This window comes from Kitasatospora sp. NPDC003701, from assembly GCF_053587085.1.
In genome coordinates, this window is sequence record NZ_JBSFNM010000074.1 from 1 (window position 1) to 41,745 (window position 41,745).

41 protein-coding genes and 3 pseudogenes are annotated in these 41,745 nt (G+C 74.5%); 29 read left to right on the plus strand and 15 right to left on the minus strand.

Annotation, left to right across the window (positions count from 1 at the left end; all coding sequences use genetic code 11):
* The 3 genes and pseudogenes from ACWDRR_RS38970 to gap form a co-directional block, all read left to right on the plus strand.
* Positions 1–91: pseudogene (locus ACWDRR_RS38970) on the plus strand (transglycosylase family protein); the annotation flags it as partial.
* Between the two features lie 277 nt (positions 92–368).
* Positions 369–1,325 carry a GlxA family transcriptional regulator gene (locus ACWDRR_RS38975; RefSeq protein WP_449777027.1) on the plus strand — a complete coding sequence of 319 codons (957 nt, stop codon included), beginning with the start codon at positions 369–371 and terminating at the stop codon, positions 1,323–1,325.
* Positions 1,326–1,504: 179 nt separating this feature from the next.
* Positions 1,505–2,503, plus strand: a complete 999-nt coding sequence (gene gap, locus ACWDRR_RS38980; RefSeq protein ID WP_449777028.1) for a type I glyceraldehyde-3-phosphate dehydrogenase — start codon at positions 1,505–1,507, stop codon at positions 2,501–2,503.
* Between the two features lie 114 nt (positions 2,504–2,617).
* Here gap and ACWDRR_RS38985 read toward each other — a convergent pair whose 3' ends face one another.
* Positions 2,618–3,652 (minus strand): extracellular catalytic domain type 2 short-chain-length polyhydroxyalkanoate depolymerase, encoded by a 1,035-nt coding sequence (locus ACWDRR_RS38985; protein ID WP_449777029.1) that lies wholly within the window; start codon positions 3,650–3,652, stop codon positions 2,618–2,620.
* Between the two features lie 283 nt (positions 3,653–3,935).
* Here ACWDRR_RS38985 and ACWDRR_RS38990 point away from each other — a divergent pair, with 283 nt between their 5' ends.
* The 3 genes from ACWDRR_RS38990 (at position 3,936) to ACWDRR_RS39000 (ending at position 7,923) form a co-directional block, all read left to right on the plus strand.
* Positions 3,936–4,670: a TetR/AcrR family transcriptional regulator gene (locus tag ACWDRR_RS38990; protein WP_449777030.1), complete on the plus strand. Its 735-nt coding sequence runs from the start codon at positions 3,936–3,938 to the stop codon at positions 4,668–4,670.
* Between the two features lie 23 nt (positions 4,671–4,693).
* Positions 4,694–6,187, plus strand: a complete 1,494-nt coding sequence (locus tag ACWDRR_RS38995) for a carboxylesterase/lipase family protein (RefSeq protein WP_449777031.1) — start codon at positions 4,694–4,696, stop codon at positions 6,185–6,187.
* 149 nt (positions 6,188–6,336) lie between these two features.
* Positions 6,337–7,923 carry a purple acid phosphatase family protein gene (locus ACWDRR_RS39000; RefSeq protein ID WP_449777032.1) on the plus strand — a complete coding sequence of 529 codons (1,587 nt, stop codon included), beginning with the start codon at positions 6,337–6,339 and terminating at the stop codon, positions 7,921–7,923.
* Positions 7,924–8,047: 124 nt separating this feature from the next.
* On the opposite strand, the gene ACWDRR_RS39005 is transcribed toward ACWDRR_RS39000, so the two are convergent.
* Both ACWDRR_RS39005 and ACWDRR_RS39010 read right to left on the minus strand, forming a co-directional pair.
* On the minus strand, positions 8,048–9,373 hold the full coding sequence (locus ACWDRR_RS39005) for an alpha/beta hydrolase (RefSeq protein WP_449777033.1): 1,326 nt from the start codon (positions 9,371–9,373) through the stop codon (positions 8,048–8,050).
* A gap of 438 nt (positions 9,374–9,811) precedes the next feature.
* The gene (locus ACWDRR_RS39010; RefSeq protein WP_449777034.1) at positions 9,812–10,318 is read right to left on the minus strand and encodes a carboxymuconolactone decarboxylase family protein; all 507 of its coding nucleotides are present in this window, start codon (positions 10,316–10,318) and stop codon (positions 9,812–9,814) included.
* Between the two features lie 268 nt (positions 10,319–10,586).
* Between ACWDRR_RS39010 and ACWDRR_RS39015 the strand changes: the two genes are divergently transcribed.
* Positions 10,587–12,020: an FAD-dependent oxidoreductase gene (locus ACWDRR_RS39015; protein ID WP_449777035.1), complete on the plus strand. Its 1,434-nt coding sequence runs from the start codon at positions 10,587–10,589 to the stop codon at positions 12,018–12,020.
* A gap of 39 nt (positions 12,021–12,059) precedes the next feature.
* Here the strand turns inward: ACWDRR_RS39015 and ACWDRR_RS39020 are convergent, their stop codons facing one another.
* Positions 12,060–12,812, minus strand: coding sequence for an RDD family protein (locus ACWDRR_RS39020; RefSeq protein ID WP_449777036.1), 753 nt, complete (start codon positions 12,810–12,812; stop codon positions 12,060–12,062).
* Between the two features lie 405 nt (positions 12,813–13,217).
* On the opposite strand from ACWDRR_RS39020, the gene ACWDRR_RS39025 reads away from it, so the two are divergent.
* Positions 13,218–13,517 (plus strand): DUF4193 domain-containing protein, encoded by a 300-nt coding sequence (locus tag ACWDRR_RS39025; protein ID WP_449777037.1) that lies wholly within the window; start codon positions 13,218–13,220, stop codon positions 13,515–13,517.
* A gap of 371 nt (positions 13,518–13,888) precedes the next feature.
* Here the strand turns inward: ACWDRR_RS39025 and ACWDRR_RS39030 are convergent, their stop codons facing one another.
* From ACWDRR_RS39030 to ACWDRR_RS39050, 5 genes are all read right to left on the minus strand, one after another.
* Positions 13,889–14,326 (minus strand): glutaredoxin domain-containing protein, encoded by a 438-nt coding sequence (locus ACWDRR_RS39030; protein WP_449777038.1) that lies wholly within the window; start codon positions 14,324–14,326, stop codon positions 13,889–13,891.
* 83 nt (positions 14,327–14,409) lie between these two features.
* Entirely contained in the window at positions 14,410–14,808 is a 399-nt protein-coding gene (locus ACWDRR_RS39035) for a DUF4440 domain-containing protein (protein WP_449777039.1), read from the minus strand.
* A gap of 133 nt (positions 14,809–14,941) precedes the next feature.
* Positions 14,942–16,186: a cytochrome P450 family protein gene (locus tag ACWDRR_RS39040; protein ID WP_449777040.1), complete on the minus strand. Its 1,245-nt coding sequence runs from the start codon at positions 16,184–16,186 to the stop codon at positions 14,942–14,944.
* Between the two features lie 579 nt (positions 16,187–16,765).
* A complete protein-coding gene (locus tag ACWDRR_RS39045) occupies positions 16,766–17,542 on the minus strand; it encodes an NAD-dependent epimerase/dehydratase family protein (RefSeq protein WP_449777041.1) in 777 nt (258 codons plus the stop codon).
* A gap of 235 nt (positions 17,543–17,777) precedes the next feature.
* Positions 17,778–18,320, minus strand: a complete 543-nt coding sequence (locus ACWDRR_RS39050) for a TetR/AcrR family transcriptional regulator (RefSeq protein ID WP_449777042.1) — start codon at positions 18,318–18,320, stop codon at positions 17,778–17,780.
* 209 nt (positions 18,321–18,529) lie between these two features.
* On the opposite strand from ACWDRR_RS39050, the gene ACWDRR_RS39055 reads away from it, so the two are divergent.
* Positions 18,530–19,045, plus strand: a complete 516-nt coding sequence (locus ACWDRR_RS39055; protein WP_449777043.1) for a cupin domain-containing protein — start codon at positions 18,530–18,532, stop codon at positions 19,043–19,045.
* Positions 19,046–19,078: 33 nt separating this feature from the next.
* Here the strand turns inward: ACWDRR_RS39055 and ACWDRR_RS39060 are convergent.
* From ACWDRR_RS39060 to ACWDRR_RS39070, 3 genes and pseudogenes are all read right to left on the minus strand, one after another.
* Positions 19,079–19,396: pseudogene (locus ACWDRR_RS39060) on the minus strand (hypothetical protein); the annotation flags it as partial.
* 468 nt (positions 19,397–19,864) lie between these two features.
* On the minus strand, positions 19,865–20,389 hold the full coding sequence (locus tag ACWDRR_RS39065) for a hypothetical protein (RefSeq protein WP_449777044.1): 525 nt from the start codon (positions 20,387–20,389) through the stop codon (positions 19,865–19,867).
* 109 nt (positions 20,390–20,498) lie between these two features.
* Positions 20,499–20,768, minus strand: a complete 270-nt coding sequence (locus ACWDRR_RS39070; protein WP_449777045.1) for a hypothetical protein — start codon at positions 20,766–20,768, stop codon at positions 20,499–20,501.
* A gap of 181 nt (positions 20,769–20,949) precedes the next feature.
* Between ACWDRR_RS39070 and ACWDRR_RS39075 the strand changes: the two genes are divergently transcribed.
* Entirely contained in the window at positions 20,950–21,840 is an 891-nt protein-coding gene (locus ACWDRR_RS39075; RefSeq protein WP_449777046.1) for a hypothetical protein, read from the plus strand.
* A gap of 196 nt (positions 21,841–22,036) precedes the next feature.
* Here ACWDRR_RS39075 and ACWDRR_RS39080 read toward each other — a convergent pair whose 3' ends face one another.
* The gene (locus ACWDRR_RS39080; RefSeq protein WP_449777047.1) at positions 22,037–22,600 is read right to left on the minus strand and encodes a PadR family transcriptional regulator; all 564 of its coding nucleotides are present in this window, start codon (positions 22,598–22,600) and stop codon (positions 22,037–22,039) included.
* Positions 22,601–22,724: 124 nt separating this feature from the next.
* Here ACWDRR_RS39080 and ACWDRR_RS39085 point away from each other — a divergent pair, with 124 nt between their 5' ends.
* Positions 22,725–23,114 (plus strand): nuclear transport factor 2 family protein, encoded by a 390-nt coding sequence (locus ACWDRR_RS39085; RefSeq protein WP_449777048.1) that lies wholly within the window; start codon positions 22,725–22,727, stop codon positions 23,112–23,114.
* Positions 23,115–23,133: 19 nt separating this feature from the next.
* On the opposite strand, the gene ACWDRR_RS39090 is transcribed toward ACWDRR_RS39085, so the two are convergent.
* Positions 23,134–23,688, minus strand: a complete 555-nt coding sequence (locus ACWDRR_RS39090) for a cupin domain-containing protein (RefSeq protein WP_449777049.1) — start codon at positions 23,686–23,688, stop codon at positions 23,134–23,136.
* 260 nt (positions 23,689–23,948) lie between these two features.
* Between ACWDRR_RS39090 and ACWDRR_RS39095 the strand changes: the two genes are divergently transcribed.
* The 18 genes and pseudogenes from ACWDRR_RS39095 to ACWDRR_RS39180 form a co-directional block, all read left to right on the plus strand.
* Positions 23,949–24,368, plus strand: a complete 420-nt coding sequence (locus ACWDRR_RS39095; RefSeq protein ID WP_449777050.1) for an RrF2 family transcriptional regulator — start codon at positions 23,949–23,951, stop codon at positions 24,366–24,368.
* Positions 24,369–24,427: 59 nt separating this feature from the next.
* The gene (locus ACWDRR_RS39100; RefSeq protein WP_449777051.1) at positions 24,428–25,309 is read left to right on the plus strand and encodes a DsbA family oxidoreductase; all 882 of its coding nucleotides are present in this window, start codon (positions 24,428–24,430) and stop codon (positions 25,307–25,309) included.
* Between the two features lie 771 nt (positions 25,310–26,080).
* Positions 26,081–27,631 (plus strand): ABC transporter substrate-binding protein, encoded by a 1,551-nt coding sequence (locus ACWDRR_RS39105; protein ID WP_449777052.1) that lies wholly within the window; start codon positions 26,081–26,083, stop codon positions 27,629–27,631.
* On the plus strand, positions 27,628–28,749 hold the full coding sequence (locus ACWDRR_RS39110; protein ID WP_449777053.1) for an ABC transporter permease: 1,122 nt from the start codon (positions 27,628–27,630) through the stop codon (positions 28,747–28,749). The genes ACWDRR_RS39105 and ACWDRR_RS39110 overlap by 4 nt, the downstream gene beginning before the upstream one ends.
* Complete coding sequence (locus ACWDRR_RS39115) at positions 28,746–29,711, plus strand: ABC transporter permease (RefSeq protein WP_449777054.1); 966 nt, start codon at positions 28,746–28,748, stop codon at positions 29,709–29,711. The genes ACWDRR_RS39110 and ACWDRR_RS39115 overlap by 4 nt, the downstream gene beginning before the upstream one ends.
* On the plus strand, positions 29,692–30,873 hold the full coding sequence (locus tag ACWDRR_RS39120) for an ABC transporter ATP-binding protein (protein ID WP_449777055.1): 1,182 nt from the start codon (positions 29,692–29,694) through the stop codon (positions 30,871–30,873). The genes ACWDRR_RS39115 and ACWDRR_RS39120 overlap by 20 nt, the downstream gene beginning before the upstream one ends.
* Complete coding sequence (locus ACWDRR_RS39125) at positions 30,870–31,940, plus strand: ABC transporter ATP-binding protein (RefSeq protein WP_449777056.1); 1,071 nt, start codon at positions 30,870–30,872, stop codon at positions 31,938–31,940. Before ACWDRR_RS39120 ends, ACWDRR_RS39125 begins: the two co-directional genes overlap by 4 nt.
* The gene (locus ACWDRR_RS39130; RefSeq protein ID WP_449777057.1) at positions 31,937–33,121 is read left to right on the plus strand and encodes an acyl-CoA dehydrogenase family protein; all 1,185 of its coding nucleotides are present in this window, start codon (positions 31,937–31,939) and stop codon (positions 33,119–33,121) included. Before ACWDRR_RS39125 ends, ACWDRR_RS39130 begins: the two co-directional genes overlap by 4 nt.
* A 136-nt stretch (positions 33,122–33,257) precedes the next feature.
* The gene (locus ACWDRR_RS39135; RefSeq protein ID WP_449777058.1) at positions 33,258–34,424 is read left to right on the plus strand and encodes an LLM class flavin-dependent oxidoreductase; all 1,167 of its coding nucleotides are present in this window, start codon (positions 33,258–33,260) and stop codon (positions 34,422–34,424) included.
* Positions 34,421–35,395 carry an alpha/beta hydrolase gene (locus ACWDRR_RS39140; RefSeq protein WP_449777059.1) on the plus strand — a complete coding sequence of 325 codons (975 nt, stop codon included), beginning with the start codon at positions 34,421–34,423 and terminating at the stop codon, positions 35,393–35,395. Before ACWDRR_RS39135 ends, ACWDRR_RS39140 begins: the two co-directional genes overlap by 4 nt.
* Positions 35,392–35,910, plus strand: a complete 519-nt coding sequence (locus ACWDRR_RS39145) for a flavin reductase family protein (protein ID WP_449777060.1) — start codon at positions 35,392–35,394, stop codon at positions 35,908–35,910. Before ACWDRR_RS39140 ends, ACWDRR_RS39145 begins: the two co-directional genes overlap by 4 nt.
* Before the next feature lie 6 nt (positions 35,911–35,916).
* Positions 35,917–37,017, plus strand: a complete 1,101-nt coding sequence (locus tag ACWDRR_RS39150) for an LLM class flavin-dependent oxidoreductase (RefSeq protein WP_449777061.1) — start codon at positions 35,917–35,919, stop codon at positions 37,015–37,017.
* A gap of 282 nt (positions 37,018–37,299) precedes the next feature.
* Entirely contained in the window at positions 37,300–37,896 is a 597-nt protein-coding gene (locus ACWDRR_RS39155; RefSeq protein WP_449777062.1) for a DinB family protein, read from the plus strand.
* Between the two features lie 145 nt (positions 37,897–38,041).
* Positions 38,042–38,443, plus strand: coding sequence for a DUF6896 domain-containing protein (locus ACWDRR_RS39160; protein WP_449777067.1), 402 nt, complete (start codon positions 38,042–38,044; stop codon positions 38,441–38,443).
* Positions 38,444–39,045: 602 nt separating this feature from the next.
* Positions 39,046–39,201 carry a DUF6131 family protein gene (locus ACWDRR_RS39165; protein ID WP_449777063.1) on the plus strand — a complete coding sequence of 52 codons (156 nt, stop codon included), beginning with the start codon at positions 39,046–39,048 and terminating at the stop codon, positions 39,199–39,201.
* A 121-nt stretch (positions 39,202–39,322) separates the two neighbouring features.
* On the plus strand, positions 39,323–39,493 hold the full coding sequence (locus ACWDRR_RS39170) for a hypothetical protein (protein ID WP_449777064.1): 171 nt from the start codon (positions 39,323–39,325) through the stop codon (positions 39,491–39,493).
* Positions 39,494–39,588: 95 nt separating this feature from the next.
* Complete coding sequence (locus ACWDRR_RS39175; protein ID WP_449777065.1) at positions 39,589–40,254, plus strand: HemK2/MTQ2 family protein methyltransferase; 666 nt, start codon at positions 39,589–39,591, stop codon at positions 40,252–40,254.
* A 40-nt stretch (positions 40,255–40,294) separates the two neighbouring features.
* Positions 40,295–40,459 (plus strand): annotated as a pseudogene (locus ACWDRR_RS39180) (CDGSH iron-sulfur domain-containing protein); the annotation flags it as partial.
* A 207-nt stretch (positions 40,460–40,666) separates the two neighbouring features.
* On the opposite strand, the gene ACWDRR_RS39185 reads toward ACWDRR_RS39180, so the two are convergent.
* Positions 40,667–41,745: iron-containing redox enzyme family protein (locus ACWDRR_RS39185; protein ID WP_449777066.1), on the minus strand; the 1,079-nt coding region annotated here is incomplete at its 5' end.

Here is a 41,745-nt window from a genome sequence, read left to right on the forward strand (position 1 = left end):
GGCCCAGCAGATCACCATCGGCGAAAAGGTCCTCGCCGCCCAGGGCCCCGGCGCCTGGCCCGTCTGCTCCGTCAAGGCCGGCCTCACCAAGTAACCCCCCTGCAACACCCCGCCCCACCCAGGGCCGCACCACGACAACGCCGCTGCACCCGACCCGATCACCCATCCGGTCCGGTACAGCGGCGTCGCGGCATTCCCGGACCCGTCCAGGACCGAGCGTCGAACCCTGGCCTGTCACGCCCTCCGACGGGCGGTCGCAGCCGGGTCCCGCCCTGCCCCCGGTGGTGGCAGGATGCTTGCGGTAGCGGGTGTCCACGTCACGGGTCCCGGCGGAGCCGCCCGTCCGGTCGGCGGGAGGGAAGGGTCCGATGGCTCGCAGGAATCACCGCGTCGCCGTGCTCGTACTGGAGGGCGCGAAGCCGCTCGACGTGGGCATTCCCGCTCAGGTGTTCTCCAGCCGGCCGAGCATGCCCTACGAGGTGCGGGTCTGCGGAGCGGCGCCCGGGCTGGTGACCGGCGGGGACGGGCTCGCCTACCACGTGGCCGACGGGCTCGACGCCCTGGAGCAGGCGGACACCGTGTTCGTGCCCGGCTACCGGGATCCGGCGACCACCGAGCCGCCGGCCGCGGTGGTCGCGGCGCTGGTGGCCGCGCACCGCCGGGGGGTGCGGCTGGCGGCGATCTCGACGGGGGCGTTCGCGCTGGCGGCGACGGGGCTGCTGGACGGCCGGAAGGCGACCACGCACTGGCACTACACGAAGGCCCTCGCCGAGCAGCACCCGCTGGTCTCGGTGGACGAGAACGTGCTGTTCGTGGACGAGGGCGACCTGCTGACGTCGGCGGGCGCGGCCTCCGGCATCGACCTGTGCCTGCACCTGGTGCGGCGTGACCACGGGGTCGGGCTCTCCAACCACGTGGCGCGGCGCCTGGTGGCCGCGCCGTACCGCAGCGGCGGGCAGGCGCAGTACGTCCCGCGGAGCGTGCCGGAGCCGCTCGGCGACCTCTTCGCCGGCACCCGTGAGTGGGCCCTGGCGCATCTCGCCGAGCCGCTGACCCTGGAGACGCTCGCGGGCATCGCGCGGGTGTCGGCCCGTACGTTCTCGCGGCGGTTCGTGGAGGACACCGGCTACACGCCCATGCAGTGGGTGCTGCGGGCCCGGGTGGACCTGGCGCGCGAGTTGCTGGAGCGGACGGACCTGGGGGTGGAGCAGATCGCCGACCGGGTGGGGCTCGGTTCCGGGGCGAATCTGCGGCTGCACTTCCAACGGATCCTCGGGACCTCGCCGACGGAGTACCGCCACACCTTCGCCGCCCCGGGCTCCTGATCCTCCGGCGCCGGCCCGGTTGCCGAAACCGTCGAGGTCCTCGCTGGCGGGATCCTTGCGGGCGGTGGCGACGGGTGTGGCGAGATCCTTGCGCACCCTGTCGATCCAGCCCCTGTCCGCGGCTCGTTCGAACGCCGAGCATGGAGAGCGAAACGAACGGAACGGAAGGGACGACCCCCATGACCCGCATCGCCATCAACGGTTTCGGTCGCATCGGACGCAACAGCCTGCGTGCCCTGCTCGAACGCGGCAGCGACCTCGAAGTGGTCGCCATCAACGACCTCACGGCGCCCGATTCCCTTGCCCACCTGCTGAAGTTCGACAGCTCGCTCGGTCGCCTCAACCGCCCGGTCTCGGTGGACGGAACCGACCTGGTGGTCGACGGCCACCGCATCAAGGTCCTCGCCGAGCGCGACCCCGCCGCCCTGCCGTGGAAGGAGCTCGGTGTCGACCTGGTGCTCGAGTCCACCGGCCGCTTCACCTCGGCCGACGCCGCCCGCGCGCACCTCACGGCGGGTGCCCGGCGGGTCCTGGTGAGCGCCCCCTCCGACGGCGCCGACGTCACGCTCGCCTTCGGCGTGAACACCGACGCCTACGACCCGGCCGAGCACGTCATCGTCTCGAACGCCTCGTGCACCACCAACGCCCTGGCCCCGCTGGCGTCGGTGCTCGACGAACTGGCCGGCATCGAGCACGGCTTCATGACCACGGTGCACGCCTACACCCAGGAGCAGAACCTCCAGGACGGCCCGCACCGCGACCTGCGCCGCGCCCGCGCCGCCGCGGTGAACATCGTGCCCACCACCACCGGCGCCGCCAAGGCCATCGGCCTGGTCCTCCCGAACCTCGACGGCAAGCTGTCCGGCGACTCCATCCGCGTGCCCGTCCCGGTCGGCTCGCTCGTCGAGCTGAACACCACGGTGGCCCGCGAGGTCACCCGTGACCAGATCCTCGCCGCCTACCGCGAGGCCGCCGACGGCCGGCTGAAGGGCATCCTCGACTACGCCGACGAGCCGCTGGTCTCCGGCGACATCACCGGCGAGCCCGCGTCCTCGATCTTCGACGCCGCCCTGACCCGCGTGGACGGCAAGCACGTCAAGGTCGTCGCCTGGTACGACAACGAGTGGGGCTTCTCCAACCGGGTCATCGACACCCTCGAACTCCTCGCGCAGAACTGAACCCCGGCGGACGCTCGTCCGCCGGGAGGAACGCCCCCGACCGGAGCCGACGGGGGTCGGCGGGCCACCGCCCCGCTGCCGGCCGGGGCTCCGGGCGGCAGCGGGGCGGTCGGGTCAGGCGCCGAGGCCGTGGACCATGGCGGTGATGGCCCGCATCTGGGGCGCGGACTTCACGGCGAAGTCGTGGCCGGTGTAGCCGAACCAGTCCCAGCAGCCCTGGGGGTTGACGGGGACGAGGCCGGCGACGGCCTGGGGGTAGAGGACGACGAGGTTGTTGGTGTCCGCGTAGGTGTCGAGGTTGCCGAGGCGCGGGAAGAGGTCGCCGAGCAGGTACTGCCCGGAGAGGCAGCCGTGCAGGGCGACGACCAGCTTGCAGGGCTGTCCGGCGGCGCAGGCGGGCGGGGTGTAGAGCATGCCGGTGGTGTCCATGCTCAGCCGGGACGCCGAGCCGCCGGGGGTGTAGCGGTTCTGGTCGAAGTGGGTGAGGGTTCCGGCGGGGGCGCCGTCGTTGGGCGGGTTCACGCGTCCGAGCCAGTGGGTGAGCATCTCGCGCTGCGGGTCGTCGCCGCAGTCGTTGACGAACGGGGGCAGGGTCAGCCCGCACGGCACCACCCCGTGCGGGCTGGGCCAGGAGTGCCCGGCCCAATCCCAGTCGTGGTAGCGGACGTTGGCGCCGAAGTCCTCGTAGAAGGCGACGCCGCTGTCCGAGAGCAGCGGGTTGACGAGCGGGTCGAGCCGGCCGTGGTAGACGTACACGGGCTTGCCGGCGAGGTTGCCGACCGGGTCGATGCGCCCCTGGTCGGACCAGTCGACGGCCTGCTGCTCCAGTTCGGGCAGCCCGTGGCCGACCAGGCAGACGGCCGCGTCGACCACGTTGCCCCGGCCGCAGTAGTAGGGGCCGGCGGCGACGATGCCGGCGCCGTCGAAGGTGCCGGAGTAGGCGACCTGGAGCTGGGTGGCCAGGAAGCCGCCGGAGGAGACGCCGGTGACGTAGGCACCGGTCAGATTGAGGTGCGGCAGCGCCGGCGCGGGGTCGGCCGCGGCCCGGGCGGGGGCGGCCGGGCCGAGCGCGGCGAGGGCGCCGGCGGCGGTCAGGACGGCCGCCTTCCTGAGCGCCCGGGTCAGACGGGGCAGGGAGCGGAACACCATCGAGCACACTCCGTGGGGTGGGTGGGGTGGGGTGCCGTGACGTGGTGCTTCGACCGCCGCCCCGGCTCGGGGCGGCAGCGGGTGAAGGCCCGGCCGGGGGCGCGACTACAGGGGCGGGGGCGCGGGTGCACGGGCGGCTCCTCCGGGCATGCGCCGAACCGACCGATCGATTGATTGGTAACCGGCCGACTATGGAGTACCGTCCTGCTTCAGCGGTACGTTGTCAACCAATCGATTGGTTGGAACTTCGACGTCCCGCCGTTCCGGACCCTGGAGGAACCGCATGGAGCACCCCGGCTGGCAGCCTCGCCGGACGGCGGCCGTCGAGCCCGACCTCCCCGCCGGCGTGACCCCGCCCGGGACCCGGGGGCGCATTCTCGAAGAAGCCCTGGGCCTGTTCGCGGAGGCCGGGTTCGCCGGTACCTCGATCCGCCGGATCGGCTCCGCCGTCGGCATCAACTCGGCGACCCTGTACGCGCACTACCCCTCCAAGGAGCACGTGCTGGCCCACCTCGTGCTGATCGGCCACGAGGAGTTGCACGCCCGGCTGACCGAGGCCGTGCAGAGCACCCGGGGCGCCGACGCCGCCACCCGGCTGGTGGCTCTGGTGCGCGCACACGCCGACGTCCACACCCGCTTCCCGCTGCTGGCGATCGTGACGGACGGTGAAATCCACTCCCTGGCCCCGGACCTGGCCGCACCGGCCCTGGAACTGCGGCACTCCTGCTGGCAGTTGCTGCTGGACGTCATCGAACAGGGCGTCGCCGACGGGGTGTTCACCGTCTCCGAGCCGCTGCTGGCGGCCACCGCGATCAGCGCGATGGGGGTACGGGTCGCCCACTGGTTCGGCCCCGACCAGCCCTACACCCGGGAGCGGATCGCCCGGGCCCACGGCGAGTTCGCGCTGCGCATCCTCGGCGCCGCCCATGCCGATGCGGTGGCGGGCGCCGACACCGCCGCCGCCGCCGACACCGATGCGGTCGCGGGCGCCGACCCGGGCGCCGACGCCGACCGCTGACCAGACGACGAGGAGACCCACCCGTGCATCCGGTCGTTCGCACCACCCAGGGCGCGCTCCGCGGCGCCCGCGCCGCCGACGGCGTCGCCGCCTTCCGCAACATCCCCTACGCCGCACCGCCGACCGGCCCGCTGCGCTTCCTGCCACCGCAGCCGCCCTCGCCGTGGAGCGGCGAGCGCGACGCCACCCGCCCGGGGCCCACCGCACCCCAGGCGCCGTACGCCCCGCCGCTGGACACCCTGCTGCCCGAGACCGCCGTCCCCGGCGAGGACTACCTCAACCTCAACGTGTGGGCCCCGGACCCGGCCCCGGCCGCCCTCCGGCCGGTCATGGTCTGGCTGCACGGCGGAGCCTTCACCAACGGCTCCGGCTCCCTGCCGATGTACGACGGCACCGCCTTCGCCCGCGACGGCGTCGTCCTGGTCACCCTCAACTACCGCCTGGGCGCCGAGGGTTTCCTCCACCTGCCCGGCACCGTGCCCAACCGCGGTCTGCTCGACCAGATCGCCGCCCTCGGCTGGGTCCGGGACAACATCGCCGCCTTCGGCGGTGACCCCGGGAACGTCACGGTGTTCGGCCAGTCGGCCGGTGCGATGAGCATCGCCGCCCTGCCGGCCGTGGAACGCGGCCGCGGGCTGTTCCACCGCGCGATCCTGCAGAGCGGCGCCGCGCACCACACCCACGGCCTGCGCACCGCCGACCTGGTCCGCGAGCGGCTGGCCGAGCTCCTCGGCGTCGAACCCACGCTCGAAGCGATCGGCGCCCTGCCCGCCGACGCACTCGTCACGGCGCAGCAGCGGCTGCGCGCCGCCGTCACGGCCGACCCGGACCCCGACCGGTGGGGCGAGGTCGCCCTGAACCTGATGCCGTTCGAGCCCGTGGTGGACGGCGAGGTCCTCCCCCGGGATCCGCTCGCGGCCGTCCGCGCCGGGGCGGCGGCCGACATCGATCTGATGGTCGGAACCACGACCGAGGAGTTCCACCTCTACCTCGCCCCCACCGGCCTGCTCGACGCCCTGCCGGAGGCCGCCCTGCCGGCCCTCGTGGCCCGCTACGGCCTGCCCCCGGAGGCCGTGGCCCGCTACCGCGCCGACCGCCCCGGCGCATCGCCCGGGGAGGTGCTCTCCGCCGTCGCCACCGACTGGTTCTACCGGATCCCGGCCGTCCGCCTCGCCGAGGCGCACGCCCGGCACCGTCCGGACGCCACCCACGTCTACGAGTTCGCCTGGCGCTCCCCCGCGTTCGACGGACGGCTCGGGGCGTGCCACGCGGTGGACGTCCCCTTCGTCTTCGACGCCCTCGGGGCCCCCGCTCTCGCGCCCCTGCTCGGCGACCGGGCACCACAGCGGCTCGCCGACGCCGTACGCCGGGCCTGGATCGCCTTCGCCACCGACGGCCGTCCGGGCTGGCCGGCCTACACCCCCCACGACCGCGTCACCCGGATCTTCGACACGCACCCCACGCTCGTCTCCGACCCCCGCCCGCACGAGCGCACCCTGTGGGACTCCCGCCGCTGAGGCCGACCCGCCGGCCGCCGTGCCGTTCGTGCGGGCCGCGCCGGGCAGTCCCCCCGCCGTCCTGATACACCGTCCGCGCGCCCGGACGCGCGGAGAGTTCACGGCGCGACCCCCGCACGGTTCACCTCCGTGCGATAGGGCTGACCGTCATGAACCCTTCCAGCGGACGATCCCCTGTCAGCAGGCGCGGGCTCCTGGCCGGCGCCACCGGTGTCGGTCTCGGCGGCGCCGTCTCCCTCTCCGGCGTCGCGGCCGCGCCCGCCGCCGCCTCCCCGCTGCTGCTCCCGCGACCGGACCGCTCCGGCGCCCCGCGCGTCGCCGGCCTCCACCTGCAGTTCGGCCGGGACGCCTCGCGCGAGGTGGTGGTCTCCTGGCACACCACCGCCTCGGTCTCCGACCCACGGGTCGTGTACGGCACCGCGCACGGCGGCTTCGGCCGGACCGAACAGGCCTCGACCAGTACCTACCGCGACGGCGCGTCGGGCACCGAGGTCCAGGTCCACCACGCCCGGCTGACCGGCCTGTCCGCCGACACCGACTACGTCTACGCCGCGGTCCACGACGGAGCCGCCCCGGAGCTCGGCACCGTCCGTACCGCCCCGCGCGGGCGGGCAGCCCCCTTCACCTTCACCAGCTTCGGCGACCAGGGCACCCCCACCCTCGGCAAGCGGACCGCGGGCGGCTTCGTCAACGACAACCTCGGAAGCCCCGCCGCCGGCGACACCACCGCCGGAGTCGAGCGCATCGCCCCGCTGTTCCACCTCGTCAACGGAGACCTCTGCTACGCCAACCTCGCCACCGACCGGGTCCGCACCTGGTCCGACTGGTTCGAGAACAACAGCCGCTCGGCCCGCCACCGCCCCTGGATGCCCGCCGCCGGCAACCACGAGAACGAGCGCGGCAACGGCCCGATCGGCTACGGCGCCTACCAGGCCTACTTCGACCTGCCCGCCTCCGGCGGCGACGACGAACTGCGCGGCCTCTGGTACGCGTTCACGGCCGGCGCGGTCCGCGTCATCAGCCTGAACAACGACGACGTGGCCTACCAGGACGGCGGCGACTCCTACGTCCACGGGTACTCCGGCGGATCCCAGCAGCGCTGGCTGGAGCGGGAGTTGGCCGCCGCCGACGCGGATCCCGAGATCGACTGGATCGTGGTCTGCATGCACCAGGTGGTCATTTCCACCGCCGACAGGTTCAACGGTGCCGATCTCGGCATCCGCGAGACCTGGGTCCCGCTCTTCGACAAGTACGGCGTCGACCTGGTGGTCTGCGGCCACGAGCACCACTACGAGCGCTCGCACCCGATCCGCGGCCAGCAGCCGACCGACACCCGCACCCCGATCCCGGTCGCCACCGACACCGGGACCGTCGACACCACCCGCGGCACCGTCCACATGGTGATCGGCGGTGGTGGCACCTCCGCCCCCTCCAACGGGCTCTTCTTCGACCCGGCCAAGGCCCGGGTCATCACCGGCGTCGGCGCCGCCGACCCGGCCACCGGCAAGCGGCCCCCGGTGTACGTGATCGAGGACGCGCCCTGGTCGGCCTTCCGCGACGCCGACCACCCGTACGGCTTCGCCGCCTTCGAGGTCGACCCGGGCCGGCGCGGTGGCCGGACCACCATCGCCGTCACCTACTACGCCGTCAGCGGCCCGTACGGGGACCTCGTCCCCGTCGACCGCTTCACCCTCACCCGCCCACGAGGCGCCCGCGGCGGCGGCCACCGGCCCTGACGTACGGCCACCCCCGCGCGCGGCCGGACCGCGACGGCGCCGCACCGGTGCCGGGACGCCCGGTCCGCCGGTCGAGGCCGCGGCCTCCCGGTGCTGCGGCAGGCGGCCGCAGCACCGGTGGCCGTCATCCGGTCAGCCCGGTCCGCTGGGCGAGCCAGGGGATCTCGCGCTCGAAGGCGCCACCGAAGACGGTCCATCCGTGGCCGCCCGGGACCAGCTCGAACGTGGTGGTCATCCCGGCCGCCTCGACGGCCGTCCGGACGTGCTCCAGCTGCGGTCGGAACTCGGAGTCGTCCTCGCCGACCAGCAGGGCGATGGCCGTGTCCGGGAACTTCCGGCCGGCCATCACCTGCAGGGGGTCGACCGCGTCGAAGCTGGCGCTGTCCCCGCCGTAGGCCTCCTCGACGGTCTCGTCCCTCGTCCCCAGGGTGGGCTCGTCCTGGCCGGAGATGTCGAGCACGGTGCCGAAGTGGTCCGGGTCGTTGACACCCAGCTGGAGGGCGCAGGTGCCGCCCATCGACGCCCCACCGATCGCCCACGAGCCCCGGCCGGTGGCCGTCTGCAGGTTCTGGTGGATCCAGTCGGGCACGTCGACGGTCAGGTAGGTGTACGTGTTGGCGATCCGCGAATCCAGGCAGAGCGTGTTGTTCCAGGTCGAGCCGAGCTGGTCGGCCATGACCACGATCGGGGCGAGCCCTCCGTGCTCGGCCGCGAAGGCGTCCAGACGCTCGTTCACCTGGCCGCCGAAGAGCCAGTCGCCCGGTGTCCCCGGCTGCCCGGAGAGCAGGATCAGCACCGGCAGCAGCGGCCGCGGGGTGGCCTCGTAGGCGGGCGGGAGGTAGACGTACGCGTCGCGGGCCTCGAAGCCGGACCTGGTCCCGGGGATCGGCACCTCCCGGATGCTGCCCTTCTCCGGCAGGTCCGCCGGAGGCACCCAGACCTCCGACAGCGGCCTTCCCGGGGGAGCGTTCGTCGTCGAGGCCACGTGGGGTGGAATCGACCGCTCGGTCCGGACCAGCCAGGGCGCGAGGATGACCCGGCCGGTGGGGAACTGCCCGAACCCGATGTTGACCTGCACGACGGCCATCAGCGCCACCAGGGCGCCGGCACCGATCGCGAGCAGCCGACGCCGCCACGTCAGACCGATCATCCGATGGACGACAAGCGAGACTCCCAGCAGGGCGACGCCCGTCCAGCCGACGACCCGCAGGGGTATTCCCCCGGGGAAGGGGAACCACCATTCGTCGACCACGAAGGCGAGCACGGCGAGCAGCGCCGCGGCCGAGCCCAGCGCGGAGGGCAACCGGACCCTCCACCAGTTGCGGCCGCGACCGACGGCGAGGACGAGGAGCGCGGCCCACCCCATCACGAGGACGACGTACGGAACCGGGCCGGTGGTGAGCGGCCAGTCGATCGGGTTCCAGGGGGCGGCGAAGGTGGATGCTGTCATTCGGCTGTGTGCCCGGGCGGGCCCCGCACCGTGCGATCACCGACGACAGTGCGGACCCGCGTCCTTGTCGCCGCCCGGCCCGGCCCGGACGGAACCCCGGCGTGCTCAGCGGCTCAACAATGACTTCTCCGGGAAGTCCTTCCGGTCGGATTGTCGAGGTGGTTGCCTCCCGTGCACGGCAGTGAGCCGTGCACCGGACATATGCGCCGTACACGGCCGACATTGACACGCGGTCGGAACCACGGGTCGGCCGGACGACGGCTGCGCCACCAACCTACCGGGGGCCCGGAGGCGTCGACGGGGCGGGTGGGCGGCTGCTCAGGATACCGGGCGCGCTCCCCGCGTGCGCGGTCCGCGCCCGGTACCCGCCGGCCCGCGCCGCGCCCCGCGTGGCCGGGCCCGTTCCGATCCCGAACGGGCCCGGCCACGACGGCGGTTCTACTTCCAGGGGTCGCTGAACGACCGGCCCGGCACCGGCTTGGCCACGAGCGCCACCGCGATGAAGAAGTTCACCTGCCCGATCGCGAACATCAGGGTGGTGAGCGCCCTGGCGTCGAAGTGCTCGGACACCCGGGCGTAGAGCTCGTCGGAGACCCTCTCGCCGTGGGCGGACGGCTGGAGCACCGCCTCCACCAGGGCCAGCGCGGCCCGCTCGGCGCCGGTGAAGTACGGCGAGTCCTGCCAGGACGCCACCGACGCGATCCGCTCCTCGGACTCGCCGGCCTTGTTCAGGAAGCCCGTGTGCAGCACGGTCAGGTAGGTGCTGCCGACGATCTGGCCGGCCCGCAGCTGGACCAGGCTGATCGTGCCGCGCGGCACCGAGCCGTTGCCGGTCGCCCTGAACAACGCCGCCGACACCTCCGCCAGCTCCGGGACGAGCTGCCCCGGGTCCTCGGACATGCGCGGAACCATCGGTACCTCCGCCGTGATCGATCGTGTTTCCATGGCCGTCTCCTCCGGTGCTCCGTCATTGCTGTCACTGCTGTCACTGCTCCGACGGATGGCGGCCGGAAAGTGTGACAGGGCCGGAGAACTCCCCCGCCCTCCCCGATCGCGACCCTCCGCGCGCGGACCGCTCCGGCGCGCGGAGGGTCGCGGAGGGTCGCGGTGGGGGCGTGCGGAAGCAGTGGGCCGCCTTCCGCTGGCCACTGGTCCCGCCGCCCCTGCACCCTGGTGCCGGAGACGGGCAGCCGGCCGTCGGAGGAGGGGCTTGATGGGAACGCGTGCGCACGGGTCGGACAGCCGTTGGGAAAGGGCCGTGGTCGTCGGCGGCGGATACAGCGGTCTCGTGGCGGCCCGCGTGCTGACCGGCTGCTTCCGCGAAGTCGTCGTCCTGGAACGGGACGAGGTGGACGAGGACACCGGCGTCCACCCGCACGCCCCGCAGGGCAGCCACGCCCACGCCATGCTGGCCAAGGGCGCGGAGGTCCTGGAGACGCTCTTCCCCGGCCTGCGCGCCGAGATGCTCGACCTCGGTGCGCCGGTCTACGACTACGGGGAACGGCTGAGCTTCCTCCAGCCGGCCGGCTACGCCCCCCGGCACCGGACGGGCGTGCTGATCCAGTCGTTCACCCGGGAGGAGCTGGAACGCCGCCTGCGGCGCCGGGTGTTGGCGCTGCCCGGCGTGACGTTCCTGGCCTCGGCGCGGTGCGAGGGCCTGCTGACGGAGCGCCCCGGGGCCGTGAACGGCGTGCTGTACCGCGCGGCCGGGTCCGCGGAACCGACCCGTCTGGAGGCGGACCTGGTGGTCGACGCCTCGGGGCGGGCCGGCGGCCTGGACCGCCGGCTCGAGGCGCTGGGCGTGACGGTGCCCGAGCCGCGCGTGGTGAAGGCGAGGATCACCTACACCTCGATGAACTTCGCCGGGCCGGAGCAGGACCGTCCGGACTTCGACGGCGCCTACCAGATGATGTTCGCGCCGGACATCCCGCGCGGGGGCGTCGTCCTGGCCGTCGAGCGGAACCGTTGGACGTGCTCGCTGTTCGGCTTCGACGACCAGGTGCCGCCGACCGACGACCAGGGCTACCTCGACTTCGCCCGCAGCCTGGCGAACCCCCGGCTGGCCGACCTCATCGAGCACCGCACCCGCCCGGAGCCCACCCACCGGTACGTCAACCCCAACAACCAGTGGAGCCAGTACCACCGGATCAAGGCCTGGCCCGAGCGCCTGCTCGCCGTCGGCGACTCGGTCTGCGTGTTCAACCCGGTGTACGGGCAGGGGCTCACCGTGGCCGCGCTGGAGGCCCAGCTCCTGGACGGCATGCTGGCCGCGCGGCGGGCCGCCGGCGAGGGGCTGGACGGCCTGGGCCGCGGGTACCAGCGCCGGGTCGCGCGCCTGCTGCTCGTTCCCTGGACCCTGTCGAGCAATTCGGACCTGATGTGGAACCCGCACGAGCGACCGGTCTCGGCCAGGATCGCCCACTGGTACAACACGCAGGTCTTCGCGGTGTCCGTGCACGACCCGCAGGTGTGGGCCCGGTTCGTCAGGGTGGCCAACATGGTCGCACCGCCCGGTCTGCTCTTCCGGCCCCCGGTCCTGGTGAAGGTCCTCGGCGCTGCGCTGCGCCGCCGCCGCACCCCGTCGGCGACCCGTGCCGGCCAACCGGTGCCCGGGCCGACGGAGCCGGTCTCCCCCGGGGCACGCTGACCCGGCTCCGTCGAACCCGCCGGGGCAACCGGCCACCGCTCAGGCCTCCTTGACCACCACGGTCTTGGCCGCCTTGTCGTGGAAGCACTGCTGCAGCGGCTTGTCCCAGAGCAGCGACAGGACGTTCACCAGGGCGAACAGCGAACCGATGCAGTAGACCGCCTGGGGCAGCCCGTAGACCGCGCTGCGGGCCCAGAGCTCGTTGTCGGAGGGACGCCCGCCGTGCACCGCCGAGACCACCCGCAGCTTCATCGCCTTCTTGCCGACGGACTGCTGGCCCTGGCTGAGCATCATCACCGCCTCGTAGCCGAAGACGACCACGGCGCCGATGACGGCGGCCACGATCGAGCCGACCGCGGTCGCGACGACGAACTGGACCACGAGCAACGGAATCAGCAGCACGCCGCAGTCGATCAGACGGGCCAGGAACCGATCGGCGGCAGTGGCCAGGGTACGGCTGCCCGGCGGCGGCGGGCCGTACGGGCTCGCCGGGCCCACCCACGGCGGGAGCCCGCCGTCGCCCTGCGGGTAGCCGGCGGGGGCGCCCTGCGGGTATCCGGGCGGCGGGTAGCCCGTGCCCGGCGGCGGGTAGCCCGCACCGGGCGGCGGGTAGCCGGGGGCACCCTGGGGGTGGCCGGGCGGCGGGTACTCCGCCTGCGGCGGGTAGCCGGCACCGGGCTGCGGGTCGTACGGGCCCTGCGGCACGCCGTAGCCCGGCTGGGCCGGCGGAGGCTGCTTGCCGTAGGGGTTCTGGTCCTCGGGGTAGCCGTAGCCGGGAGGTGGGTTCGTCATCGTCCTACTCGTCTCGTGGCGGCTTGTCCCTCGGGTCTAGTGGCTCCGGCGATCTCTTAGGAAGTAGTTGGGGCCAACCGTTACATGAACGGCAAGGACGCGGCGCCCGGGCCCGGCGCGCAGCTCATGGAGTGGCCCCGATCGGAGTCGAGAGCGCGGTCGGCAGGATCCGGGCGGACTTCATGGCATGATCGACAACCGCATCGGACGCGATCGGCACCGCCTGCCGTCGCCGTCCCGCCCCTCGACCGCCCCGACCGTCCGCACACCGCCCCGCCCTGCCACCACCAGGCCACCGGCCGCCCGACAGCCGGGGAATCGCTCCCCGCCCCTCGGAGCACCGCGGCCACCACCAGGCACGTCGCACACGACGTAAACTTCAACCACGACGACAAGGGACCAGCTGTGGCAACCGACTATGACGCCCCCCGCAAGACCGACGACGACGGGTCGCACGACAGCATCGAGGAGCTGAAGACCCGCCGCACCGACACCTCCAACGCCGCCATCGACGCCGTCGACCAGCTCGAATCGACCGACGGCGTGGAGCTGCCCGGCGCCGACCTCTCGGGCGAGGAACTCACCGTCACCGTGCAGCCCATGCTGTCCGACGAATTCACCTGCGTGAACTGCTTCCTCGTCCACCACCGCAGCCGCCTCTCGCGCCTCAAGAACGGCCAGCCCATCTGCCTCGACTGCGACTGATCGCCGGCAGACCCCGCCCGTCGGGCGGGCACCGCGTTTCCGCCGGGCGCCACCGGGAGCCGCACCACGCGCGTCCGCCCGCGGTCCGTGCATCGCCGCACCCGGGGCGGGGCGGCACGGAGCGTGCGGGTGCCCGGCCGCCGGCGAGGGGTCGGCGACGGGGCAGCACGGCACCGGGACCGCCGTCGCAGTGTTCGTCGACGGCGGTCGGAAGCCTCCCCGCGCTCCGTCTCGTGACACCCGGTTCGTGACTCCCGGTGACCCCGCCGCCCCGGGTCGCACCGGGTCGTGCCGTGACGCCTGGGTCGTGCCGACCGTCGACGGCCGGCACGGGGGCTCGGACGGCGCCGTGCCGGCGGGCCGCACCCCGCTCAGGCGGAAGGGGCGAGCTGCTCCCGTACCCACGCGGGATCGGGGTTCACGTGCGGCCGGCCCGCCACGAGCACCGTCGGTACGGTCTCGTTGCCGTCGTTGGCCGCCCGCACCACCGCGGCTCCGGCCGGGTCACGCCAGATGTCGACCCAGTGCACCTCGCGGGCGCGACGACCCAGCCGGATCCGCAGGCGGATGCAGTACTTGCACCCCGGCCGCCAGAAGACCACCGGCCGGCCGTCGACCGCGCTGCGGCGCTGTGCCTCCGGCGCGCCGAGCGACCTCGGGAAGACCAGGGGCGAGTGCACGACCGCGAGCAGCACGAAGAGCGCCAGGAGTGCCGCGCCCCCGACGACGTCTCCCCGGAGGATCAACCCCGCCCCGACGAGGGAACCGGGCAGCAGGAGCAGGAGTGGCAGGGTCCAGGCGCGCGTCATGAGAACGAAGGCTAACGGCGGGCCGGACACCCGCTCCCACCGGGCCCGCTGCCGGCCGACCTCCCGGTCCGTAGCCCGACGGATCAGGGCTGGTCGTACCAGGAGAACGCCGCGATCCGCCAGCCCTCCGGGGAGCGGACGAACTGGATGGTCTTCGTCCCCCCGCCCTCGTACGGCTCGCCGTCCAGGACCCCGGACTTGCGGTACTCGCCGAAGCGCGACGCGATGTCACCCGCGATGTCGGTTCGTTCGGAGGTCTCCCACTCGGAGAACTCGACCAGCCGGCCCTCCGTCAGCAGCCGTCGGCGGGGCTCGATGAACTCGTCCACGGTGTAGACGGTGAACTTCGGGCCGGTCACGACGATCACGCCGCCGGGGATCATCAGCCGGCGGAGCCGGTCGACGTCGGCGGTCCTGCCGTCCCGGTTGTCGAAGGACCCGAAGAATTCGGCGGTCACCATGTCGATCTCAGCCTTGGACATGGCGCGACGGTAGCACCGGGCGGGCGGCGGGCCCAGCGGGTTTCGGCGGGCGGCCGCCCCACCCGGCACCCCACCCGGCACCCCGCCCGGCCGTCACATGCCTGAGGCCGTACGCCTGCGGTCGGGACGGGGGTCACACGCCGGCGGTCGGGACGGGGGTCGGGACGATCCAGAGCTCGGCCGGGCCGTTGACGACGGCGGACCGCAGCCGCACGGGAGGCGGTCCGTCCGGGGCCAGGACGGCGTCCGGGTGGGCTCTGAAGAATCCGTCCAGGGCCACTTCGGCCTCCAGCCGTGCCAGCGGGGCGCCCAGGCAGAAGTGCGGGCCGTGGCCGAAGGCCAGGTGGTCCTTGACGGGGCGCGTCGGGTCGAAGTCGTCCGGCCCGTCCGGGTGGACCTCCGGGTCGCGGCCGGCGGCGCCGAAGGCCAGCAGGATCGGCTCGCCCCGGCGGATGACCACGCCCTCGCCGAGCTCGATGTCCTCCAGCGGGTACCGCAGCGGGAGGTGCATCACCGGGCCCTCGTGACGCAACGTCTCCTCGATGACGTCCGCCCACCCGAGGGCTCCCTCACGGACCAGGGCGAGGTACCGGGGGTGGGTCAGCAGGGCGTGGACGGCGCTGGTGATCAGGTTGACGGCGGTCTCGTAGCCGGCGCCGATCATCAGGAAGAGGGTGTCACGGGACTGCTCCTCGGTGGGCTCCGCGTCACCGCCGGTGCTGACGGCCGCCACGTCGCTGGCGAGATCCGGTCCGGGCTCGCGGCGCTTGAGGTGCAGCAGTTCGGTCAGCAGCGCGTTGATCTCCACCTGGGCGCACCGCATCTCGTCGGGCGTCGACGCCGTGATCAGCAGGCTGTCCATCGCCCTGCCGAGCGGTGGCCGCATGGCGGCGGGCACCCCGAAGAGGTCGCAGATCACCGTCATCGTCAGCGGGAGTGACAGGGCCCGGCGGACGTCGACGGCCTTGCCCGGGCCGAGTCCGCCGATCGCGCCGATCAGGTCGGCGGCCGTCGCCTCGATCCGGGGGCGCAGCGCGGACACCCGGCGGGGCGCGAACGAGCGCGTCATCCGCCGCCGTGCCTCGCGGTGTTCGCTCCCGTAGAGGTTGAAGAAGGTCTGTTGCAGTGCCAGCGGTGCCAGTGGCCATCCCTCGGGCACCTCGGCGAGGCCGGGCCAGTGCTTGCGCGGGTCCCGCGAGACCCGGGGGTCGCCGGCCAGGGCCCGGATCACCTCGCTCCGGGTGACGGACCAGGCGATGATGCCGCCGGGCAGTTCGACCCGTACGGCGGGCCCGGCGGCGCGGAGCCGTGCGTTCTGCAGGTGCGGGGCCCGGGCCGCCATGTCGAGTACGGGGCAGCCGATGTCATCGGGAGTCATGGGCGTGCTCCTCGGGGTTCCTGGGGCCCCGGGCGGGGCGGTGTCACCGGCCCCGGCCTGCCGTGCCAGCGGTCCACGTGTTCGTTGTAGGGGGGCGGGGTGCGGCCGTCAACGGCCCCTCCGCCCAACCGCTTTCGCTGCGGCGCGGGCGCTTCGGCACGGCCGGCCTCCGCCGGAGGGGCTCACCTGCCCGTTCGGCTCCGCGCGGGGGTACGCCCCGCACCGGAGGTAGCGTCCGGCGGCCGGTCCGTCCGCCGCAACGGCATGACCCGCCCTGGACGGTCGCGCGGAGCCGGCCTCGTTCGGCTGCACGACAGGCCTTCCGCCGGAACGGCGTGGTCGGACAGGCACCCGGTCGACCCGTGAACCGGGCCACCGGCGTCGGCGTCGGGAGGGATCGGGCGGGCGAGGCGTGGGAGGAGAACGCCCGGGCGGATCTTCACCGGACCGCGCCCCCACGGCCCACCCCGTCGTCAACGAAGCGGTGCAGGGCCCCACGTGGCGGGCTCCGGGGCTCGAAGCCCGCCACGCACACGGCACGAGGCGACCCGACCGGACCACACAACGGCCGAGCCGGTCTCAGATGTGCCGGAGCGTGTACTCCGCGCCGGCATAGACGCCACCCTGCGGATCACTCGCAGCCGGTTCTCCGTCCGTCGGAAGAGACGCGTCGAAGGCCTCGGCATCGTCCAGGGGCACGTATCCCAGATCCGCCCCGGCATCGATGTCCCAGAAACGGCGGGCGTTGGCGGAGACCGCGTACACGGTCGCGAAGCGCACCTCGGGAGCGGTGAGGGCCGCGCGGACGAAGCCGAGACCGTCGCGCGGGCTCAACCAGGTCGACAGATGCCGCCGCTCGCTCGGCGCGTCCTCGAAACTCCCGATCCGCAGGCACACCACCGACAGGCCGAACTTGTCCGCATACAGGCGCCCGAGAGCCTCCACCGCAACCTTGCTCACCCCGTAGAGGCCGTCCGGGCGCGCGGGCATCGCGGGCGTCACGGTCTCCGCGACCGGGTAGAAGCCGCTCACCCGGTTGCTGCTGGCGAGCACCACCCGCCGCACCCCCTGCCGGCGCGCGCCCTCCAACACGTTGTGCGTCCCGCGGACGTTCCCCTCCAGCAGATCCGGCAACGGCGCCTCATCGGGGACCCCGCCCAGATGCACCACCGCATCCACGTCCTTCAGGGCGGCCGCCACCGCGTCCGCGTCCCGCAGGTCGAGCCGGTGAACCTCTTCCGTCGGCGACTGCGCGGTGAGCCCGACCCGGTCGACGAGCACCAACCGCGACACCTCGTCGCGCAGGCCGGCCCGCACGACCGACCCGATCCGCCCGGCAGCGCCGGTGATCGCCACAGTCCCAAGTCTCGTTCCCATGCCGACCACCCTGCCTCATCCCACCGACATCCGGACCCCGCGGGTGCCGGAAGGCCCCCGTCACCCGATGCACCGGACGGAGTCATCGGTCCGCCCCCGCTCATGGGTCGCAGCGGGTCGTCGCGGCTTGCCGGTCAGCACTCCGGCCGGTCAGCACTCCGGCCGGACGGGATCCGCCGGGGAGGCCACGGACGGCCGCCGTCCGCCCCCCGGTTCAGTCCGCGTGACTCGGCCAGCAGTTCATCAGCTGGTCGGCGACGGCGTGGAGTGCTTCGCGCGGTACACCCGAGGCGGCCTGGACGGCGAGTCCTTGAACGACGGTGACCAGGAGCCGCGCGAGGGCCCGGGAGTCGGAGCCGGGAGGCATGCCGCCGCCGTCGGCGAGGGACTCGAGCCGGTCGGCCAGGCATTGCACCCCGTCCTCGCGGAGCCCGGTCAGGTATTCCTGCACCGCGGCCGAGCGGGGGTTCACGGCGAGCGCACTCTGCACGACCAGACAGCCGTGCGGGGTGTGGTCGCCGGCGACGGCCTCCACGGCGGAGTGCACGAGCGTGCGCGCCAGCGCCTCGGCCGTCGGCTGGTCGAGGGCGGCCTGCAGGTAGGAACCCGGGCCGGCCATATAGCGTTCGACGACCTGGCGGAAGAGCTTCTCCTTGTCCCCGAACGCCGCGTAGATGCTGGGGGCGCTCATTCCCATGGCCGTCGTGAGGTCGGACATCGCGGTGCCCTCGTAGCCGCGGGTCCAGAAAGTGAGCATGGCCGCGTCCAACGCCCGCTCGGGATCGTAGCCGCGAGGTCGACCACCCGGCATGAGACGTGCCCGCCCTTCTCGCGCCCATGTGCCGCGCCGCGCCCTCGGAGCGGGCCCTCGGGCCGCCTGCTGAGGCCGTGTTGACACGTCGGCGTGCGCACGGAATAGTTTATTAACGATCGCTAGGATACTCCCGTTCGGCAACGAGGAGAGCCATGAGCCTGATCGATCCCTACGCGACGGACCCCCGGTACACCAAGCGAAGCGCGGTCTACGTGCCCAGTGAGCAGGGGAAGACCGCCTGGGTGTTCGCGGATACCTACACCCTGAAGGTCGGCGGACAGGAGACCAACGGCGCACTGACCTTCGTCGAGGCGACCGTGCCGCCCGAGGGGGGCCCGGCACCGCACGTCCACAATGATCACGACGAGGCGTTCTACGTGATCTCCGGGGAGCTGGAGTTCCTCAACGGGGACGAGACGGTGACCGCCGGTCCCGGCGGGTTCTTCTTCGTCCCTCGGGGCACGCGGCACCGCTTCCGCAACCGCGGTTACCACGCCGCCAAGATGATCTTCTTCTTCACTCCCGGTGGCATCGAGGAACTGCTCTTCGCCAACGCCATACCGGCCGAGCCGGGGGTCGCCCCGCCCATCCGGCAGCTCAGCATCGCCGAGCCCATGGCCGAGCTGATGGAGCGCTACGCCACCGAGAACCTCCCCGACCCCGAATAGTCCGGCCGGAGGCCCCGCGGAGATGTCGCCGGATCAGGCGAGCAATCCGTCCCCGGGATCGAGGGAGGAGCCGAAGCCGGCCAGGGCGGCGAAGTCCTGGTCGAGCAGCCCGACCCGTGGGTCGACGTGGTGCAGAAACGCCCGTCCGGGGTGGGCGGCGGCGATGTGGGCGTGGTCCGCGTCGGTCTGCTCGTCGTCCACCCAGACGAAGGGCCGGCCGTCGGCATGGGCGACCAGCGGCGAGGACTTCCAGTGGACTCCGTCCGGGCGCTCACGCATCAGGGCGCCCCCGAAGTCGACGAACGGCAAGGGCGGGAGGCCGAGGACGGAGCCGATCCACCGGTTCGCGTCGCTGCGGGGCGGGATGGGTGGCGCCCGGCGTCACTCGGTCGAGGCGGGAAGCAGGACCTACCGACCATCGGCACACCGGCGCCCTGACACTGAGCACCCCGAGCAGCCGCGCCGGTCCTTCGTCCGCGCTGCGGCGATGCCCGGACCCGGCCGTTGGAGGAGCCGGCCGGTCCGGGGACCGGACCGGGACGGTGCTTCGCGCCGACCCGGCAGACACCGACGCTCGCACGACAGGCACCGCACGTGCCCCCGTCGGCCGACCGGACCCGGTCGGCCGACGGGGGACGCAGTGGCTACCGGACGATCACCACACAGCCGTTGCCGCCCGCTCTGCCCTTGGTGGCGCCGTCCCCGGCCGGGCACCTGCCGCCGGGTTCCTGGGGGCGTTGTGGAGCGTGGGGTCGACACCGCGGCCCTCGGCCCCGGCCCCGGGGGGCGCTCGCGGGGTTCGCCGCCGGGCCCGGGACTTCAGCCCTGCCGGCTTGTCTCGACGACCGGCACGCCGAACGGCTTGCTGTTGTTGCCGAGGTGGAGGATGTCGTCGATGCTGCTGACGCTGACCCGTCCGCCGGTCAACTCCCCGAGAGGAGCATCCTCGGAGACCCTGATCGGGACGAGTGCGGTGACGCTCTGGACCGGGTCGAGGCCGGCCGGGAAGGTGCACCGGACGGTCCAGATGCCGAGCAGGCCCTGCGTCGCCTGGCAGTCCTCGGGGTAGAAGGGCTCCCCGGGTTCCACGTGGCGCGGCAGCCGGACGGTGACGGTGAAGCTGTTCGCGGTCTTCTGGGGGCCCCCGTTGGCGACGAAGGCGTGCACCGTCGTCGTGCCGCCCGGCGCAGCCGGGTCCGGGTCGAGCCGGATCACTTCCAGGTCGGAGTTCGATGGCAAGGCCGCCTGGGCCGTCGTCACGGGGACCAGGACGGCCATGAACGCCGCTCCGACCACCAGCGCCAGGCGCCCGGTCTTGATACGACGAGCTCTCGTACGAGTCACGTCCGCTTTCCTTCCGACAGGGTGGAGAGTTCAGGCGCGGCCGTGCGGCCGCGCCTGGTGTCCATCGTCTGCGGGGTGCCGAACTACCGCGCGGCCTGGCGGTTCGTGGTCACTCCATCGAGTGAGAGGGCGGCACCCTCCCCGGGCCGGCGTGGGCGCGGGCCCGGGCGGGGACGCCGGCCTGCTGCAACGGTGCGATCGACGAACCCGCGTCGACGGCGGCCTGGCTGCCGGTACCGTCGGTGCAGAAGCCCTGGCCGCCGCAGTGGGAGGTGTACCGGTCCCGCTGACTCCGGTCGACCCCGTACATCCCGTCCCAGCGGGCCGGCATCTGCCGCTGCCCCGGGTGGTCGTCGTAGCCGCCGGGCGAACCCACCACGGCCCCGAGGTGCCGGCCGCGCCGCGGGAGCGGCTCGCCGGAGCTGACACGGGTGCACCCGGGTCATTGAACCGGTATCAGGATCACCGATCTGCCACCGGAACCCGGTCCGGATCCTCCCCGGAGGCCGAGTGGGACGCAGACGGGGTGACGGCTGGTGTCCGGTGTCGTTGATCATGGCATGAACAGGAACCGGAACCGGATCAGGCGGGTCGCGCTCGCGGCCTGCACCGCATGGGTGGTCGCGGCCGTCGCCGCTCCCGCCGGTGCCTCCCCCGCCGTGCCCCCGCCCCCGGGCGCGTCCGCCGTGCCCGGGGCGCGGGCGGCGGAACCCGACCCGGGCGAGCTGGACGACAAGGCCCGCGACAGGCTCCACCACGCGATCGTCATGACGGACTCGGCCCAGGAGGTCTGGTCCGTCCTCCTGGGGTCGGGCATCGATCTGCGGGCGCTGATGGACGTCCCCCGCGAGGAGTTCCTCGACGAGGACGGCCGGGAAGACGTGAAGCGGCGCCTGGCCGAGGTCGAGGAGTTCTTCGCCCCCGGGGACGGCCCCGCGATGATCCGGGACATGACCTCGACACCGCAGTGGCAGGACGCGGTCGCCCACCGGATGATCGCCGCCGACGCTCCGGTGGGAGAGGACGTGCTGCTGCTGCTCGGCGCCCACAAGTACATGGACGCGCCCGCCACGGAGGGCCACGGCGAGCGGATCTCCTTCCAGGTCAACCAGGAGAAGTCCCCGGGCGTCGCGACGGCGGCGCTGGGGTTCTCCGGCGAGCTGACCTGGAGTGGACAGGGCGACCGCACCTACACGGTGACGGGGGTTCTGCACGCGCACTGCGGCAAGATCGGCAGGAGCACGACGTGGCTCCAGTACGGCGGCACCGACGAGGACTGGAAGGACTCCGAGGAAACCGGCTGCTCGGACCTCGGGAGGTCCTGGCGGGACATCACGGTCACGGGAACGCTCGCCCCGAACCAGAAACTGGAGCTGCGGCTCGGCACCTGGAAACTCGCGTCGTGGAAGTACTCCGAAACGAAGACCTACACCCCCGCCCCGGCCGAGTAGGCCCGTCCGGTTGCTCGGCCCTGCCGCCCGGCATTCCGCCCTGGTCCCGCCTCGCCCGTCCCTCTCTCCACCGGCCCGGCGCAGCGGTGCGGGTCGTGGGCGGCGCAGCGGTGCGGGTCGTGAGCGGCGCAGCGGTGCGGGTCGTGGGCGGCGCAGTGGTGCAGGTCGTGGGCGGCGCAGCACCCCTGGCCCCGGGTCAGTTCACCGCACCCTGACGCTGATCCAGGACGGCGAGGACCTGCTCGCCCCACCGGATGTTCTCCCGTTCGAACGCCAGGCCCCGCATCAGGGTGAGGTACGGGCCGATCCGGTCGGCGCGGGCGAGGTGGTCGGACTCGGTCCGGCCGTCGAGCAGGCGGTCGCGCAGCCGCTCGTACCGCGCCAGCTTCGCCCGGGACCACGCCAGTCGTTCGGCGACGCCCGCCCGCACGGCCCCGGCATCGCCCTCGTCGACGGCCTGGACCTTCACCAGCAGCTCGTCGCGGATGGCGGTCGGCTTCGAGGCCTCGGCCGTGAAGGCGGTGAGCGCCGCACGGCCGGCCTCGGTCAGGGAGAACAGCCGCTTGTTGGGTCGCCGTTCCTGGACGACCGTGCGGGCCGCGATCAGGCCGTCGCCCTCCATCCGGTCGAGCTCCCGGTAGAGCTGCTGGGGGGTGGCCATCCAGAAGTTGGCCACCGAGGCGTCGAAGCCCTTGGCCAGGTCGTACCCCGACGCCTCACCCTCCAGGAGTGCCGCGAGAACGGCGTTGCGCAGTGCCATGAAGGGAAGCTATCAGCAGGGCGATTACTCATGGAGTTGACTACTCGTCCTCTGGACGCCGGACAGGGCGGCCGTTAGCCTTCGACCCACCTAGTCATCGAATTGACTAATCAAGGAGGGGTCCATGCATCCGTTCCGCAAGGCTGTCGAGGCGGGCGACCACGACGCCCTCGTGGCGCTGCTCGCCGACAACGTCGTGTTCACCAGTCCGGTGGCGTTCCGGCCGTACGCCGGCAAGGAGACGACCGCCGCGATCCTGGGCCGGGTGACGCAGGTGTTCAGCGACCTCCGGTACGTCCGGGAGATCGCCGACCCCGGCGGTCGCGACCACGCGTTCCTCTTCACGGCGAGGATCGGGGACGTGGTCGTCAACGGCTGCGACTTCCTGCACTTCGACGAGGACGGCCGGATCGACGACTTCCTGGTCATGGTGCGGCCGCTGTCGGCGGCGAACGCCCTGGCCGAGGCGATGGCGCGGTTCGCGTGGCCCGCGAAGGGGTCGGCGGAGGCGTGACACCTCCGCCGGACCGGTGCTACGCCCCGCCCGCGCCGCCGAGGGCGTAGAGGCCGGGGAGGTTGACCACGATGGCCTCCTGGGTGCTGCGGGCGATGACGACGACCGCCTCCTCCTCCGGGTCGGGATTCTCCTCGCGGTGCGGGACGAACGGCGGCACGAAGATGTAGTCGCCGGGGCCGGTGCGCAGCCGGACCTCCTCGGGGGTGCCGGACGAGTCGTCGACGAAGACGAACTCCGGGTGGCCGCTGACCACGTGGATGGCGGTCTCGGACTCGCCGTGGTGGTGGTCGGAGGAGGCGGTCGCGGGGGCGACGTGGGTCTGGCCCATCCAGAGCTTCTCCGAGCCGACCGTGCGACCGCTGATCGCGGCGAAGCGCCGCATCCCGCCGGTCTGGGCGGTGCCGTCGTCGAGTTCGCCGGCGCGGATGTGGTGCAGCCGGGCCCGCAGTCCGGTGCCGGCGGGGGCGTCCGTGCCGTGCAGGTGCGGGTGGAACCCGGTGCCCGCCTCCGTGACGACGGCCGTCCCCTCGCGGGCGGGAGCGGGGGTGTGCGGGTGGGAGTCGGCGGACATGGTGCTCCTCGGACGGGACGGACGGGACGGACGGGACGGCACGGGAGGGCGCGGGGGCAGGGCACGCGCCGGGCCGGCGGGCGGCGGCCACGCGGGGCCGCGCGGGGCGGCGGGGGCGGCCCGGCGACCTCCCCCGGATGTCACCGGACGCTAGGCCCGGCGGCGAAAGGATGTCAAGAGGTGTCTTTTTGCGGCCATCGACCCCGCCCTTGGCGGACAAGGGACTTGAGCGACGCCGCGACCGGGGGATACTCGGGTGCATGCACATCTCCGCCAAGGCCGACTACGCCGCCCGGGCTCTGGTCGAGCTCGCCTGCGACACCTCGCGCCCACTCACCTGTGAGGCCATCGCCGCCTCCCAGGGTATCCCGTTCCGCTTCCTCAAGTCCGTGGTGGGCGAACTGCGGAGGGCCGGGCTGGTCCGCAGCCAGCGCGGCTGCGAGGGCGGCTACTGGCTCGGCCGGCCGGCCGAGGAGATCACCCTGCTGGACGTGGTCCGCGCGGTGGACGGCGAGGTGATCACCCTGCGCGGCGAGCCGTTGACCGCACTCGACTACCCGGGCCCCGCGCACGCCCTGCCGTCGGTCTGGCGCAGCGTCGAGGAGCGCGCGGTGGAGATCCTCTCGGGGACGACCGTCGCCCGGCTGGTGCGGTCCGGCGACCGGGTGGCGACGGCGTGAGCGCGGGCGCGGCGGCCGGGAGCGGGCCCGGGGCGGGGACCGCGGGCGCGGTGGAGGTCGTGGAGTACACCGACCCGATGTGCCCGTGGTCCTGGGCGGCCGAGCCGAGGCTGCGCGCCCTGCTGCGGGAGTCGGACGGGCACTGCCGGCACCGGCGGGTCTTCGGCATCCTGTTCGACGACGACGAGGAGCCCGCGCCGGATCCCGCCGCCGAGACGGCCTGGTACGCGCGGTACGTGGAGCAGATCACCGACCGCGCGGGTGCGCCGCGGGCCGCCCGGCTGGGCTGGGTGGCGGCGAGCAGCCGGCCGTCCTCGCTGGCGGCGGCAGCGGCCGAGGCGCAGGGCCCGCTGGTCGCCGAGCGGGTGCTGCGCCGACTGCGGGAGAGCGTCTTCGTCCTCGGCGAGCCCGCCGACACCCCGGAGCGGGTGCTCGCGGCGGTGGCGGGGGTGCCGGGGCTCGACGAGGTGCGGCTGCGGGCCGATCTGGCCTCCGCGGCCGTCCGCGAGCGGGTGAGCCGCGACCGGGCCGAGGCCCGGCGGCCGCTGCCGGAGGTGATCGGGCTGCGCGGGGACGGGCCGCACCCGGGGGCGGCGAAGGAGACCGAGGACGGCGGCCACCGGTACGCGCTGCCGACGCTGGTGTTCACCGGGCCGCGCGGGCGGCGGGTGGTCCCGGGGTGGCGGACGGCGCGCGAGTACCGGGACGCGCTGGCGGCGGTCTCCCCCGAACCGCTGCCGGCGCCGGGGCGCGCTCCCACGGTCGGGGAGCTGCTGGAGCGGTACCGGAGCCTGACGGGGCCCGAGCTGGCGGGTGCGACCGGCGGGCCGCCGGCCGGCGCCCTGCGCGTGCCGACCGCGAACGGCGACGTCCTGCTCCACCCGGAGGAGCGCTCCGGCCCGGCGTTCACGGCAGCGTCCCGGTCCCCCGGCGGCGGCTGACGACCGCCACCGGAGCGGCCGGCGACGGCCGAGGCCGGATGAACGCGTTCCGCCTGCCGGGACGCACCGCCGCGAGAGGCGAAGACGTCACACGCCGCCACCCCGCGGGCCGTCGGCGGGCCCGGGCCGGGTGGCGCAACGGCGCTCCGTGGGCGTCGCAACCGGTCGGCGTGAACGGCGTGTTGAGGAAGTGTTGCAGCACCCCCCGCGGCAAAGAGACACCTTTTGGTGTCCATTGACAGCAGGCCGCTGACCTGGCCAGGATGAGGCCATGACCTCCACGCACCCCCTCCCGGTGCGCCGCTGGACGAGTCACCGACGCACCAGCAGCGCCCTCTGTTGTTGACCGCGTCCGGACCCGGCGGCCACCGCACCGCCGGACCTCGGCCCGCCCGGCCGGACCGCCCGTACGGGGCCTGAGCGAGGGCCTCCGGCTCTCGGCCCCCGAGCGGCCCTGGGCCCGGCCCGCCGCCACCCCAACCCCGGTCCCCGGCGACCGCCCACGCACCGCCGCCCCGGCCCGCAGGGCCCGCCGACGGGCCCGTCCGCACCCGGCTCCGCCCCCTCACGCAACGCCCGGCCCCGGCCGGCCGGGCGCGGGACGCGCCGTCCACCACCGCGCCTCGCGCCCCGCGTCCCCGTACTCGCCGTTCCCCGTACCCGCCGTACTCCCCCTGCCGCCGGCCGCCCCCGCCGGTGTCCGCCACGCGCCCGCTCCCCGTGCCCGCCGCCCGGCGTCGCCGCGCACCCTCCGAAAGGTGACCAACCGCCATGACCAGCTCCTCCACCGACCGCCCGCAGCTCGGCAGACGCTCCCTGCTCGGTCTCGGCCTCGGCCTCGGCGCCTCCCTCGCCCTCGCCGCGTGCGGCGCCCCCGGGCAGGCCGGTACGGGCGGCGGCACCGGCGGCGGCACCCTCAAGTGGGGCTGGGCGCTGCCGACTTCATGGGACCCGGTGTTCTCCTCGGCCGGCTGGGACGTCCACGCGCTGTCGCTGGTCTACGCGGGCCTCACCAAGCTCGACGAGCAGGGCAGCGCCGTCCCGGCCCTCGCCACCGCCTGGACGTTCAGCGCCGACGGCAGCTCGGTCACCTTCACCCTGCGCCCCGGGCTGATGTTCTCCGACGGCAGCCCGCTGGACGCCGCGGCCGTCAAGAAGAGCCTGGACCGCGGGCGCACCGAGGCCAAGTCGCTGGTCGCCCCGCAACTCACCGGCGTCCGCGAGGTGTCGGCACCCGACGCGCGGACCGTGGTGCTCCAGCTCTCCCGCCCCGACTACCAGATCCCCAACCTGCTCGCCGGCAAGACCGGCATGATCGTCAACCCGAAGGCCTTCGAGTCGGACGCCGCCGGGCTGGCCACCCGGCCCGCCGGCGCCGGGCCGTTCACCCTCACCTCCTACACCCAGAACGCCAAGGCCGTCCTGCGGCGCAACCCCGGCTACTGGGACGCGACCGCGATCAAGCTGGAGAACTTCGAGGTCTACCCGCTGCCGGACGCCGCCACCGTGGTGGCCGGGCTGCAGTCCGGGCAGTTCGACGTGGCCCAGATCCCCGGCAGCCAGGTGGCCGCGGCCAAGGCGGCGGGCCTGGAGGTGCAGGTGATCCCGTCGCTGGTGGTGGCGGTGCTGGACGTCAACGTCGAGAAGGCGCCGTTCGACAACCCCAAGGTGGTCGAGGCACTGAAGTTCGCGATCGACCGCGAGGCCCTGGTGAAGACGCAGCTCTTCGGCTACGGCGAGGTCAACTACCAGCCCTTCCCCAAGGGTTACGTCGGCCACGACCCCGCCTCGGCCGACCTCTTCCGGTACGACCCGGTGAAGGCACGGGCGCTGCTCACCGAGGCCGGCCACCCCGACGGGGTCGACCTCACCCTGACCACCACGGCCGCCCAGGGGCTGCCCGAGCAGCTGCAGGCCCAGCTGAAGGAGGTCGGCATCCGGGCCACCATCGACGTGGTCCCGGCGGCGCAGGCCACCCAGATCGTCTACATCCAGCACGCCAAGGCCCTGTTCACCGACCAGTTCGCGGGCCGCGACTCCGCGGCGCAGGCCTTCCAGGTGCTGTTCGGCGAGCAGGGCCTGATGAACCCGGGCCGGCGCACCCCGCCGGAGCTGGCGGCCGCCGTCGAGCAGGTCTCGCGCACCCCGCTGGACTCGCCGGAGTACCCGAAGGCGCTCCAGGCAGCGACCGCGCTCGCGGTGCGCACGATGCCCAACACCTTCCTCTACAGCGTCCCCCGGCTGCTGGCGCGGCGGAAGTCCGTCTCGCCGATCCCCGCCTTCACGGTGGTGCAGCGGTTCGAGGGGGTGAGCGCGTCGTGAGCGCCGTCCTGCCGCACCCGGGGGCCCGGCGGGCGGGCCCGCTCGCCCGCCGGGCGGCGCGCGCCCCGCGCTCACTGGGACGGGTGCTCGCGGGCACCACCACCGTCTTCCTGCTCTCCTCGCTGCTCACCTTCGGCCTGGGCGCCGTCTCGGACGCCAACCCGGCCGCCGCCGTCCTCGGCGAGACCGCCACCGCGGCCGACATCGCCCGGCTGGACCACGAGTTCGGCCTGGACCGGCCGCTGCCCGCGCAGTACGGCGACTGGCTGGTCCACGCGGCCGGCGGCGACCTCGGGATCTCCTGGTTCACCACCGTGCCGGTCGCCGACTCGATCGCCACCGCGCTCCCGGTCGACCTCTCCATCGCCGGCCTGGCGCTGCTGCTGGCCGTCCTGCTCGGCGGCGCGGCCGGCATCGCGGCGGCGCTGAGCAACGGCGGCCGGCTGGACCGCGCGGTCACCGCCGTCTGCACCCTCCTCGGCACCCTGCCCGCCTTCGTGATCGCGATCGGCCTGATCACCCTGGTCGCCGTCCAGCTGCGGCTGCTGCCCTCCGGCGGGTACGTGCCGTTCTCCCAGCAGCCCGGCGAGTGGCTGCGGTTCGCCCTGCTGCCCGCGCTGGCCCTCAGCCTGGACGCCGCCGCCGGCATCGCCCGCCAGCTGCGGACCTCACTGGTCGCGGAGCTGCGCCGGAACTACGCGACCGGCGCCCTGATGCGCGGACTGTCCGGCCGCCGGGTGCTGTTCGGCCACGCGCTGCGCAACGCCGCCGGCCCGGCCGTCACCGTCCTCGGCATGAGCGTGCCCGTCCTGATCGGCGGCGCCGTGGTCACCGAACGGATCTTCAACCTGCCGGGGATCGCCCAACTCTCCCTGCGCGCCGCCGAACAGCACGACGTGCCGGTGATCCAGGGCACCCTGCTGGTCACCGTCGCGGTGGTCCTCGTGGCCAACCTGGCCGTCGACGCCCTGCTCTTCGCGCTCAACCCGGCGGCCCGCCGCGGGCCTCGGCCGGGCGGGCGCGCGGTAGCGGCGGCGGCGAGCGGACCGGCAACGGCGACCGGACCGACGGCGGCAAGCGGACCGACGGCCGGGCCGGCGACGGGAGGGGCCCGGTGAACCCGCTGCGCACCGCCCTGCGGGTGCCCGTCGCCCGCGCCGCGCAGGCCGTGCTGGCCGTCGTCCTGCTGCTGGCCCTGTTCGGCGGGTGGATCGCCCCGACGGACCCGCTCGCCCAGGACACCGCCCACATCCTGGGCGCCCCCGGCGCGGACCACCTGCTGGGCACCGACTACCTGGGACGCGACGTACTGAGCCGGCTGCTGGCCGGCACCGGGCTCTCCGTGCTCGCCGCCGTCGAGGCGGTGGCCGTCGCCGCCCTGCTCGGGGTCGTCCCCGGCCTGCTGTCGGTGCGGTTCGGATCGGCCGGGTCCTGGCTGGCGCTGCGCGCCGTGGACTCCCTGATGACGCTGCCGTTCACGCTCTTCGCGATCGCCGCCGTCGGCCTGCTCGGCAACGGGCTCCACCAGGCGATGCTGGCGCTCGGCGTGCTGCTCTCGCCGCTGTTCTTCCGCGTCACCCGGGCCGCCGCGCTCGGGCTGGACCGCGCCCAGTACGTCGAGGCCGCCGAGCTGATGGGCGCCTCCCGGGCCTGGATCCTGCGGGTGCACATCTGGCGCAAGGTGCTGCCGACCGTCGCCGTCACCACCGCACACGCGCTGGCCACCGGCCTGCTGACGGTCTCCTCCCTCACCTTCCTCGGGATCGGCGTCCAGCCGCCGGCCCCGACCTGGGGCGGCATGCTCGCCAGCGACCTCGGCTTCCTGGCCCAGCAGCCGTGGGCGCCGCTCCCGCCGGCCCTGCTGATCATGCTCACCGTCGGGGCGCTGAACCTGCTCGCCGACGTCCTCGCCGACGGCGACCGCACCGGCGCCCCCGCCACCGCCCGCACGCGGCGGGCGGGGGCGAAGCGGGCCGCGGCGGACGCCGGCGGGGCCCGGGCCCGGACCCAGGACGCACCGGAGCCCGCCGCCACCGGACCGGACCGGAAGGAGCACGACCATGTCCCACACCCCGCCTGAACCCACCGCCGCCGGACCGGCCCGGGGCCGTCCCGCGCGCACCGCCACCCTGCGGGTCGAGGGCCTGCACGTGACCGTCGGCCACGGCCGCACCGAGGCCGTCCGCGACGTCTCCTTCGAGGTGCTCCCCGGCGAAGCCGTCGGGCTGGTCGGCGAGTCCGGCAGCGGCAAGACGCTCACCTGCCGCTCGGTGCTCGGCCTGCCCGCGCCCGGGGTCTCCGTCGCCGCCGGACGGATCGTCCTCGGCGGCACGACGGGCGACGGCCCGACGGGCGGCGGCCCGACGGGCGGCGGCATCACAGGCGGCATCACGGGCGGCACGACGGACGCCGGCCCGACGGACCACGAGCCCGCGGACCTCACCGCCCTGACCGACCGCCAGTGGCAGCAGGTGCGCGGCACCCGGCTCGGCGCCGTGTTCCAGGACCCGGGCTCGTACCTCAACCCCACCCTCACCGTCGGGCGCCAGCTCGGCGAGCCGCTGCGCCGCCGCGGGCTCACCCGGGCCGGGGCCCGCCGGCGGACGCTGGAGCTCTTCGCGGCCGTCGGCCTGCACGACCCGGAGCGGGTCCACGACAGCTACCCGCACGAGCTCTCCGGCGGCATGCTCCAGCGCGTCCTGATCGCCGTCGCGATCTCCGGCGACCCGCAGCTGCTGGTCGCCGACGAGGCCACCACCGCCCTGGACACCGTCGTCCAGGCCGAGGTGCTGGACCTGCTGGGCGAGCTGCGGGAACGGCACGGGCTGGCCCTGCTGCTGGTCAGCCACGACCTGGCGGTGGTCGCCGAGGTGTGCGACCGGGTCCTCGTCCTCTACGCCGGCGAGATCGTCGAGGAGGGCCGCACCGCGGATGTGGTCGCCTCCCCCGCCCACCCGTACACCGAAGCGCTGCTGCGGGTCGCCTCGCTGGGCCGGCGCAGCCGCCGGGAGCTCGCCGTCATCCCCGGCCGGCCGCCCGAACCCGGCGCCGCCGGCCCCGGCTGCCGCTTCGCCCCGCGCTGCGAGTACGCCACCGCGGCCTGCACCGAGCAGGGCGTCCCGCTCACGCCGGTCCCCGGGGCCGACGGCCGGGCGGTGCGCTGCCTGCGCGCCGGAGAGCTGTCCCTCACCGGCGTCCTCGAACCGACGAACGCCCTCGAACGAACGGAGGTCCCGGTATGAGCACCGCCACCGCCTCGACGCTCCCGGCGGCCCCGGCCGGGCCGGCGCCCGCCGTCGGAGCCGCCACCCTGCGGGTCGAGGGCCTGGAGGTCAGCTACGGCCGCACCCCCGTCCTGACCGGGGTCGACCTGGAGGCGCGCTCCGGCGAGATCCTGGGCATCATCGGCGAGACCGGCTCCGGGAAGACCACCCTGGCCCGGGCCGTGGCCGGGCTCGCGCCCGTCGCCGCCGGCCGGATCACGGTGGCCGGCGCCGACCGCACCGCCCTGCGCGGCCGGGCCCTGCGGGCGGCCCGCCGCGCCGGGACCGTCCAGTACATGTTCCAGGACCCGCTGCGCTCCCTCGACCCCGACCTGACGGTCGCCCGCCTGGTCGGCGAACCACTCGCGGTGGCGGGCGTGCCCCGCGCCGAACGCGGCCCCCGGGTGCGGGAGGCGCTCGACCGGGTCGGCCTGGACCCGGCCCTCGCCGACCGCACCCCCGGCGCGCTCTCCGGCGGCCAGCGCCAGCGCGTTGCCCTGGCCCGCGCGATCGTCGGACGGCCCCGGCTGCTCCTGGCCGACGAACCGGTCAGCGCCCTGGACGCCTCCAACCGCAACCACGTGCTGCGCCTGCTCGACCGGCTCCGCCGTGACCTGGGCCTGGCCGTGGTGGTGATCTCGCACGACCTCGACTCGCTGGCCGGCATCGCCGACCGGATCGCCGTGCTCTACCGGGGCCGGATCGTCGAACAGGGCCCGGCGGAGGCGGTGCTGGACAGTCCGCTGCACCCGTACAGCGCGCTGCTGGCCGCCTCGGCGCCGAGCCCGGACCCCGCGCGGCGGGCCGAACTGCGGCTGCTGCGGACCCCCGCCCGGTCCGCCGTCCCCGGCGGGGGCTGCGGGTTCGCGCACCGGTGCCCGTTCGCGGACGCGGCGTGCGCGGTGCGCCCGGAGCTCGCCCCGACCGCCGCCGCCGGCCCCGCGCACGCCGCCGCCTGCCACCACAGCCCCGACTGGCGGGCCCGCCTACCGCACCCGGCGCCCGCCGTCACGACCGTCAGCACCCCTACGGAGCACGCCCGATGACCCAGGCACCGACCACCGCCGCCCGGCCCGCTCCCCCGCCGCCCGACCTCGACGGCCTGCCCGCCCTGACCGCCGCCCTCGCGGCACGCGCCGCCGAGCACGACCGGGACGCCACCTTCCCCGCCGAGGGGGTCGCGCTCGTCCACCGGGCGGGCCTGCTCACCGCGACCGTCGCCGAACGGCACGGCGGCCCCGGCCGCGGCCTCGCCGACACGGTACGGATCCTGCGCGCCCTCGGGGAGGGCGACCCGGCGGTCGCCCTGGTGACCGCGATGACCCTGTTCGTCCACGCGGCCGAGGCGCGCGAGGCCCACTGGCCGGCCGGCCCGCTGGCACAGCTGCTCGCCGAGTCCGCCGAGCGCCCGACCCTGGTCAACCACGTCCGGGTGGAGCCCGAGCTCGGCACCCCCGTGCGCGGCGGGCTGCCCGCGACCGTGGCGCGGCGGCGGGGCGACGCCTGGGAGCTGACCGGGCGCAAGATCTACTCCACCGGCGCCCCCGCGCTGCGCTGGCTGCTGGTGTGGGCCCGCACCGACGAACCCGAGCCCCGGGTCGGCTCGTTCCTGGTCCGCGGCGACCTGCCCGGCATCACCGTCGAACCGACCTGGGACCACCTGGGTCTGCGGGCCAGTCGCAGCGACGACGTGCTGCTGGACGCGGTACGGGTCCCGCTCGACCACACCGCCCGGCTGGCCGCACCCGCGCCGGACGCCGGGCGGGACGTACTCGGCGGCGCCTGGAACTCGCTCGGCCTGACCGCCCTCTACCTCGGCGTCGCCCGCGCGGCGCAGGCCTGGCTCACCGGCTTCCTGCACGAGCGGACCCCGAGCGCCCTGGGCGCGCCGCTGGCGAGCCTGCCCCGGTTCCAGAGCGAACTCGGCCTGATCGACATCGAACTCGGCGGCGCCGAGCGGCTGGTCGCCGCGCTGGCCGCGGCCGCCGACGCGGGCGACCCGCAGGCCGCCGAGGAGGCACCCGGCGCGAAGCTGCTCGGCACGCGCGCCGCCGTCGACTCCGTCCAGCGGGCCGTGGGGCTGGTCGGCAACCACGGTCTGACCCGGCACCACCCGCTCCAGCGGCACCTGCGCGACGTGCTGTGCAGCCGGGTGCACACCCCGCAGGACGACACCGTCCTGCTCGCCCGGGGCCGAGCCGCCCTGCACCGCCCGCCGCTCTCCTGAGCCGCTTCCCGAACCGCCGTACCTCCTGAGCACCACTCCCGCCGCTCTCCCGACCCGCTCCCCCGAACCTCCTGACCCACCACTCACGCCGCCCCGGCGTTCCTCCCAACCCCCTTGCCAAGAAAGGCACCTCGCCATGCCCGTCGAGTTCATCGGCATGATCTCCACCCACGACGTCTCCGAGACCCGCGCCGCGTACGGCCCGGTGGTCGACCCCGACTACACCCGCCGCTTCGCCCGGGCCCACGAGGAGGCCGGCTTCGACCGGATCCTGGTCGCGCACTCCTCCGCCAGCCCCGACCCCAACCAGGTCGCCGCGTTCGCCGCCGCCAACACCGAGCGGCTGGGCCTGCTGATCGCGCACCGCCCCGGCTTCATCGCGCCGACGGTCGCCGCCCGCACCTTCGCGACCCTGGACCAGTTCTCCGGCGGCCGGGTCGCCGTCCACATCATCACCGGCGGCCACGACGCCGAGCAGCGCCGCGACGGCGACTACCTGACCAAGGACGAGCGCTACGCCCGCACCGACGACTACCTGACCGTGCTCACCAAGGCGTGGACGGCCGAGAGCCCGTTCGACCACGAGGGCCCGTACTACCGCCTCGCCGCCTTCAAGTCCGAGGTCCTGCCCGCGCAGCAGCCGCGCATCCCGCTGTTCTTCGGCGGCTCCTCCGAGGCCGCCTACCGGGTCGGCGGCAAGCACGCCGACACCTTCGCGCTGTGGGGCGAGCCGCTGGCCGAGACCGCCCAGCAGATCGCCTCCGTCCGCGCCGCCGCCACCGCCGCGGGCCGCACCGACGTCCAGGGGATCAGCGTCTCCTTCCGCCCGATCCTCGGCCGCACCGAGGAGGAGGCCTGGGACCGCGCCCACCGCATCCTGGCCACCATCAAGGAGCGCGGCGACGTCTTCGGCGGGCGCCGTCGGATCCTGCCGACCGGGCCCGGCGCCACCCCGCAGAACGTCGGCTCCCAGCGGCTGCTGGCCGCCGCCGCCAAGGGCGACCGGCACGACCGCGCGCTGTGGACGGCCCCCGCCGCGGCGACCGGCGCCGCCGGGAACTCGACCGCCCTGGTCGGCACGCCGGAGACGGTCGCCCAGGCCCTGCTGGACTACGTCGACCTCGGCGCCACCACGCTGCTGATCCGCGGCTACGACCCGCTGGACGACGCGCTCGACTACGGCAAGGAGCTCATCCCGCTGGTGCGCCAGGAGGTCGCCCGCCGCGACGCCCGCGCGGCCCGGGCCGCCGAGGCGGAGCGGGCCGAGCAGGCCGCCGTCGCGGTGGCCGGTGCGGCCCGATGACCACCGCCGCCACCAGCCCCGCCCCTGCCCCCGCCCCTGTCCTCGCCGCTGCCCCTGCCGCTGCCCCTGCCGCTGTCCCTGCGCCCGACCCGGTCGTGGACGCCGGCCCGTCCGCCGTGGTCTGGGAGCCCGCCGCCGGGGTCACCGTGCGCGGCACCGTCCTGCTGCTGCCCGGCCGGGGCGAGCACCCGGGCGTGTACACCCGCTTCGGCCGGCGGCTGGCCTTCGACGGCTACCGCGTCGTCGCCCGGGTCGCCCCCGCTGCCCGGATCGCCCCCGCCGGCCAGGTCGTCCCCGGCGGCCAGGTTTCCCCCGCCGGCCAGGTCGCCCCCGCCGGCCAGGCCTCGCCCGCTGCCGGGGCCGGCCTGCCGGACCTGGCCGGCCCGGTCGCCGAGGCCCGCGACACCGCGCCACCCGGCACCCCCGTGGTCCTGGCCGGCTCCGACACCGGCGCCCTGCTCGCCCTGGCCGCCGCCCGCCACGCCGCCCCCGACGGGCTGCTGCTCGTCGGCCTGCCCACGGCACCCGTCGCCGGGTCCGCCGACGACGCCTGGACCGACGAGCTCGACGCCCGGACGTCCTGCCCGGCGCACCGGGGCCTGCTGGCCGCCGACCCGGACTTCCGGCCCGGCGCGCTCGGCGAGGACGTGCCCGCCGCTCTCGCCGAGGCCGCCGAGAACGCCGCCCCCGGCGTACCGGCCCTCGTGGTGCACGGCGCCGCCGACCCGGTGTCGCCGACCGCCACCGCGCGGCGTTTCGCCGGGCGGCTCGCGGCCGAACTCGTCCTGGTCGCCGACGGCCGGCACGACGCGCTCAACGACGCCGCCCACCGCAGCGTCGCCGCCGCCGTCGTCCAGTGGCTGGAGCGACTGCGCGGCGGCCCGCACCTGCCCGCCCAGATCCGCACCGACGACCGCTTCGCGGGCGGGCCCACCCCCGGCCCGCCCGCCCTGGAAGGAGACCGGGCATGACCACCCTCGACGAGCGGCCCGCACTCGCCGGCCCCCGCGCCGCCGACCTGCTCCGCAGCGCCCTGCGCCGGCACGCGGCCGGCGTCACGGTGATCACCGTGGCGGGCCCCGGCGGCCACGCCGGCTTCACCGCCACCTCGTTCACCTCGGTGAGCCTGGAGCCCGCCCTGGTGTCCTTCTACCTGTCGGCCACCGCCTCCGCCGCACCCGCGGTGCGGGACGCCGAGGCCTACACCGTGCACCTCCTGCGCGACGACCAGCAGGAGCTGGCGAACCGGTTCGCCCGCAGCGGGATCGACCGGTTCGCCGGCACGGACTGGCACACCGGTCCGTACGGCACACCCGTCCTCGCGGGCGCCGCCGCCCGGCTGACCGCCCGTCCGTTCCTGCTCCAGCCGGTCGGCGACCACCTGCTGGTCGTCGGCGAGGTGCTGGACGTCGACACCGCCGGCGGCCCGCCGCTGGTCCACCACGACGGCGGCTACGGCGGGTTCGCCCCGGCACGGGAGGGCTGAGCCGCCATGGCGCTGACCGCCCACTGGTTCCTGCCGACCACCGGGGACAGCCGGCACGTCGTCGGCGGCGGCCACGGCTCGACGCCCGGCACGGCCGGGTCCGACCGGCCGCCGAGCATCGCCTACCTGGGCCAGATCGCGCGCACCGCCGAGCAGTTGGGCTTCACCGGGGCGCTGACCCCGACCGGCGCCTGGTGCGAGGACGCCTGGCTGACCACCGCGATGCTCACCCGGGTCACCGAGCGGCTCAAGTACCTGGTGGCCTTCCGGCCCGGCCAGCTCAGCCCCACGCTGGCCGCCCAGATGGCCACGAGCTACCAGAACCAGTCGGGCGGTCGGCTGCTGCTCAACGTCGTCACCGGCGGGGAGTCGGCCGAGCAGCGCGCGTACGGGGACTTCCTCGACAAGGCCGGCCGCTACGCCCGCACCGGGGAGTTCCTGGACATCACCGGCCGGCTGTGGCGCGGTGAACAGGTCGACCACCGGGGCGCCCATCTGCGGGTCGAGGGCGCCCGGTTGACCCGGCTGCCCGCACCGGTGCCCGAGGTGTACTTCGGCGGTTCCTCGCCCGAGGCCGCCGAGGTCGCCGCCCGGCACGCCGACGTCTACCTCACCTGGGGCGAACCGCCCGCCATGGTGGCGGAGAAGGTCCGGCACGTCCGCGAACTCGCCGCCCGCCACGGCCGCAGCCCGCGGTTCGGCATCCGGCTGCACGTCATCACCCGGGACACCCCGGAGGCGGCGTGGGCGGAGGCCGGACGGCTGCTCGCCGGCATGGACCCGGCGCGGATCGCCGGCACCCAGCAGGCGCTGGCCCGCAGCGAGTCCGAGGGGCAGCGGCGGATGCGCCTGCTGCACGGCGGCTCGACCGACCGGCTGGAGATCTCGCCCAACCTCTGGGCCGGGATCGGCCTGGTACGCGGCGGCGCGGGCACCGCCCTGGTCGGCGACCACACCGAGGTGGCCGACCGGATCGAGGAGTACCACCGGCTGGGCATCGACGAGTTCATCCTCTCCGGCGCCCCGCACCTGGAGGAGGCGTACTGGGTCGGCGAGAACGTGCTGCCGATCCTCGCCGACCGGGGGCTCTGGAAGCGCGAACCCTGACGGCGGGGGTGGCGGGGAGCTGCTCCCCGCCACCCCCGCCGTCGCCTCGTGCCGATCGTTCGAAGTGGCCGCAGGGCGCGGCGAGGCGGACCCGCGACCCGCCCGAAAGCGGCCCGTCCCGCCGGATGACAGCAGCTGAGAGGCTGTCTCACCCGGCACGTTGCGCCAGCTTCCGGTGGCAGGTCAGGGCGGCGGCCGCGGCCGGTCCCCGGCTCTGCCGGCCGGTGCGGACCGCGTACGGGATCTTGAGACCACGAGCAGCCCGTGGCAGGCTCATGGCGCATGATCGATGACTTCGCGAAGGACAACCTGCACGGGAGACTGCGGCGGGACCGCAAGGCGCTGCTCTGGAAACTCGACGGCTTGTCCGAATACGACGCCCGCCGACCTTTGACAGCGACCGGGACCAACCTCCTCGGCCTGGTCAAACACGTGGCCACCGTCGAGGCCAGGTACTTCGGCGAGGTCTTCGACCGGCCTTCCCCGGAACCGCTGCCCCGGTGGCAGGACTCCGACGGCAGCGATCTGTGGGCGACCGAGGACGAGACCCGCGATCAGATCATCGGGTTCTACCTGCGGACGTGGGAACACTCGGACGCGACGATCAAGGAGCTTCCCCTCGACGCCCCGGGCCACGTGCCGTGGTGGCCGGATCCTCGCCCCAACACGAACCTGTTCGCCATCATGGTCCATGTCCTCGGCGAGTCCAACCGGCACACTGGCCACGCCGATATCCTGCGCGAGGGCCTGGACGGCCGGACCGGGGTGCGCGCCGAACACGAGAAGCAGATCGACCGGCAAGCCCGCACAGCCCACTGGGCGAAGATCGAGCAGGCCGCCAGGTCGGCCGCACCGACCAAGGCGTGGCCTGCCGCTTGACCCGCAGGCCAAGTGATGTGGGCTCTGGCACGGTGAACTGCACCCGTGGGAGGATCGCGATCCTTGATCACGTGATGATGCCGCGGAGGATGCGTTGCAGAGGTTGGGGAGCGACGCTGCGTCAGCACACTCATCGCGAGACTTGGTGCTCGCCTTCGTCCGCGATCTCGGCGCGGCCGGCACCGCGATGCGGGAGGCATTCCCTGCGCTGGAGCGGCTGGCTGACGTGCTGGTGCTCGCCCGCTCGGGGCAGATCAGCCGCAGCGGTGAGGCCGGCAGGTACTCATACCTGGTACACGGTGCGGGTTGTCGAATGACAGGCCCGAGCGGGATCGACGTCGACTTCGTCGACGGGGCGGAGGCCTTCGACTTCTGGCGCCTGCGTTGCTACGGACAAAGCCTGCCTACGCCTGTCGACCCCACGGCGGAAGAGCTACGGGCGGCGGTCGAGAACCTGAAGGACCTCCTGGCCGAGGTGAGGCCCGGGTGGTTCACGGTGTCCGGCCATCATGACGGACTTGCCGGGACTGACGTGTCTGGCGCCTGACTCAACCGGCCCTGCCTTCAGTTGCCGCTCAGGACCCGTCCGCGGCCTGCCCCGATCGTCCGGGCTCGGTGCCCTTCTCGTGGTGGGCGGGCCAGGGCGGAGCTGCGTGTGGGCGACGACCACCAGCCGTGTCCACCGGTCGGCCGCCTCCGCACTGCGAAGCCCCGGCTTCCTCCGGCCCAGTGTCTGCTTGAACCGGCGAAACGTGTGCTCGATGTCGAACCGCCGCAGGGACGACTGCCAGCAGCGATCGACATCAGCCGGGGTGGCTCCGGTGCCGGACCGCCGGAGCCGGACCGGCTTGTTGACCCCGCCGCTGGGCAGCCTCTCGACGGAGTCGGTCGGCAGTGGCGGCGGCGACGTCCGCGCCGGACTCCAGTCGGGCCGCGTCCAGGGTCGCGGTCCAGGAGGCGCGGCCGGTCTCCGGTGCGGCCACGGCCGCACGTGAACCCGTACGGCCGCTGAGCGCCCCACCCCGGGACGCCATGGTGCGACATGTCGCCAATGTCGGATTGAAGACCCGAAAACCGGAAAGACGCGGTGTGACCTCCCCAGCGGCGGAAGGCCATCAATCCCGTGGGGGACCAAAAACGGAGGTCATCGTGATCGTCCTCGGAGTCATCCTCCTCGTCATCGGGTTCGTCACCGGCATTTCCATCCTGTGGACCATCGGCCTCATCCTGGCCCTCGTCGGGCTCGTCCTGTGGATCATGGGCGCTGTCGGCCACGAGGTCGGCGGCCGCCGCCACTACTGGTAGACACCGGCCGTCGACACTCCCGCGGTGACTCGACCGCGGAAACCGGGACAGGGAGGCGGGAGAGCCGCCTCCGGTCTCCTCCGGTCCGGCAGGAGACGCCACGCAGCGAGAGAAGAGAGCCATGAGCACCCCCCACGACGACACCGCGCGGGACGACGAGCAGGTACGGGAGCGGTCCGCGGAGGAGCGATCCATCGTGGCGCCCACTCCGGCGGACGTCCGTGCCAAGGGCGAAGGATCGGACGACGAGGAGGAGCCCGAGGCGCCCGCGGCGGACGTCCAGGCTCCGTAGGACCCGGGCAACCTGTCCCGGTTCCACGACACCCCCGCCCCGAGTTCGGGCCGCCGACCCTGTGTGGGCGGCACCGAACTGGGCAGCCGCCCGGCATGCTGCTGATCAGACCGCCGGGCGTGTACCCGCCCCAGGGCGACACCGAACTGCTCATCTCCTGCCTGCTCCGCGAGCCGCTGGACGCCACCCGCCGGGTGCTCGATCTCGGGACCGGCACCGGGGCGGTGGCCCTGGCCGCCGCCGGTACCGGTGCCCGGGTCACCGCCGTGGACCTGTCCGGACGTGCCGTCGCCGCCGCCTGGCTGAACACCCGGCTGCACCTGCACCGGGTCCGGCTGCGCCAGGGCGACCTGCTGGAGCCGGTGGGCGGGCAATGGTTCGACCTGATCGCCGCCAACCCGCCGTACGTGCCCGCCGACACCGCCGGGACCACAGCGGACACCCCGGGTGCGGGTGCGGGGCTGGCCTGGGACGCCGGGCGGGACGGGCGGCTGGTGCTGGACCGGATCTGCCGGGAGGCACCGAGGCTGCTCGCCCCGGGGGGCGTGCTGCTGGTGGTCCAGTCCTCGCTCGCGAACGTCCCGAAGACGCTCGTCGCACTGCGGCGGGCCGGTTTGCGGGTGGCGGCGACCGCGCGGCGGCGGCAGGCGTTCGGGCCGGTGATGACGGCACGGGCGACGCTGTTCGAGCGGCTCGGACTGATCGCTCCGGGCGAGCGCGAGGAGGAGCTGGTGGTGGTGCGCGGTGTCCGGGAGCACTGAGCCGGCGGGCGGTGGGCGGTGCGGCACCGACGCCACCAGGGTGACGATCGTGCCGGGCGGCCCGGTGCTCGTCGAGGGGCCGGTCGAGGTGGTGCTGCCGGACGGGACGATCCGGCGCTCGGACCGCCCGGTGGTGGCGCTGTGCGCGTGCCGACGCAGCCGCCGCTACCCGTTCTGCGACACCAGTCACCGGCGGCGCAGCCGGGCGGGACAGCGCGCGGCGGGACAGGACGCGGCGGAGCAGGGCACGGCGGGACAGCGGGCGGCGGAGCAGGGCACGGCGGGACAGGACGCGGCGGGACAGCGGGCGGCGGAGCAGGGCACGGCGGGACAGGACGCGGCGGGACAGGGCCCGCCGGAGCAGGGCACGGCGGGACAGGACGCGGCGGGACAGGGCCCGCCGGAGCAGGGCTCAACGGGACAGGGCGTGGCCGGGGCCGTCCGGCAGGGGTGAGCGCAGCGAACTGCGCCCGGCCCGCCAGTGCTTCAGCAGATGGGCGGCGAACCGGTCGTCCACCACCTCGGTCGCGGCGATGCCGAACGCGATGTCCGGCTCCAGCTCCGCCTCGGTGGCGAGCAGCTCACCCACGACGCCGCGCCGCATCACCTGTTCGTGGACGGCGTCGGCCTCGATGTGCTCGCGGTAGAACAGCGTGCCGTCCGGCCCCGCGCCGAGCCGTTCCAGGGCCGCCGCGAGCCGGGCCGAACCCGGCGAGGAGGTGACCTCGACCACGGCGAACAGGCCGACCGCCGCGCCGCGCAGCGCCCGGTGCAGGCCGAACAGCGTCATGAGGTTGACCACCGCCAGCGCGGGCGCCGGGACGAGGTCCAGGTAGTGCCCGTAGCGGGGGTCGAGGCCCAGGTCCGCCATCATCCGGGCGAACAGCAGGGCGTGCGCCCGGTCCGAGCGGCCCGCGCCGTACTCGTCGTACGCGACGGCCATGAGGGCGGCCTGCGCCGGGCCGTGCACCCGGGGGACCATCCACATCTGCGGGTCGGCCTCCTTGAGGTGGTAGACCGAGCGGTGCACCAGGTACTCGCGGGCCTGCCAGCGCTCGCCCTCGGCCAGCAGGAAGTGTGACGGGCCGGTGCCGTCGGCGGGCTCGGTCAGCAGCCGCTCCAGCGCCGCGCCGACCGGTCGTACCGGCCCGGTCTCCGCCCGCACGGCGGCGAGGAATGGCTGCTCCAGCTCGCGCCGGAAGGCGAGGAGCGCGGGGTCCCACTCCCAGTCGGGGTCCACACCCGGCAGGCCCCGGTCGTGGAGCTCGTAGCAGAGGTGGAGGGCGAGCTGGTGGTCCTCTCCCCACGGGTCCGACCCCCTCGGGTCCACGTCCGGGCCGGGCAGCGGGTCCACGTCCGGGCCGGGCATGCTCGCCGCCGGCCCGCCGGAGCCCGTGTTCTGCGTCGGCGGGTCGCGCCAGAGCACCTCCTCCAGCGCGTCGGCGACGGTGAGCCGGCCGCCGGTGAGGGTGGCCCGGAAGCGGCGGTCGG

Coding starts and splice junctions, on each gene's coding strand:
- gap (WP_449777028.1), top strand. CDS start 1,505: ATGACCCGCATCGCCATCAACGGTTTCGGTCGCATCGGACGCAACAGC.
- ACWDRR_RS39170 (WP_449777064.1), top strand. CDS start 39,323: ATGAGCACCCCCCACGACGACACCGCGCGGGACGACGAGCAGGTACGG.
- ACWDRR_RS39150 (WP_449777061.1), top strand. CDS start 35,917: ATGGCGCTGACCGCCCACTGGTTCCTGCCGACCACCGGGGACAGCCGG.
- ACWDRR_RS39095 (WP_449777050.1), top strand. CDS start 23,949: ATGCACATCTCCGCCAAGGCCGACTACGCCGCCCGGGCTCTGGTCGAG.
- ACWDRR_RS39005 (WP_449777033.1), bottom strand. CDS start 9,373: ATGACAGCATCCACCTTCGCCGCCCCCTGGAACCCGATCGACTGGCCG.
- ACWDRR_RS39075 (WP_449777046.1), top strand. CDS start 20,950: ATGAACAGGAACCGGAACCGGATCAGGCGGGTCGCGCTCGCGGCCTGC.
- ACWDRR_RS39140 (WP_449777059.1), top strand. CDS start 34,421: ATGACCACCGCCGCCACCAGCCCCGCCCCTGCCCCCGCCCCTGTCCTC.
- ACWDRR_RS39090 (WP_449777049.1), bottom strand. CDS start 23,688: ATGTCCGCCGACTCCCACCCGCACACCCCCGCTCCCGCCCGCGAGGGG.
- ACWDRR_RS39010 (WP_449777034.1), bottom strand. CDS start 10,318: ATGGAAACACGATCGATCACGGCGGAGGTACCGATGGTTCCGCGCATG.
- ACWDRR_RS38975 (WP_449777027.1), top strand. CDS start 369: ATGGCTCGCAGGAATCACCGCGTCGCCGTGCTCGTACTGGAGGGCGCG.
- ACWDRR_RS39120 (WP_449777055.1), top strand. CDS start 29,692: ATGTCCCACACCCCGCCTGAACCCACCGCCGCCGGACCGGCCCGGGGC.
- ACWDRR_RS39055 (WP_449777043.1), top strand. CDS start 18,530: ATGAGCCTGATCGATCCCTACGCGACGGACCCCCGGTACACCAAGCGA.
- ACWDRR_RS39035 (WP_449777039.1), bottom strand. CDS start 14,808: ATGTCCAAGGCTGAGATCGACATGGTGACCGCCGAATTCTTCGGGTCC.
- ACWDRR_RS39020 (WP_449777036.1), bottom strand. CDS start 12,812: ATGACGAACCCACCTCCCGGCTACGGCTACCCCGAGGACCAGAACCCC.
- ACWDRR_RS39125 (WP_449777056.1), top strand. CDS start 30,870: ATGAGCACCGCCACCGCCTCGACGCTCCCGGCGGCCCCGGCCGGGCCG.
- ACWDRR_RS39030 (WP_449777038.1), bottom strand. CDS start 14,326: ATGACGCGCGCCTGGACCCTGCCACTCCTGCTCCTGCTGCCCGGTTCC.
- ACWDRR_RS39085 (WP_449777048.1), top strand. CDS start 22,725: ATGCATCCGTTCCGCAAGGCTGTCGAGGCGGGCGACCACGACGCCCTC.
- ACWDRR_RS39105 (WP_449777052.1), top strand. CDS start 26,081: ATGACCAGCTCCTCCACCGACCGCCCGCAGCTCGGCAGACGCTCCCTG.
- ACWDRR_RS39050 (WP_449777042.1), bottom strand. CDS start 18,320: ATGCTCACTTTCTGGACCCGCGGCTACGAGGGCACCGCGATGTCCGAC.
- ACWDRR_RS39175 (WP_449777065.1), top strand. CDS start 39,589: ATGCTGCTGATCAGACCGCCGGGCGTGTACCCGCCCCAGGGCGACACC.
- ACWDRR_RS39130 (WP_449777057.1), top strand. CDS start 31,937: ATGACCCAGGCACCGACCACCGCCGCCCGGCCCGCTCCCCCGCCGCCC.
- ACWDRR_RS38985 (WP_449777029.1), bottom strand. CDS start 3,652: ATGGTGTTCCGCTCCCTGCCCCGTCTGACCCGGGCGCTCAGGAAGGCG.
- ACWDRR_RS39080 (WP_449777047.1), bottom strand. CDS start 22,600: ATGGCACTGCGCAACGCCGTTCTCGCGGCACTCCTGGAGGGTGAGGCG.
- ACWDRR_RS39040 (WP_449777040.1), bottom strand. CDS start 16,186: ATGACTCCCGATGACATCGGCTGCCCCGTACTCGACATGGCGGCCCGG.
- ACWDRR_RS39015 (WP_449777035.1), top strand. CDS start 10,587: ATGGGAACGCGTGCGCACGGGTCGGACAGCCGTTGGGAAAGGGCCGTG.
- ACWDRR_RS38990 (WP_449777030.1), top strand. CDS start 3,936: ATGGAGCACCCCGGCTGGCAGCCTCGCCGGACGGCGGCCGTCGAGCCC.
- ACWDRR_RS39155 (WP_449777062.1), top strand. CDS start 37,300: ATGATCGATGACTTCGCGAAGGACAACCTGCACGGGAGACTGCGGCGG.
- ACWDRR_RS39135 (WP_449777058.1), top strand. CDS start 33,258: ATGCCCGTCGAGTTCATCGGCATGATCTCCACCCACGACGTCTCCGAG.
- ACWDRR_RS39145 (WP_449777060.1), top strand. CDS start 35,392: ATGACCACCCTCGACGAGCGGCCCGCACTCGCCGGCCCCCGCGCCGCC.
- ACWDRR_RS39000 (WP_449777032.1), top strand. CDS start 6,337: ATGAACCCTTCCAGCGGACGATCCCCTGTCAGCAGGCGCGGGCTCCTG.